The organism is Gilliamella sp. X-60, assembly GCF_057063585.1.
In genome coordinates, this window is the sequence record NZ_JBXSQJ010000020.1 from 1 (window position 1) to 56690 (window position 56690).

Genomic DNA, 56690 nt, shown 5'->3' on the forward strand with positions numbered 1-56690 from the left:
TAAGTCCGTAGACTTTTCATTCTTTGTCTCGCAAGTGCCCACACAGATTGTCTGTTTCTTTTTTTTAAAGAGCTGACAGCTTCAATATCTAATCAACTTTTGTTAATTTAGTTTGCTGTCTCAAGGGTTGCGTATATTACTTACTTCACTGGTATACGTCAACCCCTATTTTATAATTTTTTCTTTTTTTGAATTGAACGATTACTTTTCAGACAAGAAAGTTCATTATAGGGTTATTTTTAGTTGTTTTACTACATTAATGGCTTTAATAATCGCATCGTTAACCGTTAAAGCCTTCGCTAGCGCAACCCCCATTCTGCGCTTACCTTTCACTTCTGGTTTACCAAATAAACGTAAATCAGTTTGCGATTCGCTTAATGCTTTATCGATATTAGCAAAAGTGACTTGTTTTGAATCACCTTCAATTAATAAAACAGCTGATGCACATGGTCCATATTGTTCTATAATAGGAATGGGCAGGCCTAATATTGCCCTAGCATGTAGTGCAAACTCAGATAGATTTTGTGAAATTAATGTCACCATGCCAGTATCATGCGGACGAGGTGATACTTCACTAAACCATACCTGATCACCTTTAACAAACAATTCAACACCAAATAACCCTCGACCACCTAATGCATCTGTTATTTTAGCTGCAATATCTTTTGCCTGTTTTAATGCCTTATCAGACATCTGCTGAGGTTGCCAAGATTCTCGGTAATCACCTTGTTCTTGACGATGCCCTATTGGTTCACAATATGACACACCCTTAATATGCCTAACTGTAAGTAAAGTAATTTCGTAATCAAAATCAATAAAGCCTTCAATGATAACTTTTCCACTACCAGCTCTTCCACCTTCTTGTGCATATTTCCATGATGATTCAATATCAGCTTCGCCTCTTAATAATGATTGTCCTTTACCAGAAGAGCTCATAACAGGTTTAACTAAGCAAGGAAAACCAATTTCTTTGACTGCTTCTCTAAATTCAGTTGCATTTGCAGCAAATCGATAAGGTGACGTTGGTAATTTTAACTCCTCCGCTGCAAGTCGACGAATTCCCTCACGATTCATGGTAAGTTGTGTTGCTTTTGCTGTTGGAATAACTGTAAATCCTTTTTCTTCCAACTCAATTAGTGTAGATGTTGCAATAGCTTCAATTTCTGGAACAATATAATCTGGATTTTCTGCTTCAATGACTTTTCTTAAAGCATCCCCATCAAGCATATTAACGATATGAGACCGATGAGCAACTTGCATTGCAGGCGCATTTGCATAACGATCAACGGCAATAACTTCACACCCCAATCGTTGTAACTCAATGACAACTTCTTTAGCAAGTTCGCCCGCACCACAAAGTAATACTTTAGTTGAAGTTGGTGATAATGGCGTTCCTAGTTTAGTCATAAATTCCTCTTACACAGTGAATTGTCCAGAAAACAACATCCTAAAAACAAAAAATCGGGACAATTATCCCGATTTGATTGATGCTAAGTTAGTTTTGGTATGGATCACGTAAAATCATTGTTTCACTTCGATCGGGTCCTGTTGAAATAATATCAATTGGTGTTTCGGTTAACTCTTCAATCCGTTTAATATAAGCTTTAGCTGCTTGTGGAAGAGCATCATAACTTTTTATACCAAAGGTTGATTCACTCCAGCCAGGCATTGATTCATAAACAGGTTTAACTAAACTCCACTCTTCAGCTGCCGCAGGAGCGTTTTTGATAACTTCACCACTTGGTAATTGATAACCAATACAGATCTTAACTTCTTTAAGCCCATCTAACACATCAAGTTTAGTTAAACAAAATCCTGAAACAGAATTAAGTTGTACAGCCTTGCGAACAGCAACAGCATCAAGCCATCCAGTACGACGACGACGACCTGTTGTTGCACCAAATTCGTTACCCTGCTTACATAAGTACTCACCAGTCTCATCAAATAATTCAGTAGGAAACGGGCCTGCACCAACACGTGTAGAGTAAGCTTTGACAATACCTAGTACATAACCAACATAACGCGGACCAAAACCAGAACCTGTTGCGACACCGCCAGCGGTAGTATTAGAAGAAGTAACAAAAGGATAAGTCCCATGGTCAATATCAAGTAATGTACCTTGTGCCCCTTCAAACATAATTCTCTCACCTTTTTTGCGTGCTTCTTCTAAAAGAGCAGGAATATCGGCAATCATAGCAACTAAAATATCAGCTATCGCTAATGTATCATCGAGAACTTTTTGATAGTCTACGGCTTCTGCTTTGTAATAATTAACTAATTGGAAATTATGATATTCCATTACTTCTTTTAATTTTTCGGCAAAAGCTTGACGATCACATAAATCACCAACTCGAAGCCCACGCCGTGCCACTTTATCTTCATAAGCAGGACCAATACCGCGACCAGTTGTTCCAATAGCTTTACTGCCACGCGCTTTTTCCCGCGCTTGGTCTAATGCAATATGGTAGGGTAAAATTAAAGGGCATGATTCAGAAATAAGGAGTCTTTCCTTAACAGGAATACCACTTTTTTCTAACTCGTTCATTTCTTTCATTAAGGCATCAGGACATAGTACAACACCATTAGCAATAATACTTATCACATCATTGCGTAAGATTCCTGATGGAATTAAATGTAATACGGTTTTTTCACCATTAATCACTAATGTATGACCAGCATTATGTCCACCTTGATAACGAACAACATATTTTGCTTTTTCTGTGAGTAAATCAACAACTTTACCTTTGCCTTCATCACCCCATTGTGTACCTAGCACAACAACATTATTACTCATAGATTATTTATCTCATTCAATTAGTTATTAGATTTTAATTTCATATATTGAAAAAATTCACTATCAGGACTAATGACCATAATATCATTACCTGTAAAGCTTTGTTCATAAGCTTTTAGACTACGAATAAAGCTAAAAAACTCCATATCTTTACCAAAAGCATCTGCATAAAGCTTAGCGGCATTTGCATCGCCTTCACCACGAATAGTTCGAGATTGGCGTTCAGCTTCGGATAATATCTTTGTTACTTCTAGCGTAGTCTCTGCTCGTATTTCATCCGCTTTTTTAACACCTTGAAAACGTTGATTTTGTGCAACAACTTTTCGAGCCGCTTTCATTTGTTCATAAATTGAATTAGATATTTCTTGAGGAAAGTTTACTTTCTTTATACGAACATCAATGACTTCAATACCAAAAGATCTCATACTTGTTTTATTACTTTCAGAATCTTTTTCAGTCTCACTAATAAACTTTTCAATCGATTCGCTTTTTACCAACTCTTCCTGAGCAGTGCCATTTAATACTTCTTTTACCCGTGTCATTATAGAATTACGAGAATTATTATTTGTGTCATTAATAATATCGATGATATCTAATTTTCCAATTTCTGCCCTTAAACGACCATTTAAGCGTGCAAGTAACAGGTTTTCAACACTATTACCACCAGCAATAGTTTCATAGTATCGATTAAAATCAACAATTTTCCATTGTACAAAATAATCAACAACTAAATCTTTATTTTCACGTGTTATGAATTTTTGTTCTCGACCTGCACTATCAGAACTATTTGTCGTTTGGATTTTAGCATCAACAACTTTTACATTATCCATTCCTGGTATTTTAAAATGTAATCCAGGACCAGATAATTCTATAATTTTATTAAAACGTAAAACGATGCCACAGGTCCCTTCTTCAACAACATAAGCACTAGAAAAAAACACACCGATTAAAATCAATATTGTAGGAATCAATAATTTGCGCATATTTTTCTCCTTATCTTCCCATAAACCGCGGAGTCCGTGTAGTATTGCCCGCGTTAATAGTGTTATTGGTGCTGCTGTTAACCTCTTTTGGGGATACTTGCGTTGCCTGAGGTTGATCTTTTATCGTTTCAGAGGAGATCGGCGCATTAAAATTAGATTCACTATTTGAGTTTGATAAAGTCATTGTTTCAGATTTTTTGTCATTTTTATTTTTTAATAATTGTTCTAGAGGTAATACCATTAAATTTCCACTTTTATCATTAACTATAATTTTATTGGTTTTAGATAATACTCTTTCCATGGTTTCAATATATAGGCGTTCTTTAGTTATTTCTGGTGCTGCTTTATATTGTGGTAAGATTTTTTCAAAACGAGCCACATCTCCTGCAGCTTCGAGTTCCACTCTAACCTTATAAGCATTAGCATCAGCTAAAATTCTTGCAGAGCGCCCTTCTGCCTGTTGTACTTGTTGAACTTTTTCTGCAGCAGCTTTATTTATTTCACGTTTTTTGTCTTCTCGAGCATTCATTGCATCATTAAAGGCTTCTTGTACTGCTTCAGGAGGACGAGCTGATTGGAAATTAAGATCCACTATACTAATTCCCATATCATAATTATTGATAACATTGACTAACTCATCTTTTGTACGGGTTTCCAATGCTGAACGTCCATCAGTTAAAATATCATCCATACTTGAGCTACCCACTTCAGTACGTAAAGCACTATCAGCAGCTTGTTGTAGACTATCTTTAACATTAGTGACATTAAATAAATATTTTATAGGATTACTGATGCGATATTGAACATTCATCTCAACAAAGACTAGATCCTCACCAGTTGTTATCATAAAACCATTTACATTAAAATTATGCGTACCTTGCGTATCAACTTTATATACTTTATCAATCAATGGTGGATGCCAATTTAAACCAGGTTGAATAATTTCTGGTTGGACTTGCCCCAAGCGAGTAATCACACCGCGTTGACTTTGGTTAATGGTATAAAAACCGCTCACACACCAAACAAGAACAAGTAAAATGATTATAGATATAATAACTTTAGCAGTATTCATTGGTAATTTAATTCCCGAGCTCCCTCTATTATTGCCTAAATTACCTTTTTTTAAGAGGTCTTTAATTTTATCAAATAAACCACCAGATGAATTATTTGTTGGTTTTTTGTTATTATTTCCCCATGGGTCGTTATCTTGTCCGTTATTGCCGGGCTGATTCCACGCCATATTTTATATGCTCCATTTAACAATTAGTTGTTATTTTGCTTATTGATCAAGTATAACAGATCTGGCTCTTGTTTACAGAGGCGATTCCATTCAACTGAGGGAATTCTCACATCTAGATGAAAACTACCATCCTCATTAATAAATTCATTTTCTACCGCGTTTAACTGATATAAACGGCTTCTAAGTCTTGCTAAATAAGCAGGTAAACTTAAATGGCAAACTTGAATTTGCTTGGCTAACCTTTCTTTTAAAGCAATAAATAATTGATCCAATCCTAAACTATTTTGCGCTGAAATCCAAACTCGAATTGGTATGCCGTTTTCATCCCGATCAATACCTGGCTGTTTACCCTCAATTAAATCAATTTTATTCATAACGAGTAATGTTGGAATTTCATTGGCGTCAATTTCAAGCAACACGTCATCAACAGCATGCATATTATCCAATATATTTGGATCAGCAGCATCAATAACATGTAATAATAAAGTGGCTTCTTGCGTTTCAAGTAGTGTCGCTTTAAAAGCGGCAATTAAATCGTGGGGTAAATGACGAATAAAACCAACTGTATCAGCTAAAACAACTTCGCCAACATCATCAACAATAATCCGCCGTAGCGTTGGATCGAGCGTAGCAAATAACTGATCAGCAGCGTACACTTCAGCATTGGTTATTGCATTAAATAGTGTTGATTTACCTGCATTAGTATAACCAACCAAAGATACTGTTGATAGATCAGCTTTATTTCTTGATTGACGATTTTGATTTCGCTGCTTTTCGACTTTTGCAAGCCTTGATAAAATCAACTGAATACGATGACGAATCAATCGTCTATCTGTTTCTAGTTGCGTTTCACCAGGACCACGTAAACCAATTCCCCCTTTTTGTCGTTCTAAATGCGTCCAACCTCGAACTAATCGAGTTGAAAGGTGTTGTAACTGCGCTAGCTCGACTTGCAATTTACCTTCATGTGTTCTGGCTCGTTGTGCAAAAATATCAAGAATCAATCCTGTTCTATCAACAACACGACATTTACACAACTGTTCTAGATTGCGTTCTTGGGAGGGGGTTAAAGTATGATTGACTAAAATAACGGAAGCATCAAGTTGATCAACTTTTTCAGCGATTTCCTGCGCTTTACCTTCACCAACAAAATATTTGGTTTGAGGCGATTTTCTTGAAGTTGTTACGATATCGAGAATATCTATTTGAGCTGAAGAAACTAATACTTCAAACTCTTTAAGATCCTCGATATCACTTTCTTGAGGGAAGAATACATGGACTAATAAGGCAGTTTCACCGCCTTTATATCGTTCAAACAATCAGATTCTCCACTAAAATATCAGCTTTCAGCTCCCTCTTCAGGCTGAGATACCAATCCAGAAATAGGTCTAGATGGTACGACTGTCGAGATAGCATGTTTATATACCATTTGGCTTACAGTATTTTTTAACAAAATAACAAACTGATCGAATGATTCAATTTGTCCTTGTAACTTGATACCATTAACTAAATAGATTGATACAGGAATGTGCTCTCGACGAAGCAAGTTTAAATAAGGATCTTGTAATGACTGCCCTTTTGACATAAGTTTATCCTTTAAAAAATAATTATATGAAGATAAAATAAATACATTTATAATGTAATCAATGTATTTTTACATACTATTTAAAATATATCTTTAGTATCTACCAAAATAACATAAAAAGCGCTTCTCTTGAACCGATCAACTAAAATTTATGCACAAATAACTAAATTTTTAATAAATTTAAACTAAAAAAATAAAAAAATACTAAATTATTGACAATAATGTACATAATTTTACTAACAATACAATTCATAATTGTATACTATTATTCTCGCTATAAAAATTACTACTTATAATATTTTTTGAAAAATTGAGTCCATATTATCATTATTTAGCCATGTGATCGGTTGTTTCCAGCCACGAAGCCAAGTGATCTGCCGTTTGGCTAATTGACGAGTAGCACAAATACCTTTAAAAACCATTTCATCATAACTTATATCACCATTTAAATATTCCCACATTTGGCGATACCCCACACAACGAATAGAAGGCAAATTTAAATGCAAATCAGATCGCTGCATAAGCAGTTTTACTTCATCTTCAAAGCCTTGATCTAGCATCTGTAAAAAACGTTGTTCAATTCGTTTATGTAACTGTGCCCTATCTTGCGGCATAATAGCAAACTGCATAATATCATAAGGTAACGCTTCACCGCTTTCTTGTGTCAGTTCAGTTAGACTCTTACCCGAGATTAAATAAACTTCTAAAGCACGATTAAGGCGCTGTGGATCGTTAGGATGAATTCTTTTAGCCGAAATGGGATCGACTTTTTTTAGTTCATCGTGAATCGCTTGCCAACCTAATTTATTGGCTTTTTCTTCTATTTGTTCACGAATTTCACTATTGGCCGCTGGAAGTGGTGAAAGCCCTTCAATTAACGCTTTAAAATAAAGCATTGTCCCACCAACTAACAATGGAATTCGACCTTTTTTTAGTGATTTTTCAATTTCTACAATTGCATCATGCCTAAAATTAGCCGCTGAATAACTCTCTGCGGGATCACAAATATCAATCAATTTATGTGGATAATTTTGTTGCTCTTTTTTCGTTGGCTTTGCGGTACCGATATCCATACCGCGATAAATCAAAGCAGAATCGACACTAATAATATCAATAGGATAACGCTCGTAAAGCGCCATAGCAAATGCCGTTTTACCCGATGCTGTTGGTCCCATTAATGAAATAATTTTTGGTTTATTCATGATAAAATTGATTGAGTTAAAGATTGTATATCAATCGGATATAAAAATGATTCTTGTTGTAATAGATTAATATCTATCTCTTCTAATTGAGCAAGCAACGCAATGACTTTAGCCACACTCCAGATCATAGTGCGATTATCATCATACTGATTAGCTAACCAAGCCGCTATTTGTGTAGGATCTAACTCTCCATTTTTTGAATCGGATATAAAAGCAATTAATGCCGGTAATAATTGCTGCCAATTGATAGTGCGCAACATTTTAGGAACATTTTGTAAATATAATTTTGCTTTATCAATATAAAAATCAAAACCTAAAAAATCCAACTGTGCTTTATAACTAGAAAGAACTTGCTGCTCTTTATGATTAATTAAAATTGTTAATGGGATAAGCAATTTTTCAGAGTCTTGTGATAATAATTTAATAGCAGTCACTTTTTGCTTAGCAATAGGTAATTTCATCAGCATTAATTTTTGCTGATTATCTTCATACTTTTCAAGTAATGCAATATCGGGCTGAATAACCGTTAATACCCGACCAAATTGTACTAATGATGAGCTATCAAGTTGCTGTTGCAATGCTTGTAGTGGCGTACTTCGTTTAGGAAATAATGCTTCAATAACTGCTTTTTGTGGTTCAGTTATTTCATTTTCTTCTACCGATAAGAATGACTGTTTTTGCTCAAATTGCGCTGTCTCTTGGGAAGGTGCAACATTGACTAACTCGCCATACAATGCATTTTCTTTAGCATAATTATTTGGTTTTTTCGATAATTGACTACGGGTTTGATAAGAATCAGCAGCCGTTTTTTGATTAAAAATATTCTCACCGGCAGCTTGTCGATTAGGGGTTATGGTTACTTTTTCTTCTATTACAGATAAATTTGATTCAAGGGCCATCACTATCGCTTGATAAACAAAATCATGAACCAGTCTCGCTTCATGAAAACGGACTTCGTGTTTGGCTGGGTGAACATTAACATCAACTTGTTTTGGATCAATTTGTAAAAACACCACATAACTTTGTTGTTCATTAGTACGACTGATGTAAGCTTGACGCAATGCATGATTAAGTAATTTATCTTTGATGACTCGCCCATTAACATAAAAATACTGCAAATCACTACTTTCACTACTGGTAACCCAACCTTGAATGAGTAAATCATCATGCTGCCAATCTAGTTTTACAGCTTTTTGCATAAAAGATCGACCGCAAACTAATTCGACTCGTTTTTCAAGAGCTGATGAACGATACTGCTTAACAAGTTTACCATTATGTTGTAAATTAAAGGTAACATCAGGACGAGCAAGTGCAATACGCCGAACAAACTCTTCAATATGCATAAACTCAGTTTTTTCTGTTTTTAAAAAACGACGTCTTGCAGGTGTATTATAAAACAGATCTAGTACTTCGACAGTCGATCCTACTGGATGGGCTGCAGGTTTAATCATCGGCTTCATATCCCGCCCTTCAGCATAAACTTGCCATGCTTCGGATTGTTCAGCGGTACGTGAAGTTAATGTCAATCTAGCAACCGAACTTATACTCGCTAGCGCCTCACCACGAAAACCAAGACTAATAATTGCGTCTAAATCATCTAGCGTACTGATTTTACTTGTCGCATGACGAGCAAGTGCCAACGCTAATTCATCTTTAGCAATACCACAACCATTATCACGAATACGAATTAATTTGCAGCCACCTTGCTCAAGGTCAATATCTATTTGAGTACTACCCGCATCAAGGCTATTTTCAACTAACTCTTTGATGACAGACGCGGGACGTTCTACCACCTCACCAGCAGCAATTTGATTGGCTAATTGGGGAGAAAGGATATGAATTGCCATTAATGTTGTTCCCCAAATTTTGGATTTTGTTTAACGTAATTTTTTATACCTTGATAGATAGCTTTCGCTATCTTATCTTGATGAACATTGCTACTTAGCAAGCGTTCTTCACCTTCATTAGAAATGAAGCCAACTTCAACTAAAATTGACGGGATATCTGGCGAACGTAATACGCCTAAACTTGCATATTCTGGGGCAGATTTATGTAGTTTTACTGTCTTTTTCATTTCTTTTAATACTTGTGTTGCTAACTCATAACCCACTTGTTGAGAATAAGAAAACTGTAGATCTAATACCGCTTGGCTTAAGTGAGGATTATGATCGTCGCTTAACGCATCACCAGCCCCGCCTAATAATTCTGATTGTTTTTCGCCCTGCTCAAGCCATCTGCCCAATTCTGTATCAGCTCGTTTAGTTGACAAGACCCAGATCGAAGCACCTGTAGCCTCCCGATTTGGCGCAGCATCAGCATGTACTGAAACTAATAAATTAGCTCTATTTTTACGGGCGATTTCCGAGCGCTGCGAAACAGAGATAAAATTATCACGACTACGGGTTAATACTCCCTTAAAACTGTGATCTTTATTTAGCAAAGTAGTGAGCTTTTTGGCGATTGAAAGCGTCACTGTTTTTTCATATAAGTTATTTTTTCCTATTGCACCGGAATCTTTACCGCCATGACCCGCATCGACGGCAACCACAACATTGGCTGCATAAACAGAGCTACAAAGCAGCAATAATATAAAAATAGTGATTAATTTTTTCATTCGTCTTTTTATTGTTTACTTCTATTGTGATAACTTAATAATTGTTTGACCTTTTTCGCTTGTTGCTTGCACAAAAGCGGTACGCTCAAGCGCTAAATAAGCCAAATGAATTTCAATATCAGCACTAGGCAAAATACCTTTTGCTTGCTCTGGCCACTCAATTAAACAAATTGATCGCAAAGCAAAATATTCACGAATCCCCATAAACTCCAGCTCTTCAGGATCGCAAAGTCGATACAAATCAAAATGATAAACAGAAAAGTTTTCAAAATGATAGGGTTCTACTAATGTATAAGTTGGACTTTTTACATTACCTTTATGGCCTAATTGTTGTAAAAAACCACGACTAAAAGTCGTTTTACCTGCACCAAGATCGCCAATTAAATGGATAACAATAGTATCATCATGCTTGGAAAAATAGTTTAAACACAGTTTGGCAATTTTACTACCAAACAAAATTGTTTGTTGCTCGTCGGTTAAAATAATCGGATTCATGATGAATTCTTTGTTCAATAAATAGTTCTTATTATATACTAATAACCATTAAAGATGTACCAAACAAGATAACCTTAATTTTGTAAAAAAGTTTCAGGAAACCCTACGTTTTAGTATAAAAAGTGAAAAAAATGCTACATACAATCTCGACAGCAAATCATTCAATCATAAACCCACAATTAATATCAGATCAAGATGCCGTATTGTTCTGGCAAAATGGTGTTGTTCTGGCGATACAAAATAATCCATTATTAAATGATATTATCCATAAAACCGAACATTGCTATATCATCAACAGTGATATTGAAGCTCGCGGACTAGGTAATATTATCGATTCAAGGCTTAAAATTATTAATATGCAACAGGCCGTTGAACTTACAGCTAACCATTTTCCACAAATAAACTGGGAATGACTATAGACTATGACACTCACTATTGCCACCATTAAAAAGCTAAATCATGCTAATTTGCAAAACCTAAAACCTAGGTTTAATATAAATACCAATTGTACTCAGTTGATATTCAAATTTAATGGCTAATTTATTAACGCTATCGGAAATAAGTAATTATTTAAAAAATGGTGAAGTGATCGCTTACCCAACTGAAGCCGTTTTTGGTCTAGGTTGTGATCCGGATTATGAATCAGCCGTATTAAAGTTGCTACAACTAAAACAACGGTCAATAGATAAAGGCTTGATTTTAATTGCTAGCTGTTACCGCCAACTAATTCCTTACATAGATGTATCCGCCATTACCAATGAACAAAAACAGTTAGCACTTACTAGCTGGCCTGGACCTGTTACTTGGGTTTTTCCTAAAAATAAAAATACGCCTTATTTTTTGACAGGTAAATTTGATTCTATTGCGGTACGCGTCACTAATCATCCTTTAGTTTGCAAGCTTTGTGATCTTTATGGCAAACCAATAGTATCAACTAGCGCTAATCTTTCTACTCATAATCCTTGCAAAACTGCCATAGAAGTTGCCAAACAATTTGGACCATATTTCCCAATTTTAGCCGGTGACACAGGTCATCGATCACAACCATCGCAAATAAAAGACATCAAAACAGGAAAAATCATTCGACAAGGATAAAGTTATGCAAAATTTATATGTTGGTGTGATGTCAGGTACTAGCATGGATGGAATTGATATTGCTTTAGTTAATATTACTGCCAAAAACGTTACATCAATCGTGAGCAACTGCTATCCAATGCCCGCCGATTTAAAACAGCATTTACTAACATTATGTGAAACCCAGCAAACCACATTACAAAATTTAGGTGAGATAGATCATCAAATAGGCAAACTGTTTGCTGATAGCATAAATCAATTTTTAAAAGATAATAATATTGATAAACAAAAAATTAAAGCTATTGGTTGTCACGGACAAACAATTTACCATTCACCAAACGGCGAGTATCCATTTACTTTACAAATTGGTGATGCCAATATTATTGCTGCAAAAACAGGTATAACTACTATTGCTGATTTTCGTCGTAAAGATATGGCTTATGGTGGACAAGGCGCACCACTTGTTCCAGCTTTTCATAAAGCAGTACTACAAGATCCACAAATAAATCGCGTGATACTAAATATCGGCGGTATTAGTAACATTTCGGTATTAATACCCAATCAACCCATCCTAGGTTATGACACTGGTCCAGGTAATGTATTACTGGATGGTTGGATAAAAGAGCACTTAGATAAAAACTATGATAAGGGCGGATTATGGGCAAAAACAGGTAAAATAAACCAAAAATTATTAAACCTTTTATATCAAGAAGACTATTTTCAAATACCCGCCCCCAAAAGTACAGGACGAGAACTATTTAACTTATCTTGGCTTTATAAAAAATTAGTAGGAATACATTTAAAAGCACAAGATATTCAAGCAACACTAGTTGAATTTACCGCTTTATCCATTGCCAATGAAATTAGTAAATTACCTATAGTAAGCGCATTACCTTGTGAGCTTTTAGTTTGCGGTGGAGGTGCTAAAAATCCACTAATTATGCAAAGATTATCGGCTTTATTACCCTCATGGGCAGTATTAACAACCGATACAAAAGGTATAAATGGAGACGATATGGAGGCAATAGCCTTTGCTTGGCTTGCTTATTGTCGAATCAATAATATTCCATCAAACATTCCAGAGGTAACTGGCGCAAGTCAAGCTGTTTGTTTAGGGGTTATTTATCAATAAACTAAAAATATAGATAAATTTTGATTAAATCAATCCAAAATGTTGTAACCCTTTAATTATTCCATCATTATCATTAGTATCTGTAACAAACTTAGCTTGCGCTTTTAATTCATCAACAGCATTACCCATAGCAATTGGATGATCAACGGTTAGGAACATTTCAAAATCATTCATGCCATCACCAAAGGCATAAGTTGGCACATCAGTAAATCCTTTATTTTTTAACAATTGAGTAATACCATAACCTTTAGAACCACCGTTATTAAAAACATCAACACAGTAAGGTGTATTACGAATAAAGGTTAACTCAGGGAAGATATCTCGATAAAGCGCCTCACCAGATTCACAAAGTAATAAAAGCATCTGAATAGGTGATTTTAAATAAATCTGATCATCGACAGGCGGAACTTGTTCTTTTAGGAAATGATAAAATTTTTTAGTCGGTTCACTATCTTGCGACACTCGCATAATTTCGTGATTATAAAAAGACAACGGAATACCTGTTTGCTGTTTAGAGTATTGATACAAACGATCGATAACGCCCTTATCAATATCATTAGTAAAGACCTTTTCGCCTTTATATAAAACAACTTGCCCGTTCATGCCAATTATCGACTCAATTTGAGTCTTTTTCATTAAATCAACCACTTCACAAGGAGTTCGACCCGTTGCAATCATTGGCGTAATATTTTTTTGTTTTAATTTTTTTATAGCTTCAAAAGAGCTGGGTAATACATCAATTTGGCTATTAAATAATGTCCCATCTAGATCAAAAAAAACAATAGCTTCAGGTTTTTGACTCATATCACAAATCCAAAATATGTTTGATAAAAGGAATAGTTAATTTACGTTGTTGCGCAAGCGTTGCCACCTCAAACTTTTCTAATAAAGAAAACAGTGTACGCATATCACGGTTAACACGTTTTAATAAAAATAACCCAACTTCTGTTGATAATTCAAACCCACTTAATTGCGCTCTTAATTGTAAGGCTTTAAGCTTGTCATCATCGCTAAGCTCTTTTAATTGATAAACCTGACCCCAAGATAACCTAGAAACCAAATCAGGTAATATAAAAGAAATTTGTTTAGGTGGTCTACTTGCTGTTATCAATAATTTGCTCACGTTTTTTTCAGTTAAACGGTTAAATAAATCAAAAATAGCTTCTTCCCAATCCCTATGGCCTGCTATTGCATCAATATCATCTAAACAGACTAAATCATAATGATCTAATCCCTGCAGAATTTCAGGTACAAGGTGATAATACTGCTTTAGCGGAATATAACTAGCTAATTTATTTTGACTTGATGCATGTAAAAGGTGAGTCCGACCCGCAGCGCTAGCCGACCATATATAAAAGATATTAAACCCCTCTTTACCTAATAAGGTTTGCAATGAATCAAACAATAATCGATTATCACCGACATAAAAACTATCAAAAGTTTCATTATTGGGTAATGAAAAAGGTAAAGGTAGCTGCGAAAGAGTAATAAACGAACCTCACAATAAAAACATAATCATGTTAAGTATAAATTTGCTTTTATAAAAATCAATCACTTTTATAGAAAAGTGAAATATCCTACCCTTTAAATTATTTAATGTGTACTTTAGTTGTACAAATATAGCTTAATTCATCACATAATAAGACAAAACTGAATCTATCGACTAATGTGATCATGACTTATTGATTCTTTTTCTGACTTTTATAGCATTATTTTATACTCATATTTAGACAATAACTTACCATACTGTCGTTTTTTTATAAAAAAATAAATTATTTCCATCAGAAAAATATTTTTTATTCGGTTGAAGCTAATGACTATGCAGCTTTTTTCCTAAAGCCAAGCATAAATTAAAAAAACATTTCTATATAACAAAAAATAATATTCCCAATTAATGTTAGCTTCATTAAGGAGATATAGTTAGGTATAAAATAAAGTAATTGATAAAAATCATTCCAAGCAAAAATATAAAGTAAATTAAAAAACAACATTACAAAGATAGAAACATGATTAAATTATTTAATAACGGATCTTTTATCCAAGTATAAAATAAAACCAATAAAAGGTAAAAAATCAAGCAAACAGATTTATTTTTTGTGGATAACTCTGTGATCAATTAGGATCACAAGCTGTTATCATAGCATTAATAACCTTAACCAATAAATCAACTGTGGATAAAGAGAATAGTTATTAACAAGTTTAAACTTAAAAAGATCCGATCAATTAACAGAATTAGATGATCGATAAGATCCTATAAAATAATTATAAAAATGAGTTATCAACAAAAATGATCCATAGTAATAATAATAAAAATAAAAAGATCATCTAAAAGATCTTATTTAATTTAAATGGCGATCAAAATAGATCATTTGACGTAATCGAAAAGATGAGTAAAATTCCCTACGCTAAATAAACCAAATCTCCCGATCTAAATTAGCGATCATCTTTACAAAAAATAAATACGAGGCTTTTTTATGTTTTATCCAGATCTTTTTGATGTCATCATCGTTGGTGGCGGTCATGCAGGAACAGAAGCCGCAATGGCATCAGCAAGAATGGGACGAAAAACACTACTTTTAACCCATAATATCAACACATTAGGACAAATGTCCTGTAATCCAGCCATTGGTGGTATTGGCAAGGGACACTTAGTTAAAGAGATTGATGCAATGGGTGGATTAATGGCTCATGCTATCGATCTATCAGGGATCCAATTTAGGATCTTAAATAGTAGCAAAGGTCCAGCTGTTAGGGCTACACGTGCACAAGCGGATCGATCTCTCTACCGAAAAGTGATAAGGACAGCACTTGAAAACCAAGAAAATTTAATGTTGTTTCAACAATCCGTTGAAGATGTGATCATTGAAAACGATCAGATCATTGGTGTAAAAACTCAAATGGGTGTTTCTTTTAAAGCCCACGCTGTTGTATTAACAACCGGTACTTTTTTAGACGGTAAGATCCACATAGGACTTGATAATTATAGTGGCGGTCGCACTGGCGATCCAGCTTCGATCGGTTTATCAAAATCACTACATCAATACTCATTTAGAATGGGGCGATTAAAAACCGGTACCCCTCCGCGAATTGATGCTAGAACCATTGATTTTTCAAAATTGGGCACGCAATATGGCGATGATCCTGTTCCAGTATTTTCATTTTTGGGTAATGCAAATGAACATCCTAAACAGATCCCTTGCTATATCACCAGCACTAATGAAACAACACACGATATTATTAGATCTAATTTAGATCGCAGCCCTATGTACACCGGCATTATAGAAGGCGTAGGACCAAGATATTGTCCATCAATTGAAGATAAGATCATGCGTTTTGCTGATCGTAATTCTCATCAGATCTATTTAGAGCCAGAAGGATTAGACAGTAATGAGATCTATCCAAATGGGATCTCAACAAGCTTACCATTTGATACGCAACTTGCATTTGTACGCAGTATGAAAGGATTAGAAAAAGCAAATATTGTAAGACCTGGCTATGCGATCGAATATGATTATTTTGATCCAAGGGATCTTAAACCAACACTTGAAAGTAAAGTGATCAAAGGTCTCTTTCTAGCTGGACAGATCAATGGTACAACAGGCTATGAAGAAGCGGCAGCACAAGGTATGCTTGCAGGTTTAAATGCCGCGCGCTTTGCATATGATCAAGATCAATGGTATCCAAGTCGCGATCAGGCTTATTTAGGTGTGCTAGTTGACGATCTTTGTACACTTGGTACTAACGAACCTTATCGCATGTTTACCTCGCGTGCTGAATATCGTTTAATGTTACGCGAAGATAATGCTGATATTCGTTTAACTGAAATAGGTCGCAATCTAGGCATGGTCGACGATTACCGTTGGCGTTGTTTTAATGAAAAATTTGATGCTATAGAGCAAGAAAGATCGCGTCTACGTGATATCTGGGTACATCCTCATATTGAAAGTATCGATGAAGTCAATGCTGTTTTAAGTGCTCATTTGACTAAAGAAGCCAATGGTGAAGAGTTACTTAAACGGCCTGAAATGAGTTATAACACATTGAAATCACTTTCATTATTTGCACCTGGGTTATCTGACCCACAAGCTGCCGAGCAGGTTGAAATTCAAGTAAAATATGATGGTTACATTAAACTGCAAATAGAAGAAATTGAACGTCAAAAGCGCAATGAAGAAACGCTTATTCCTGAGCATATTGATTATGCCGAAATATCTGGATTATCGAATGAAGTTGTGGCGAAATTAAAGCAACATAAACCTGTTTCTATAGGACAAGCTTCGCGTATTTCTGGTATTACACCAGCCGCTATTTCAATGTTATTAGTTTATTTAAAAAAGAAAAATTATGTTAAAAAAGAAACTCACTAATCTAATTGATCAAACGGATCTTTCGATCTCTCAATCGCAAATAGATCAATTGATCCATTATGTTGAGATGCTAAGCAAATGGAACAAAACTTACAACTTAACAGCAGTGCGCGATCCGAACGAGATGTTAGTTAAGCATATTATGGATAGCTTAGTTGTATCGCCTTATTTAACTGGCAAAACCTTTATTGATGTAGGAACAGGCCCTGGTTTACCAGGCGTTCCATTAGCGATTATTAACCCCGATAAACAATTTGATTTGGTTGATAGTTTAGGTAAGCGTATTCGCTTTTTAAAGCAAGTACAGTTTGAATTAAAGCTAACAAATATTAACCCAATACAAAGCCGGATCGAAGAGTATAACGATAAAAAATTTGATGGGGTTATTAGCCGAGCTTTTGCCTCTTTGCAAGATATGCTTAATTGGTGTAAGCATCTTCCCGATCAACAAGGATCTTTTTACGCTTTAAAAGGGAGTGATATTGATCCTATTCCTGAAGGTTTTACGCTTAAACAAAATATCAAATTAACTATACCAGAATTAGATGCTGAAAGATGTTTGATTATTATTCAATAATTTTATACTAAAACACAGGTTTTTCTGAAACTTTTGTACAATATTAATGTTTACGTTTTTTCAAATAATCTTTAATACCATCAACAATTGATTTAGATACCTGATTTTGGAATGAAGCAGTCTTTAATTTTTTTTCTTCAGTAACATTACTAATAAAGGCTGTTTCGACTAAAACAGATGGAATATCCGGCGCTTTTAATACTGCAAAGCCTGCTTTTTCAAGTGATGGTTTATGTAACTTATTAACTTTTTTCATTCGATTTAAAATAGCATTACCAAGTAACACACCATTACTTAACGTTGTTTTTTGAACCAAATCTAAAATAGTATCATCTAAATATTTATCGCCACTGCGACTTACGCCACCTATCTGATCTGCTTCGTTTTGAGTTTGAGCTAAATAACTTGCGGCGGAACTACTTGCCCCACGTGTTGATAATGCAAAAACAGAGGAACCACCGACAGAACGATTAGCAAACGCATCAGCATGAATAGAAATAAATAGATCAGCATGTAAAGATCGTGCCTTAGCTACTCGTACTTTTAAAGGAATAAACACATCTTCATTACGTGTCATGTAGACTTTTATATTTGGCTCTTTCTTAAGTAAATTATAAGTACGACGTGCAATTTGTAAAACAATATCTTTTTCACGTGTTTTATTGTAGCCAATAGCGCCAGGATCTTCACCACCATGTCCAGGATCGAGTACCACGATAATCGGGGCATTTTTATTTTTATTCGTTTGTGTTTTGATCTCAGATTGTTTTTTATTGAGCTCACCTTTTTTATACTCTTCTAAAAGTGCAAGTAAAGGATCATCATCTGTGGTGGAAGCAGGTTTAGATGGATAAAGATCCATCACTAAACGATGCTTAAATTTCGCTATCGGTGCTAAGGTAAAAGTATTAGGTTTAACGCCCTGTTTTAATTCGATCAATATTCTCACTGTTTTAGGATCGCGTTGAACAACGCGTATCGATTTAATATAAGGATCGTGCTTTAATACTTTTGAAGAAATTTTTTTTAAGGTTGGATTTAAATTAATATTGTTAATATCAATTGCGATCCGGTTTGGATTACTCAAGAGAAAGTGTTTGTATTTTAATCTGATATTTGATTCTAAAGTGATTCTTGTATAGGTTGATGATGGCCAAACGCGCACAGCAATAACTTGCGCCATTGTTGCAGCAAAGCCTATACGAGTGACAGATAACAAACAAGTCGCAATAATACCTTTAACTAATAGGCGCTTTGTAGGACTAAATGTTTTTGACATATTTAATCTAAACACTTTATTTTCTATATGAGTTAATCGCAAATAATAACATAAATTATAAAGATATTAAAAAGAATGATTCTTATCTTCACCCACTTTTTAATCAATAACGCATCCATATTTAATGTTATAGCTCAATTAGCATTTAATAAACAATTATATGATATTACAAAATTGATTTTATTGGTTTTTATCCATCTTAACATCAGATGGTATATGTGATAATAGCAAAAATCACAAAACATCTGAAAAAGACACTGAAAAAGTGTTTTATACTAAAACACATATCTACCTGAAACTTCTTAACAGTATTTTTAGGGATTCTAAAAGGCCTATCTAACGTTTTGCGTTGCCATTTTTTATTTTATTATAGACCCTATAACTACAAAGGATTACAATATGGCTCGCTAAAATCGCGGATTTAAACCCGTTTTCATTTTAACAATTAAATATAGCTGAGTTATTGATGAGCAAAAAATTACATATCAAAACTTGGGGCTGCCAAATGAATGAGTATGACTCAACAAAAATGGCAGATCTCCTTGAATCCACCCATGGTTTAACATTAACAGACAATGCCGAAGAAGCTGATATTTTATTACTAAATACCTGCTCTATTCGAGAAAAGGCTCAAGAAAAGGTCTTTCATCAATTGGGACGTTGGAAAAACTTTAAACAACATAATCCAAATATCATCATTGGTGTTGGTGGTTGTGTTGCTTCGCAAGAAGGTGCTCAAATTCGTAAACGTGCACCATTTGTAGATATTATTTTTGGACCGCAAACTTTTCATCGCTTACCTGAAATGATTGAACAGATTCGCAGTGGTAACGATAATCATATTGTCGATGTTAGTTTTCCTGAAATTGAAAAATTTGATCGCCTGCCAGAGCCTCGTAGCGAAGGACCAACCGCATTTGTTTCTATAATGGAAGGATGCAATAAATATTGTACTTATTGCGTGGTTCCTTATACTCGTGGCGAAGAAGTTAGCAGACCTTGCGATGATGTCATCTATGAAATTGCGCAACTGGCTGAACAAGGTGTGCGTGAAGTCAATTTATTAGGTCAAAATGTTAATGCTTATCGTGGACCAACGTTTGATGGTGATATTTGTTCCTTTGCTGAGTTATTACGCTTAGTGGCAGCCATTGATGGTATTGATCGCATTCGCTTTACTACCAGTCATCCAATTGAATTTACTGATGATATTATCGACGTTTATCGTGATACACCAGAGCTAGTTAATTTTTTACATTTGCCGGTACAAAGTGGTTCAGATCGTGTATTAAACTTAATGAAACGTACGCATACCGCGCTTGAATATAAATCCATTATCCGAAAATTACGTAAAGTGCGCCCTGATATTCAAATTAGTTCGGATTTTATCGTCGGTTTCCCGGGCGAAACACAAGAAGATTTTGAACAAACCATGCAACTAATTGCTGATGTCAATTTTGATTTAAGTTATAGCTTTGTTTATTCATCGCGCCCAGGTACACCGGCTGCTGAAATGGAAGATAATGTATCAGAAGAAGAGAAAAAGCAACGTCTTTACATTCTTCAAGAACGAATCAATCAGCAAGCCATGCAATTTAGCCGTCGTATGTTAAATACTGTTCAGCGTATTTTAGTTGAAGGTCCGTCCAAAAAAGACCTTATGGAATTAACGGGTAGAACAGAAAATAATCGAATTGTTAACTTTGAAGGTCGTCCTGATATGATTGGCAAGTTTGTTGACGTTGAAATTACTGATGTTTATCCAAATTCATTACGAGGAAAAGTGATTAGGACTGAAGATGAAATGGATCTACGTGTAAGCGAATCACCAATGTCAGTTATATCACGAACCCGAAAGGAAAATGATTTAGGCGTTGGGATCTATCAACCGTAAAAGTGAAACGTAAAATATTTAGCTAGTTTTTATAATAGAACTTAGAAAATAATTAAATAAAGGATAGAAAGGAAAATATGTTTATTATTTTTGGAACTCGCGGAAGAGAAGTTAACGAACATAGTGGACAATTTAATTGCCCAAATTGTTGTTCACAACAAAATATTACTAACGACGAAAAACAACAAAAATATACGCAGGTAAAAGTAGCTAAGTATTTTACACTGTTTTTTATTCCTATTTTCAGTTACGAAACATTAGGGCGTTATATAAAGTGTAATGAGTGCAATAGTGATTATAATGAAAAAGTGCTCGAATATGTGCCGCCAACATTTGAAGAACAAGTTGCATCATATGTTGAACAAGAGTTAAAAAGCGGAACACCTATTTCAATGCTGGTCAATAAATTAAAGGCACAAGGATTTGATGAAAAACAATCAATAAATGCAGTAGATAATGTTGTTAACGGAAACATTGTTTCTTGTCATCAATGTAAAATGGATTTTTTTAAAGGCGTTGAAAAATGTTCTTTATGTGAACAGCGTCTTAGTAATTAAAACTAATTGATTAGAGGTTTTATCTTTGAATATTACGACACATGAAACCATGCTTGAACCAGCTGATAATCAGCGGCTCAATAGTCTTTGTGGTCCTTATAATGACAATATTAAACAACTTGAGCGTCGATTAGGTATTGAAATTAATCACCGTGGGAATTTATTTGCAATAACTGGTGATAGAATTTGTGTGCAAGCGACTGTCGATATTTTGCAGTCTCTTTATAAACAAACCAAAATAAAAGATAAAACGGTTGACATTGAACCCGAACAAATTCATTTAGCAATAAAAGAAACAGGTGCGCTTGAAAAGGTCAGTGAACACTTACCTGCTTATATCGATCATCAAGGCGGAAAATTAGTAACGATTAAAACTAAACGAGGTTTGATAAAACCCCGAACCGCGAACCAAGCACAATATATTGCGCATGTTTTAGATTATGATATTTCATTTGGCATTGGACCTGCTGGAACAGGTAAAACCTATTTAGCAGTAGCTGCCGCAGTTGATGCGCTTGAAAAGCAACAAATTCGCCGTGTTGTATTAACTCGACCTGCTGTTGAAGCAGGTGAAAAATTGGGCTTTTTACCTGGTGATTTAAGCCAAAAAGTGGATCCTTACTTACGTCCACTTTATGATGCCTTATTTGAAATGCTCGGCTTTGAAAAAGTCGAAAAATTAATTGAAAAAAGTGTGATTGAAGTGGCACCACTCGCCTATATGCGTGGGCGAACGCTAAATGATGCGTTTATTATTCTTGATGAAAGCCAAAATACGACTATTGAACAGATGAAAATGTTTTTAACCCGTATTGGCTTTAATTCAAAAGCGGTCATCACTGGCGATATCACCCAAATTGATTTACCTCGTCATCAAAAATCGGGTTTACGTCATGCTATTGAAGTACTCAGCCAAGTTGAAGAAATTAGCTTTAATTTTTTCAATAGTGAAGATGTGGTGCGTCATCCAGTGGTTGCTAGAATTGTTAACGCTTATGAAAAATGGGAAGAACAGCAACATAAGCCACAAACAGAAAAAAGTATTTAGAGGAGCTCTATTATCTCTATATCAAGTAAAAAAAAGAGAACGAACATTCGAGATCATTCAGCAGAAGCAACGTTGTTTTTTCGCAGAGCGTTATTTTCATTTGTAGTTATTATTATTTTAATTATTATTTTGCTGGTTAACCTTTCGGGGTTACAGATTTTGAATTACAGTTATTACAGCACAAAATCCAATGATAATCGCATTGAAATTATTCCTATTCCACCTAATCGCGGCATGATTTATGATCGTAATGGTACCCCATTAGCCATTAATAATATTACATATCAATTAAATATCATTCCCGATAAGATAAAAAATCTAAATGAACAATTTGAACAGTTAAAAAGTATCGTCGATTTAACTGATGAAGATATTGAAAATTTCCAAAAAGAACGTCGTAATTATAAAGCGCACAGGCCTGTTCCATTAAAAGATAATTTGACCGAACAACAAATTGCTCGTTTTGTTGTTGATCAGCATCGGTTTCCATATGTTTCAATCGCCGATATACAGCATCGCTACTACCCTTATGGTGCATCTCTTACTCATATTCTTGGCTATATTTCTAAAATTAACAGCCAAGATAAACAGCGTTTAGATGATGAAAATAAAACCAGTGATTACGTGGCAACGTTTAATATCGGCAAAATGGGAATAGAAAGGTATTACGAAGACGTATTACACGGAACGCCGGGTTATGAAAAGGTTGAAGTCAACAGCCGAGGGCGTATTGTCCGACAACTTAACCAGCATCCACCGAAAGCAGGCGAGGATATCTATTTATCTATTAACCTTAAATTGCAGCTTTATATTGAGCAATTACTCGCTGGACGTAAAGCAGCCGTAGTTGCTATTGATCCGAATAATGGTGAGATTTTAGCCTTGGTTTCTAGCCCAAGCTATGATTCCAATCCATTTGTAGGCGGAATATCAAGTAGTAAATATAGCGAATTGCTTAAAGATCCAAATAAGCCTCTTTTTAATCGGGCTTTACTGGGCGCTTATCCGCCTGCTTCGACAGTGAAACCTTTTATTTCTATTGCGGCTTTAAGTGAAGGTGTTATTTCACCAAAAAGTGTGGTTAACGATCCCGGTTGGTGGCAATTACCTGGTACTGAACGACGTTATCGAGACTGGCTTAAATGGGGGCATGGTCGCGTTGATGTATTAAGAGCGATTGAAGAATCAGTTGATACCTACTTTTATCAAGTTGCCTATGATATGGGGATTGATCGCTTAAATTTATGGATGACTAAATTTGGTTATGGTGAGCGAACAGGTATTGATATATCACCAAACGAAGAAACTCGTGCGGTTATGCCGAGCCGTGAATGGAAAATGAAGCGCCATAAAAAGTCTTGGTTACAAGGCGATACCATTCCAGTTGGTATCGGTCAAGGTTATTGGACGGCAACCCCAATCCAAATGGCAAAAGCATTAACGACCTTGATCAATAATGGTAAAACTTACACACCACATTTTTTATTATATAAAAAGAGTGATATTTTAAATTCAAATGAACATCAACCAATAGTTAATCCTGAAAATTATATCGAAACAAATAGCTTAGTTGATGTCAACCCAACTTATTGGTCACTTGCTAAAGAAGGTATGAACCGTGTCATGTTTGGATCACGAGGAACGGCACGTAAGATTTATGCTGATGCAAAATATCAGGCAGCAGGTAAATCAGGTACCGCACAAGTTTACGGTTTGAAACAAGATGAAATCTATAATGCGCATAAGATCCCTGAGCATTTACGCGATCACGCATTATTTATTGCCTATGCCCCTTACGATAAGCCAAAAATTGCATTAGCCATTGTTTTAGAAAATGGTGGGGGCGGAAGCTCAAACGGTGGTGCGGTAGCGCGTAAAATCTTAGATTTTTACCTTATTGGTAATAATTCAACAGAGCTAGATGAACTATCATCCAATACAGGAATAGAGGACTAATGATGAATAATATCAAAAAGAGTTTTTGGCAAAAAATACATATTGATCCCCTGTTCTTTTTATTTATTACATTATTGCTTGCTTATAGCCTTTATATTCTTTGGAGTGCAACTGGGCAAAGTATTGATATGATACAAAAGCGAGTAATACAAATATTGCTTGGATTTATTGTAATGATTGTACTAGCTCAGTTTTCACCCAGAACCTATGAAAAGTGGGCACCATATCTATATGTCGTTTGTATTTTGATTCTATTATTAGTGGATATTTTTGGTTATACCAGTAAAGGCGCACAACGTTGGTTAGATTTAGGTATTTTGCGGTTTCAACCTTCCGAAATAGCCAAAATAGCGGTGCCATTAATGGTTGCCAAATTTATTCATCGTGACGGATGTCCGCCACCATTAAACACCACCTTACAAACACTTGCTATTATTGGCGTACCGACGTTACTTGTTGCGATGCAGCCCGATTTAGGTACCGCAATTTTGATTGTCATGTCAGGCATTTTTATTATCTTTTTAGCGGGCATGAACTGGCGCTATATTCTTGTTGCGCTCATTTTAATAGCAATATTTTTACCGATTATGTGGTTCTTTTTAATGCATGATTATCAACAAAAACGCGTATTAATGCTGATCAACCCTGAGCTTGATCCAAGTGGGGCTGGCTATCATATTATTCAATCGAAAATAGCAATTGGATCGGGCGGTATATGGGGTAAAGGTTGGCTTGAAGGTACACAATCGCAACTTGAATTTTTACCTGAGAGGCATACCGATTTTATCTTTTCAGTTATTGCTGAAGAGTTTGGTTTTGTTGGATCTATCGTTTTACTGATCCTATTTTTATGCTTAATTGTGCGCGGGCTGATTATTGCTACGCAAGCCCAAACCACATTTGGGCGAATCTTATCGGGTGGGCTAATTTTAGTGTTTTTTGTTTATGTGTTTATTAATATAGGTATGGTCAGTGGAATCTTACCTGTAGTTGGTGTACCATTACCACTCATAAGCTATGGGGGCTCATCTTTAGTCGTATTAATGGCAAGTTTTGGCATTATGATGTCTATTCACACACATCGATATATGTTATCTAAAAATATTTAACGGAATTTAAATAAATGACAAAGAAATTTAAATTATCTTTTGCTTTTTTCGTGCTTACAGTTTGTTCATCAGCATCGGCCGAAATGGCATTTCCTATTCCAGCTATTCCACAGTTAGATGCTGAATCTTATATTTTAATCGATGCAAAATCAGGTGAAATTTTAGCGCAATATAATGCTGAACAGCAGCGCGATCCGGCAAGTCTAACAAAAATGATGACCAGCTATGTGGTGGGTCAAGCGCTACAGACAGGGCGCATTAAAAATGATGATATGGTTGTGGTTAGCAAAGACGCATGGGCGACAGGTAACCCTGTGTTAAAAGGGTCATCATTAATGTTTTTAGAAGTCGGTAAAACGGTATCGGTTTCTGATCTTAACAAAGGCATCATTATCCAATCTGGTAACGATGCGTGTATTGCAATGGCAGAGCATGTTGCTGGCAGCCAAGGTGCTTTTGTTAATTTAATGAATGATTACGCCAAAAAAATTGGACTAAATCATACCCATTTTGAAACTGTACACGGACTTGATGCCCCAGGCCAATATACAACAGCCAAAGATATGGCCTTTTTAGGACAAGCATTAATTCGTGATTTACCTGAAGAATATTCCATTTATAAACAAAAAGAATTTACCTATACCCTATCAAAACCCCAACTTAATCGAAATGGCTTACTTTGGGATACTACATTAAATGTAGATGGCATTAAAACAGGCCACACCAATGCAGCAGGTTACAATTTAGTTGCTTCAGCGGTTGATGGCAATACTCGTTTAATTTCAGCGGTACTGGGTGGTCGAACCTTTAAAGGTCGTGAAGAAGAAAGTAAAAAGTTATTAGTCTGGGGATTTCGCTTTTTTGAAACCGCAAACCCTATAAAAGCAGGTACGCCATTAGCGACCGAAACGGTTTGGTATGGTGACGAAAATAAAGTTCAATTAGGTGCGATTAATGGATCTTATATTACTGTACCAAAAGGCCGCTCTGCAGATGTGCAAGTTGAATATAAAATTGATGATTATATTTATGCCCCAATAACTAAAGGTACTACAGTGGGTAAAATGCAGTTTCTATTAGATGGTAAAGTGATTAGCGAACAACCTCTGGTTACTTTACAAAACATCGAAGAAACAGGATTTTTCGGTGGTATATGGGATTGGATCTGCCTACAATGTCATAAGTTATTCAGCTAGTTTTTATTATCATTGTTCTGTAAGCGTCTGCTTACAGAACAACCTACCCCCCTCAAAAATAATCTAATATAAAAAATCACTACTCAAAAACCGCCATAAAAAATATTGATTTTATTTATTTTTGTTAAACAAGCAATGAAAGCTTAATAAAGCTTACCTACATATAAATAACGATAATTAGCTTTGCTAACAGCTAATAAATACAAATAAAGCTGGCAATCTTATACTATTTATGGTATAAAACGCGCGCTATATTTCATATTATTTTTTTGTAAAAGTAATGATGAATAAAAGCATTAAATTTAATGATTAATTAACGTTATAACACACACATATCATTACACTTTTCCGGGGTGCCTTTTACCTTGTGTAATTAGGTCGGTTAAAGCGGATATGTGGAGGCATAACCCCAACGTCAAAATGAGGAAATCATGACTACAGTATCAATGCGCGATATGTTGCAAGCGGGTGTACACTTTGGACACCAAACTCGTTATTGGAACCCAAAAATGAAACCATTTATTTTTGGTGCACGCAACAAAGTTCATATTATCAATCTTGAAAAAACAGTACCATTGTTCAACGAAGCATTAGCTGAATTAAACAAGGTTGCCGCTCGTAAAGGTAAAATTTTATTTGTTGGTACAAAGCGTGCAGCTAGCGAAGCAATCAAACAAGCAGCTGAAAGTTGTGGACAATACTACGTTAATCACCGTTGGTTAGGTGGTATGTTGACTAACTGGAAAACAGTACGTCAATCAATTAAACGTCTAAAAGATTTAGAAACACAAGCTAGTGATGGCACATTTGATAAATTAACCAAAAAAGAAGCACTTATGCGTGCTCGTGAAATGGCTAAATTAGAAAATAGCTTGGGCGGAATTAAAAATATGGGTGGCTTACCTGATGTGATCTTTGTGATTGGTGCAGACCACGAACATATCGCTATCAAAGAAGCTAACAATTTAGGTATTCCAGTCATTGCTATTGTTGATACTAACTCAGATCCTGATGGAATTGATTACATCGTACCAGGTAATGATGATGCAATCCGTGCAATTCAATTATATGCTAATGCAGTTGCTGAAGCAGTACGTTCTGGTCGTGAGCAAAACCAATCTCCAGTATCTGAAGAAAGCTTCGTAGAAGAAGCTCCAGCAGCAGAGTAATAAACTCAAATATTTTCAGGGTTGATATTTAGTAATATCGACCCATTCTAATGAAAATCATCACAATGGTTAAATAGAGGATTAAAAAATGGCTGAAGTTACCGCTTCTATGGTAAAAGAACTGCGCGAAAGAACTGGCGCAGGTATGATGGAATGTAAAAAGGCATTAGTTGAAGCTAATGGCGATATCGAACTTGCAATTGACAACATGCGTAAATCAGGTCAAGCAAAAGCCGCTAAAAAAGCGGGTCGTGTTGCGGCTGAAGGTGTTATTATTTCTAAAATCTCTGCGGATAAAAAATTTGGTATTATCTTAGAAGTAAACTGCGAAACAGACTTTGTTGCGAAAGATGCAGGCTTCTTAGCATTTAGTGATAAAGTTGCTGAAGCAGCATTAACTGAACGCACTAGTGATATTGCTGCACTGCAAGCTAAATTTGAAGAAGAGCGCACAGCTTTAGTTGCTAAAATTGGTGAAAACATCGGTATTCGTCGCGTTGCACAAATTGCTGGTGATGTTGTCGGTAGTTACCAACACGGTGCGCGTATTGGTGTATTAGTTGCAGCTAATGGCGCTGATGATGAATTAGTTAAACATATTGCAATGCACATTGCTGCAAGCAAACCAGAATATGTTGATCCAAGCAATGTTCCAGCTGATGTTGTTGAACATGAACGTAACATTCAAATCGATATCGCAATGAAATCAGGTAAACCACGTGAAATCGCTGAAAAAATGGTTGCAGGCCGTATGCGTAAATTCACAGGTGAAGTATCACTAACAGGTCAACCATTTGTTATGGATCCTTCTAAAACAGTTGGCGAATTATTAAAAGAAAAGAGCGCAGCAGTTGCTTCATTCATCCGTTTTGAAGTGGGTGAAGGTATTGAAAAAGTCGAAGTTGACTTTGCAGCTGAAGTTGCTGCAATATCGAAACAATCTTAATTGTTTCATAAAAACCGCCGTTAAGGCGGTTTTGTTTATCTACAAAATATTTTAAAATTACTGCAGGTTAATTTTTTAGCTTCTTGAGTAATTAAACAACGAAATAGTGAGACTTCAATATGGTGACCCCTTTCTATAAACGTATTCTTCTTAAACTCAGTGGCGAAGCACTACAAGGTGACGAAGGTTTTGGTATTGATGCAACCGTTCTAGATCGCATGGCGCAAGAAATCAAAGAACTGATTGAAATGAATGTTCAAGTCGCTGTTGTTATTGGGGGTGGTAATCTATTTCGGGGTGCAGGGCTTGCTAAAGCGGGAATGAACCGCGTTGTTGGCGATCATATGGGAATGCTAGCAACTGTAATGAATGGTCTTGCGATGCGAGATGCGTTACACCGAATTGAAGTTAATGCCCGTTTAATGTCAGCCATTCCATTAAATGGTGTATGTGATGATTATCGCTGGACCGAAGCGATTAGCTTGCTCCGTCATGGTAGAGTGGTTATCTTGTCTGCTGGTACAGGCAATCCCTTTTTCACCACCGATTCAGCAGCTTGTTTACGCGGTATTGAAATTGAAGCTGATGTTGTTTTAAAAGCCACCAAAGTTGATGGTGTTTATTCAGCCGATCCTGTTAAAGATCCAACAGCAACACTTTATAAAACATTAAGTTATGATAAAGTACTTGATGATGAACTTAAAGTGATGGATTTAGCTGCATTCACATTAGCAAGAGATCATAATCTACCCATTTGTGTCTTTAATATGAATAAACCTGGTGCATTGCGTCGCGTTATTTTAGGTGAACAAGAAGGGACATTAATTAATAACAAAGCAACAGTAACCATTTAATTATCTTTATTTTAAATAAGGCTTTTATTATGTTAAACGAGATTCAAAAAGAAGCGCAAACGCGCATGGAAAAAAGCATTGATGCGTTTCAAAATCATATTTCTAAAGTTCGAACAGGTCGTGCATCACCAAGCTTATTAGATGGTATTATGGTTGAATATTACGGCAGCCCAACGCCACTTCGTCAACTAGCTAACATTGTTGCTGAAGATGCAAGAACGCTAGCTATCACAGTATTTGATAAATCATTAACTCCTGCTATTGAAAAAGCAATTTTAACGTCTGATTTAGGGTTAAACCCAGCATCAGCAGGTACCGTTATTCGTGTACCATTGCCACCATTAACAGAAGAACGCCGTCGTGATTTAACTAAAATTGTTCGTAACGAAGCGGAACAAGGTCGAGTATCTATCCGTAATATTCGCCGTGATGCCAACGATCAAATAAAAGCGTTACTAAAAGATAAAGAAATTTCAGAAGATGATGAGCGTAAAGCACAAGATTTAATCCAAAAAGCGACAGATGCCGCAATTAAAAAATTAGATGCAGTGCTTGCCGATAAAGAAAAAGAGTTAATGGAATTCTAATTCTTCTACTTTTTCCCTTTCCTTCCAAACGCTCTGTTTTATAAAGCAGAGCGTTTTTTTCCATTGAAAACTAATTTTTATACTGAAACCTATTTTAGGTTGGAAAATACCAAATAAGTAATCTAAATTTTTATTGGTTAGATAGGAAAAATCTTTTTCTTGTTAATCATAAGCAATAATTTATAATGATTAATTACTGGACGTCCGATATTACTATCGCTTAGTGATTTTATGTATTATTCAATTCTGTATAAGGATTATCAACGATGGCAAAATCTAATGTACCTGCAACAAAAGGCACAATGATATTAGATAAGCTAATACAGATTCTTTTTTCTGAACGAATTTTCGAAGGTTGTGAAGAATTTGAGTTTCGTAAAGATTTGAAGCCTTTTCCTCAAGGAGACTTAATTGGGGATCAATTGTGGGCATTTTTTTATGCTTGTAAGGGAGATGTTTCAGCTGCATTATCGCTATTTGAAAAATCTTTTTCTTATAATGAACCCTATTTTATGATGAATTATATAACCTATTTATTTAATATAGGTTTCATTAAAAAACATATTGCAGAAATTATTAGAGCAAATAATCAAATTTCAAATAACTCTAATTTTTTAATATATTTGTTTGATGCATATTTATGGAATGGTAATTTTGAGGGAATTAATAAAGTATATCAAGAACTTGATAAATTAAATAAAAAAGATGTTATTTCTGAGTTATCTCAACGCCTTGATTCATTGCGTCAATTTCAAAGTAATTTAAAATTGAGTGATGAAAATATGCAATTTTTACTTAAAACTTTTCTTGATATAGCAGATACCTATCGGTTATCACATTCTCAAATCTGTTGTGAGTATTATCCTGACGATGATATTAATATTATGATACTAACAACCAACGAAACTGATTTTGTACGTTTGGCTAAAATAGATGGTGAGTTGGCTGATAAAATTGCTGAAAATGAACTCCTTCATGATAAGGCTTTCGGCGTCTCTATTCGTTATCTAAAATCAGAATATCAAGTTATTACTTAGGGGGTTGAAAGGAAGTGCCAGTAAACTGTAAAGACTTTCTCTCTTTTGCTGAAGATTCATTAAAACGGAATGATGAAATTGGTTATCGTAATGCAATTGCTAGAGCGTATTATAGTTGTTACCACGCTATCTTATCTTCAATCAATTTTAGATTACCTAAAGATGAACCTTCTCATAAAAGTGTGACCGATTATTTAGCTGCTCCGGGTAAAGATGAAGCCATTCCAAGAATGAAATTAATTTCTTTAAGGGCAAGATTGTTAGAACAAAAAGCACTTAGAATTAAATGTGATTACCATTTACAAGAAACATTAGACAAAAAAGAAGCCGAACTTAGTATAGCTAAAGCTAGAAAATTTATACAAGATATAGAAGAAGTTATACCTTTATCAAACGATTCAGCGCCAAACTCTTAACTATTAATACCTTTAAAAATAGTCCATTTAAAACAATAGAAAGTCCCCCAATGATAACGGTAAAAAAGCATTTAAAAATGTAAGATAGACAGATGTAATTAACTATTATTCAACAAAAAACAAACTAAATATCCTCAACAAAACGGGCTTATACCCCATGCCTTTAAGGCATATATAACTATAAAATATAAGTATTTTACATAGATTGATGAAGTGCCTATACTTTTTTGAAGTTAGCTATTTAAACTATTTCTGCTTGTGTTATCCACTCTGATCTTATCTATATAGATAAGTTGGTTTTTGGTTTAGAGGCATTTTACTGGCCAAGGTTTCAACGTTAATGCCGCTATGGAGCTAGTTGAATAAAAGGTACTTTATGTAATGAAAACACTATTATCGTGTCAGGGAGAACCAGAAAAAACATCCCATTGGTCTGCTGTTTTTTCATTATTTATGGGGGTAACCAGTCTTATTGTGGCTGAGTTTATTCCTATTAGTTTGTTAACGCCTATTGCACAAACATTAAATATTACTGAAGGAATGGCAGGGCAAACGGTCACTGCTGTGGGTATTTTTGCTGTTATTGCAAGTTTGACATTGGCGCCATTAACAAAAAAAATAAATAGACGGTTAGTATTATTAACGCTCTCTATTTTATTGGTGATTGCTAATATATTGGTCGCATTTACCCCTAATTATATCATTCTATTGATAGGGCGCTGCATATTGGGGATATGTGTTGGTGGCTTTTGGTCTATGGCTTCAGCGGTAACGCTACAACTTGTACCGGCAAAAGATATATCTCGTGCATTAAGCATTATCTATGCTGGTGTTTCAGTGGCAACGATTATTTCGCTACCATTAGCAAGCTATTTAGGCAATCTGATTGGTTGGCGAAATATCTTTTTGTTATCGGCATTACTGGGGGTTATTGCCTTTATTTGGCAATTTATAGCATTGCCTACTTTACCTGCACAGCAAGGTAATAGTTTTAACAATATGTTTTTTCTCTTAAAACAAAGCTGGATAACGATAGGAATAGTAGCCACGATATTTAGTTATGGGGGATATCATATATTTTTCACATACTTAAGACCATTTTTAGAACATAATCTTGCCTTACAAACAAATACTCTCTCTACACTTTTACTTCTATTTGGCATTGCTAATTGTATTGGTACCGTTATTGCCGGTTTTGTGATGGGTAAACAATTTAAAATAACGATGATAGTTGTTCATTTTATTTTATTGATGCTTGCTATTATTTTAATGTTTATCAATAAAAATATAACATTCAATATGTTAATCGTTATTGTTTGGGGGTTGATGTTTGGTTTTATTCCGGTAGGTTGGTCTACTTGGATTGTACGTACACTTGCCGATAAAGCCGAAATGATGGGCGGATTATCTGTTGCGGCGATTCAATTTTCTATCGGATTGGCAGCGGCAATGGGAGGCATCATCTTTGATCATAAGGGGATGCAAGGTATATTTTTTAGTTCTGCGCTAATTTTTTTATGTGCCTTGATATTAATTAAACTCAGCTTTTGGTTATTTACTCGTGTAACAGGACATCCTATTGCATAGTAATATTTTTTGCAATTGATTGAAAATATTAAATTAAAATTCACTTATTAAAAGGATCACATTAATGAAAAAGGTTTTATTTTATTTCAAAGATAGTACTGCTTTAATCGTCTTTTTAAGTCTTTTTGGGTTATTTTTATCACCATCAGTAATGGGAGCCGATATGTCTAACAATGCGAATAATTTTTATCAAAGCGATAATGTCACTATGCAAAAAGTTAGTTTTCTAAATCAATATAAAATGAGCGTGGTTGGAAATTTATTTATGCCTAAAACGCTTGATCCAAAAAATAAATATCCAGCCATTATTGTTGGACATCCAATGGGTGCGGTTAAAGAACAAAGTGCCAATTTATATGCGACTAAAATGGCTGAACAAGGCTTTATTACATTAGCCATTGACTTATCTTTTTGGGGCGAGAGTGAGGGGCAGCCGCGTAATGTTGTATTGCCCGATATATATGCAGAAGATTTCAGTGCTGCAGTTGATTATTTAGGTACTCAAACTTTTGTGGATCGTCACAATATTGGCGTAATTGGTGTTTGTGGTAGTGGTAGTTTTGTTATTAGTGCCGCTAAAATTGATCCACGTTTAAAAGCTATTGCAACGGTAAGTATGTACGATATGGGTTCGGCCAATCGCCATGCTCTTCACCATTCGTTAACACTTGAACAGCGAAAACAGATCACTAAACAGGCGGCAGAACAACGTTATGTTGAATTTACCGGTGGTCAGACATTATATACAAGTGGTACGGTCAATAAAGGGCAACTCAAACCAGAAGATGGTCCAATTGCCCATGAATTTTACGATTTTTATCGTACGCCTCGTGGTGAATATACGCCAGCCAGTTCAACGCCAGAACTAACGACTCACCCAACATTAACCAGTAATGTAAAATTTATGAACTTCTATCCATTTAACGATATTGAAACCATTTCACCACGACCAATGTTATTTATCACAGGTGATCAGGCTCATTCTAAAGAGTTCAGTGAAGATGCTTATAATCGCGCAATAGAGCCGAAAGAACTCTATTATGTAAAAGGAGCTGGGCATGTTGATCTTTATGATCGAATCGATTTAATCCCTTTTGATAAATTAACAACCTTTTTTAAAACGCATTTAAAATAGCCATTAATTTTTAATGAAATGTTGTCCCATAGCAAAGGGAGTAAGAATTTACGAAGCTCCCTTGCTTTTGCTCATCATTATAACATAGCAGATGAATATCAAAAATGTTCTTTTAGCTGTTTTAAAAACAGTTCAGCAACTTTAGAAAATACATGATATTTTTTCCAGACAATATTCACATCTACTTTCAATTTTGGATATAAAGGTCTAAAACAAAGCGGGTTATTGCCTGTTGTATTAATCAGTTTATCTAAACACAAGGCATATCCGATATGTTGTTCAACCATTAATGCGGCATTAAATATTAAGTTATATGTTGCAATAATATTTAATTTGTCATAGTTTCGTTTAAACCATTGTTCAATGCTATCACTAACATATTTTTGTTGGGAAACAATCAGTGGTAATGACCATAAATCAGATGGAGAAATGACCTCAAGGTTTGCCAACGCACAATCTTTTCTCATTAATACTCCCCATGTATCTTGTTGAGGAAGGCACAATGATTCATATTTTGTTAGATGAGTCGGTTCAATTAACACACCAAAATCAAGTAATCCCTTATCAATACGTTCGGTGACATCATTTGCATTACCACTATAAATATGGATGCGGATGTGTGGGTAAACCTCTTGCATTGATTTAATCACATTCACTACCAACTTCATTGCATCGGTTTCACCACAACCAATATAAATATCACCACTAATACTTTCGGTGGGTGCTTGAAACTCTTCTTCTGTTTTATGCACAAGTTCCAGTATTTCCTCGGCACGTTTACGTAATCGTATTCCTTCATCGGTCAAGGTAATTCGCCTACTGCCGCGAATAAATAGGGGGGTGCCAAGCGTTTGTTCTAATTCCATGAGCTGACGAGATAAGGTAGGTTGAGTTAAATGCAAATGGTTAGCGGCAGCGGTAATACTTTCTTCCTTAGCAAGCGCAAGAAAATAACGTAAAATTTTTATATCTATCATTTTCTTTTCCCATCATTCTTGTTTAACAATTATTTGATTTTTATGTTTAAAATATGTATGTCAGAAAATGACGTGTGTTTACTTTTCATTATTAACATAATCTTTTAAAAATCATCAGATGTTTTATCACAAATCACCTAAGTTGGATAGGTTACTCTTTGTTACCACTCGGTATTGCCGAGCGAGTTAATTGGCATAGAACATTTGGCAAAAGTCAAATAAGCTTTGGACTTACACAGATAAGTGTTTCAGGTGGTTTTTTAAATGCCAATTAGTAAATGAAACGGAGGCAATAAATAAAAAAACATATAAAATCAATATGTTGATTAAATTGTTGATGGTTTTTTGTTAAAAATCGGTCAGAAAACGTGCTGATTTTATTAAAGTTTTTATTCGGTGTTTTTTATTCAAAAAACATTCTCCACAACACGCCACCAAAAGCTTAACTTTACTCACTTAACAAATCTTTACAAAATTTTAACAAAAAAACTAGCGCATTCTTAATCATCCAGTTACAATCTAAAATCCTTCAAAGCAAGGGAAAGCTCATTAGTTGAGTGGTTAATTATAAAGAAACAAAAAACAAGTAATTACTTGACGGGATAATCGAAATGCGTTACCATGTATGGCATCTTGCCTGCCAAATCTACGATATAAATTTTTTTCAATTTCATCATAGTCAGAAACAGACACAATTCTTATTTTTATCACCTAAGTCATTTTGCGTAGCGAAGCTGTGTTTATCGGCAGGACTGTCGTTGAGGTCTAGGTTTAAGTTTAAGCCTTTATCGTTATTATCAAGGTATTCATTGGTCTTTGCACCGTTGTTGTTATTGCCGTGTTCGTTTGATACACAAGCGTTATCGGCGCAAACCACAAAGGCAATTGCGGGCAGTGCGCCTTATTTAACGTTTGATGGAGGTCGAACTAAGGTAACTTCAAATGATGATTTATTGAATATTATTTTGCCGGATGGTACAAAGGTCACCCCTTCATCCAATACTTCAAGTGCAACAAATCCGATACTGATAAGGAATGGAAGTACTTTTGATGATATACACATGGTGCTGCCGCTAGGGGCAAACACAGTGAGTTTAAGCGACTTAATTACTCAAGGCAATTGGGGGGATGATGATGGTGATGGTCAGGGTACTAATGGTGTTACGGCAACAGGGAGTATATCGGTGAGTTTTACTGATAAGAATGGCAGTACAGTAAGTCGTAGCGATACATTAGATATATGTAGTGCACCTTATAAGGTAATATTACGTAGTACAAATGGTAATTTAACTACTCAGTATGGTATACCGAATAGTAGGCTTTTCAGAGGTAGTGGGGTAACGTATTATATCAATCCAAATTCACCGCCTAAAGTTTGTTACGCAAGGCCGAATCTTGATGAACGCAATGGTACAGCTAACATGTGGAAGGGTTCTAAGGGTTTTTTAGTTCAGTCAACACGTTTGTCATCTTATGGACTTAATTTCCCTACTACGGGTGCCGATGGATTGTTTTTTGATTTAGATATAGTTGGGGGTGATGCAAGTCAGTTGACTTGGTCTTCGGTTCCTCATGGTGATATAACTGCTACTGTCACATGGGTAAAACCAAACGATAATGATACATGGATTTCTGATAGATCCCAATATGTAACACGGGTAACGTTAAGAGGCCCTAGGGCGGATAGCGCTCAGATACAGTCAGATAGTCCTAGTCCACTTCGTAAACCTATTTTACCGCAGCTCATTGAATTAGAGGGTAGGGATAAAAGTGGTAATGTGGTGAAGTATGGTTTTGTATTGCAGAAGTGGTTTGTCAATCGAGGGAATTATAAGGATACTCCTTCAGGTCAAACTACATGGTGTAGTAGTTTGGGCTATCGTCTGTCTAGGATAAGGGATTTAACCAATGCAAAATGTGGTGTACGGGCGGATGATGGGTTTCCATGTGTAGATGGGATAGATAGCGCCACGCCGTCGTCAGGTACTACGAATTACCAGCGTCATATAGGTGCAGGGTTTTTCACGGAGTGGGGCAGCATGGGCAATTACGCCGATGCGGGCTTCCGCATTTTTACTGGCTACTGGACGAGTGATGCAATATACGACACTAATTTTGATGTCAACTCGAGTAATGGTTACGTCTACAGATACCGCGGCGGCAAACATCCTGCTGTTTGTACTACTCCTTAGTTAGGGGGTGGAGGGCGCTTATGGAGCAAATAGAGGGTAATATAACAAAGAAACAAGCCTTCGCGCAGTTTAGGCTTCCCATTAGCTTGCGCTTGTTGCCACTGAAAGAAATATAATTTCCTATATTAATAACAACGTGCACAAAAATAAGCATAGGGCTCTTTTAAAAATCCCTCAAGCGAGGGATTGATTTCGATTAATGGATTAAGCTATCAAGTGGGATATTAAACAGATGATTAAATCTTTTAATCACTGGTCGCGTTAATTTACGTTTGTCGTTTAATCTTTCATAAACTTGATTCGGTCATCCAATTGCTTGGGAAAGGTCTTTTACCGTTAGGTCTTGTTGTTCCATTCTAAATTTAATTGCTACCACGGCTGTGGGTGGCTCAATGTGGTAATTTTCATTTTCGTATTCTAACATTGTATCACAGACAAGCGATATGGCGCTTATATCATAAAGAACAGATAACCGTTATTCAATTTGGTTAAATGTTTATGGTCAGTCGTCCGACCATTTATAAAGTGCTAAAGAAAGTCAGGTTGAAGCTATTTATTCCTTTAGCTAGTAAGAATGAACGTTCCAAGGTTATTTTGTTTGTCTTATTCCTGCATCAGAGTGCGCCGATAACTAAGTGAGGTCAGCATGCCAAACAGGAATGTTTGACGAGGCGTTGACATGAATGTTATTTCTTTCACAAAAAGTCTAAAACATCTAAAATCCAACTGTTTTCCAATGACCTCTACCACAAGTCTTAAAATCACACGCGACTTTTTAAACACTATTTTTATCTGTACTATTTCAAATAATTACGCCATAATGTTATAAAAATAACAGTACTTGGCTATATTTGTTATTTTTATAACATCTCTATTTATTTGCAGACTAACAATATTTAATTAAACATTATTACAAAGACATTTTAAGGATCTCGTTATGAGTTATGCAAAGTATATTGATCATACTTTACTCGCAATGAATGCGACGGAAGATCAAATTCGTAAGCTTTGTGATGAAGCTAAGGAATATCATTTTTATTCGGTTTGTGTAAATTCAGGCTATGTGCCTTTAGCGGCAAGTTTACTTAACGGTAGTGATGTAAAAGTGTGTGCGGTGGTTGGCTTTCCACTTGGTGCTATGCTGACTAGCGCTAAAGCGTTTGAAACCGAAATGGCGGTTAAAGCTGGCGCACAAGAAATCGATATGGTTATTAATGTAGGTTGGTTAAAAAGCAATGATTTTGATGCCGTTAAACAGGATATCGAAGCGGTGTTTAAAGCTTGTGGCGTTGTGCCATTAAAAGTCATTTTAGAAACCTGTTTATTAACCAAAGAAGAAATTGTTAAAGTTTGTACAATTTGTAAAGAAATTGGCGTTGCATTTGTGAAAACTTCAACCGGCTTTAGCGTGTCGGGTGCAACTGTTGAGGATGTTAAATTAATGCGTGATACTGTAGGTAAAGAGATGGGCGTTAAAGCATCGGGCGGTATTCGCGATCGTGCAACTGCTGAAAAAATGATTCAAGCAGGTGCAACGCGTTTAGGTGCAAGCGCAGGCATTGCTATTGTATCGGGTGATACCACATCATCAAGCAGTTATTAATCAATAAACTTATCAATAAGCGACTTTATGTCGCTTATTGATATTGATGGAATCTGAATGGAAACGCAATCGCAAAAAAGAATTAATGACCTCATTCAAATTTTAAAAAAAACAGATAAGATTCATTTAAAACAGGCAGCTAAGTTGTTAGCGGTTTCCGAAATGACCATCCGACGAGATTTAAATAACATTCCTACTGCATTAATTGTTTTAGGCGGTTATATTGTCAGTGAAGTTCGTCATCAAGCAACGCAATATTTTGTTTCCGATCAGCAAGATAAACAAGTTAACGAAAAGCTACATATTGCTAAACTAGCTAGCAAACTTGTTTTTGCAAACGATACCGTCTTTTTTGATTGCGGTACCACAATCCCTTTTATCATTGATGCTATTGATGATGAAATAACTTTTACCGCTATCTGCTATTCATTAAACGCATTTTTAGCATTACAAAATAAACCTAATTGTAAGACAATTTTATGTGGTGGTTATTATCAGGTTAATAATGCTATTTTTACCGCTATTGGACAGCATTGCCAATTAAATTCGATTTGCCCAAATAAAGCGTTTATTTCTGCTGCTGGGGTTGATATATCACGAGGCGTCACTTGTTACCATTTTGATGAACTTGATATGAAGTTGCAAGCTATGAAACAATCTGAACAGCGTATTTTGATTGCCGATCATACTAAATTTAGTCAAGTCAAGCCGGCTTTTATTAGTGAATTAACGCTGTTTAATCAAATTATTACCGATAAAGCCCCGACTAAAGAATTTATCTCTTTTTTCAATAACCATAATTTAAAACTAATGTATTAATATGAAAAATATCACAATTTTAGGTTCGACTGGTTCAATTGGTTGCAGTACGCTAGCGGTTATTGCTCAAAATCCTCATTTGTTTAAGGCATATGCCTTAGTGGGTGGCAATAATGTTGCCAAAATGACTGAGCAATGTTTGGCATTTAAGCCTAAATACGTTGCTATGGCAACAGCGCAAGCGGCTAAGGAGCTAAGAGCAAATCTTGTTAATCTAAAATTGGATATTGAAGTGTTAAGCGGTGAACAAGCCATTTGTGATTTAGCGCAGTTGCCCGAAGTCGAGCAAGTGATGGCCGCTATCGTTGGTGCTGCTGGGCTAAAACCAACCCTTGCGGCAATTAAAAAAGGTAAACGTATTTTGCTTGCTAATAAAGAATCACTTGTGACTTGTGGGCATCTGTTTATGCAAGCGGTTAAAGAGTATGGCGCTGAACTGTTGCCTGTGGATAGTGAACATAACGCGATTTTTCAAAGTTTGCCAATGACGGTACAGCATAATTTAGGTTTTGCTAATTTGGCTGAACAGGGTATTACTAAAATAGTTTTAACGGGTTCTGGTGGGCCATTTCGCGATTGGGAAATAGATAAGCTTGCATCGGTTACGCCAGCGCAAGCGGTTGCACATCCTAACTGGTCGATGGGTAAAAAGATTTCTGTGGATTCGGCAACCATGATGAATAAAGGACTTGAGTATATCGAAGCTCGTTGGTTATTTAATGCAAGTGCCGACGAAATGGAAATTATTATTCATCCGCAATCGATTATTCACTCCATGGTACGTTACCAAGATGGTAGTGTGGTGGCAGAACTAGGTGTGCCTGATATGTGTACGCCGATTGCTTATGCTATGTCTTACCCCAAACGGGTTGCTTCAAGTGTACCGCCTTTGGATTTTTGTCAAATTTCGGCTTTAACGTTTACACAGCCTGACTTTAATCGTTATCCTTGTTTAAAATTGGCAATAGAAGCGTCCAATCAAGGGCAAGCTGCCACAACGGCACTTAACGCAGCCAATGAAATTGCGGTAGAAGCATTTTTGCAACATGAAATTGGTTTTATGGATATTGCCAAAAATGTAGCAAAAGTATTAGATCAATTAGCTTTCCCTGAGCCAAGGACAATTGATGAGGTTTTTATGATTGATCAGTGGGCAAGATCGCAATGTGGCGAGCACTAAAGACGATTTGATTTTTATAAACAGTGAATTAAATAGGCAATAAGGGCAGCTGGGCACAATTTTATTTTGAAAATGTGGTTGGCTGCCCTTATTCATGCTTTTCTTGACTAAGCGATTTGTTTAGCCGTTAATGTTGGATTATCGCTAATAAATGATTGTAAAAATGTGCTATCGGGTAGTGCTGTTAACGCGCCTTTTTGGGTTGTCGCTAAGGCACCGCAAGCACTAGCTATCGTCATCATGCTTTCTAACATGAGTTTATCTTCAGGCATTCCTGATGAGGCAATACTACTAAGTAGTCCTGCTACAAAGGCATCACCCGCACCGGTGGTATCAATACTATTTACTTGGTACGAATCAAAAGAAAATGTTTTACCTTGCCATAATACAATACTGCCATCTTTACCTTTAGTGATTAACTTTAATGGTGCTTTATAGTGCTGTTGTAGTTTACTTAATGCTTCATGCCAGTCATTGCATTGCGTGAGCCAAAATAGTTCTTCATCTGATAGTTTAAGGATATCGGCATCATGACAAAATTGAGTAATAGTTGTGCGCATTTCATCTTTATTTGCCCACATCTGCTCACGCAAGTTAACATCGAAGCTAATTAAGCCATTTTTAGCGGTAAGGTTTTCAATGGCAGTTTTAAGCGTTTGCCGACAAGTGTGGCCGACTAGCGCCAAAGAGCAAAAATGTAAAATATCTTGGTTAAAATCAGGTATCGCTTGCTGAGACAAAAATTGATCAGCAGAAGGTGAAACCAAAAAAGTAAAACTTCGCTCTCCATTTTGACCTAAATCAACAACAACGGTACTTGTTTTATGGTGATCATCCTTTTCAAGGCTTTGGCAATCAACATGATATTCAAGAAACGTTTTTTCCATAAAATGACCAAAAGGATCATTTCCCACTCGGCCAATAAAAGCGGAAGGTAACCCTAATTTTGCAATACCAATTGCGACATTAGCAGGTGCGCCGCCAGCACAAGCTTTATAATTCATATCACCAAATGGCAATAAATCAATAACAGCATCTCCAAGAGACCAAACTTTAGTATTATTCATTTTTTACTCGATTATAATTAGTGACTAAGGTAATCTAACATAAAAAAAGATTACCGCTAAGCTTTGTAAAATACGTCATCTTTTTGCTTTTTAATAAAGTCATTGATGTTTAATTTATTGTTGAATTAATGATGGTTATTTTTTAATTAGTTTGTTATAGACTAAATCATTTGGCAAAAAATTCATTGTTAACGTTAAAAATGTGTGACTATCATCACATATTTTAATGCTAACTTTATTAATGGTTAACGTTAACAATTAAATTAATATACTATCTGATAAAGGTATCTACTATTGGATAAAAAAGGGGTTTTTATGTCTACTGCTATAGATAAAGCTAATCAAGCTGTTAAAAATTTAGAAAAAGTGATGAATAAACAATACTATCCTCATTTTCATTTAGCACCCTTAGCTGGTTGGATGAATGATCCTAATGGTTTGATTTACTTTAACGGTCAATATCATGCTTTTTATCAGCATCATCCTTACGATGAAAATTGGGGGCCAATGCATTGGGGGCATGCTGTTAGTGATGATTTGGTTACATGGCGTAGATTGCCAATCGCAATTGCCCCTGATCAAGAATTTGATAAAAGCGGTTGTTTTTCGGGATCTGCTGTTAATAATCATGGCGAATTGTGTTTAGTTTATACAGGTCATCTTTGGTTAGCAGGTCAAGGTAATGATGAGCAGATTCGGCAAGTCCAATGTCTGGCAAGTAGCAAAGATGGTATTCATTTTGAAAAGCAAGGTACAGTACTTACGCCAAAAAATGGTATTATGCACTTTCGCGATCCTAAAGTGTGGCAACAACATGGCAAGTGGTGGATGGTGGTCGGTCAACGAACACCAAATGATGTGGGGCAAGTTTTACTTTATAGTTCAGATGACTTAAAAAATTGGATATTTGATCATGTCGTGGTAAGTGATATCGATCCTGATGTTTATATGCTTGAATGTCCAGACTTTTTTCCGCTAGGTGATAAATGGGTTTTGATGTTCTCGCCACAGGGTATGAAAGCAACAGGCTATCAGTACCGTAATCGATTTCAATCAGGTTATATTGTGGGTGATTGGCAACCAGGGCAACAATTTTCAACGGTTAAACCTTTTCAAGAGATGGATTTTGGGCATGATTTTTATGCACCGCAATCATTTCTTGCTGCTGATGGGCGTCGTATTGTGTTTGCTTGGATGGATATGTGGGAGTCAGCGATGCCGAGCAAAAAAGATAAATGGGCTGGTGCATTTACGCTGCCGCGTGAACTCATTTTAGATCAAGATAATAAAGTCCGAAACCGCCCGATTAAAGAACTTGAAGCATTGCGAGAAAATCCGGAATTATTTGGTGAAATAATGCTGAGTAGTGAAATTAAACACACCAATATTCAATCCATTAGTTGCGAACTTACTATTGAATTTGATTTAACACAAAGTACCGCTGAACGCTTTGGTTTACAACTAGCAGCAACTAATGATGGTAAGCAGGCGACACTTTTGTATATTGATCTACAATCAGAACGCCTTATACTTGATCGCAGTTTATCCGGTCCTGAATTAACCGGTTATCGTAGCGTACCGCTACCAAAAACAGATAAGCTAACTTTGCATATTTTTGTTGATGCCTCCTCTGTCGAGGTTTTTGTTAATGATGATTTGTATAGTCTCACTAGTCGTATTTATCCACAATTACCGGCCGAGCGAGTCATCAACCTCTTTGCTGAAAACGGAAAAGCGAAAGTTAAAAAATTGGAAAGTTGGCAATTGAAATCTATTTATGCGTAATATCAATTCACTGCCTTTTGGCAGTGAATTTTCGTTTTAAAAACTGCATTTTTATCGCCCTATTCCATATAATCACAAACAATAAATCATGATTTAAAACTATCAATGCAGCGCATTATTTTTTCACTACTCTATTGGTTTAGTGATTATTTAGCTTTTGTTTTGCATCTCGTTTATCATAAACCCCAAAATGGTCTACAATTGTACTACTGGCTTTATTTAGCCCTAACACTTCCACTTGTGCACCTTCTTTGCGGAATTTAATCACCACTTTATCTAAAGCCGCTACAGCGGTTATATCCCAAAAATGTGCATGGGTAAGATCGATTGTTACCTTTTGTATAACCTCTTTTAAATCAAATGAACTAATAAATTTTGTAGAGGAAGCAAAAAATACTTGTCCATACACGGTATAAATACGTTGTTCCTTGCTGGGTTGCTCTGTTTTTATTTGTAGGTAATGAGCGACTTTATTGGCATAAAACAGCGATGCCAGTAATACCCCAACAAATACGCCATAAGCAAGGTTATGGGTAAATACAACGACAACTACAGTTGCCAGCATCACAATATTGGTTGAAAGTGGGTATGATTTCAGGTTTTTAATCGAGTCCCAGCTAAAGGTACCAATGGAAACCATGATCATCACTGCTACTAACGCAGCCATTGGAATTTGGCTTACCCAGTCTTGTAAAAAAACAACTAATAATAAAAGTACAGTTCCAGCGATAAATGAGGATAGACGCGTTCGTCCGCCTGACTTCATATTTATAATTGATTGCCCAATCATTGCGCACCCCGCCATACCGCCAAAGAAGCCTGTCACGATATTAGCAATACCTTGTCCCTTGCATTCTCGGTTTTTATCACTCGGCGTATCGGTAATATCATCTACAATGGTTGCGGTCATCATTGATTCTAATAAGCCGACAATGGCTAATGAAAGAGAGTAAGGCAGAATAATCAATAAGGTATCAAGCTTAAAAGGGACATTCGGGAGTAAAAACGTAGGCAAGCTGGTGGGTAATGTACCCATATCACCCACCGTGCGTATATCCATGCCAAAATACATATAGATACCGGTAAGAATAAGAATGCAAAGTAGCGGTGAAGGAATCATTTTTCCTATTTTGGGGATATAAGGGAACAGGTAAATAATGCCAAGCCCAGCAATGGTCATTGCATAGACATGCCATGTGACATTGGTTAGCTCAGGAAGTTGTGCTAAAAAAATTAAGATGGCTAATGCATTAACAAAACCCGTTACCACAGAGCGAGAAACAAAGCGCATTAAGTTCCCTAATTGAAGAAAACCAGCAATAATCTGAAAAATACCGCATAAGATTGTCGCGACCAGTAAATATTCAACCCCATGTGCTTTAACCAGTCCGGCAATGACGAGCGCCATTGCACCAGTAGCGGCAGAAATCATTCCTGGGCGACCACCGGCAAAAGCAGTAATAACCGCTATACAAAAAGCCGCATACAGCCCCATTTTAGGGTCAACACCGGCAATAATAGAAAAAGCAATTGCTTCAGGAATAAGGGCAAGTGCTACAACGATGCCCGATAGAACATCATTTCTGATATTGGAAAACCATTGTTTATGTAAAGATTGCATTGAATTTAATCACCACTGAAAAAAAGAAAATTGCCGCGTGAAGCAATGCACTTATAAGGTTATCAAAAGTTGATAGGAAAGATATGACTTGTGTGCATCACGCGAGTAACTATAATTATTCTTGATAGAAAGAACGCGCAAAAAGCTACACAGGTATACTCCATAATGAAATTATATTTTTTATAATAATAGAACTTAACCCATTGTACAATGAATAATTTTCTCATTATCTTTGAAAATTATAATATTTTTATTGCTTAAAAATTTTAATCTAACCATGCAAATTTAAATGATGCCGTTGCAATAGATCTATTTATTATAGGATTTAATGACGGCATTAACCGTCATCATTAAAAGCAAAATAGACAAAATTGAAAATGGGATTGGGCATTGGCAATTAAACAATGTTTTAGATCTGTTTTTTTTATGCCTTTATTTGGTTTGAGCTAATATATTTTATTTCAATTACAAAGAGGCTCTTTCTAAATAAGGTGATGCTACCTGTATTATCTCTTTTTGGCTTTTGCCATGAATAATATGTAACGCAGCTTTTTGGCCAATTTCATAATGAGGCAACTGGACTGTTGTTAATGGAGGATAAAATAGTTCACCCGTTCCCACCATATTATCGTAACCTAATACAGCAATGTCATTTGGAATACTTAATCCTTGACCGAGTAAAAATTGATAAGCAACAAAAGCGATTCGATCATTACCACAAATCAGTACATCAAAATCAGGTGTTTTATGACAATGTTGTTTCAATATATCAACCGTCATCATATATTCTTGTGCAAGGTCATCTGATAATATTGAGGTGTGATAACTGTTAATAGCATTTAAATGATAACCCGCATCGAGCCACGCTTGCTCAACGGCTTTACGTCTGGTTTTGCCTGCTAATGTGTTTTCTGATAAATAGATACATAGCGGCTTTTTATAGCCTTTATTTATGACCTGTTGCATGGCTTGATATTGACCTAAATAGTCATCAGGAATGTAGCAAGCAAGTTGCTTTGAATCGCTTATACAGTTAGCTAATACAACGTTTTTATCTAATAACTTTTCAGGTAGTTCAACTTTTCTTAATCCCATTGTGGTATAGATGATACCGTTAGGGCGATATGACAGTAGGGTATTAATAGCATGATCGGCATCTTTATCATCAAATAAATTAACAATAAAAGTATTCCATCCATGATTTTGGGCTGTTTTTTCTATGGCTTGGAGCAATTCTACTGAAAACGGTGTCATGGCGGTTTCTAATGCTAAAACACCAATAGCAGAAGGTCCTGAGTTATCACCACGAATCTTTCTTGCCGATAAATCAGGCACATAATTAAGTTGCTCAATAGCTTGTTTAACGCGTTTATAAGTTTCTTTATTTAATTTGTCAGGATTATTTATTGCACGTGAAACCGTCATCAGTGAAACAGATGCTAATTTTGCAACATCCTTAAGTGAAGCCATTGTTAATCCTTTTGCTTAACAAGATAAAATTATTATCGGTCATTACTTATGGGAGATGATACCACAAATATAAATGATAAAAAGTGTGAGGAGGTTAACATTTATGATAATCGATTCTATCTATTTCGTATTAAATATGGTCATAATGTTAACATTAACATGTTAACGTTAAACTTCATCAAACTTCAACAATATAAGAGTAATAAACATGAATATGATACAAAATAGAAACTATTGGTTCTCGTCTGGTTACCTTATTACGTTTTACGCTGCGTGGTCGCTTTGGTGGTCTTTTTATGCCATTTGGTTAAAAGGTAAAATTGGCTTATCGGGCGAACAGTTAGGTATTGTTTATGCAGCTAATTCTGCCGCAGCCATGTTTTTTATGATCTTCTATGGCATTATCCAAGATAAATTACAAATAGGAAAAGCGGTAGTAACCTTTCAAAGTATTATTATGGTGCTTATTGGTCCATTCTTAATTTATGTGTATGAACCTTTATTGAAAAATGATTTTATTTTTGGTGTGTGTATCGGAGCCCCTGTTTTAAGTGCTAGCTTTATTTCAGGTAGTGCTTTGATTGATTCGTTTATTGAGCGTATTAGTCGATTATTTGGTTTTGAATTCGGTCCTGCGCGTTTTTGGGGATCGTTTGGTTATGCGGCTGCCACCTTTGTTGCGGGTATTTTATTTAGTATTGATCCGCATATTAACTTTTGGATGGCATCGGTGGTTGCTGCTATCTTTTTAATTATTAATATTGTATTTAAGCCAACACACTATCAAGGATCGCAGACCGAAAATAACAATACTGCTTTAACAGAAAAAACATCGACCATACCCACAATGGGTGAAATTTTCTCACTATTTGGCTTACAAAAATTTTGGTTGTTTGTCTTGTTTGTTATTGGTACTTACAGCTTTTATACCATCTATGATCAGCAATTATTTCCGAATTTTTATACCAGTTTTTTTGAAAAGAAAGAAGATGGTTATCAAGTTTATGGCTATTTAAATTCTTTCCAAGTCTTTTTAGAAGCAACTTGTATGATTATTGCGCCTTATTTTATTAATAAAATGGGGGCTAAAAAATCATTATTAGTTGCCGCATTGGTTATGATTTGCCGAATTGCGTTATCGGCAACATTGGATAATATTTATTTGATTTCTTTCGTTAAACTCTTTCATGCGATTGAAATTCCACTATTTATTTTAGCAATGTTCAAATATATTGTGGGTAATTTTGATGCAAGATTATCAGCGACCCTTTATTTAGTTGGGTTTAATATTTCATCCAATCTTGGCGTTATTGTGTTGTCATGGTTAGTTGGTAAATTATTTGATAATACCGGATATGCGACAACATTTTATGTCCTTGCCGGTGTTGTTTTACTGACTTCGGTGATAGCAATATTTACTTTAAGCGATGAGCAAAAATCAAAACAATAATAATTTTAAATTCGCATTAACAATAATAACAAAATGGAAACATGGAATTTCCATTTTGTTTTTTAACGTGATGATAAATGAATACAAAACTTGCTTCTAGGTTAAGTTTGCGAAACAATGTTAACAATTTTAGTTATTGTGTACAGGAACATGTCGTGAACGATGCAAAAATAGTTGTTAAACCCGAGATGTTATGGCAAGCCATTCGACAAGAAGCATCGACATTAGTCGAAAGTGAACCAATGCTGGCGAGTTATTTCCATGCAACTTTACTCAATCATGAAGATCTGGGTAGTGCTTTAAGCTATATTTTAGCTAATAAGCTTGTTTCTCAGGTTATGCCGGCTATTGAAATTCGTGAAATTGCTCGGCAAGCATATAAAGCTGATGAAAATATTATTCAGTCCGCAATAAACGATATTCTAGCTGTTTATATTCGCGATCCAGCAACTCATTATTATTCAACGCCACTGCTTTATTACAAAGGTTTTTTATCACTACAAGCTTATCGAATTGCACATTGGCTTTGGCAGCAAAACCGTAAATCATTGGCTATTTTTTTACAAAGCCAGATTGCGATAGTGTTTGGGGTAGATATTCACCCAGCAGCAAAAATTGGCTATGGGGTGATGTTTGATCATGCGACAGGCATTGTGATTGGTGAAACCGTGGTAATTGAAAACGATGTTTCTATTTTACAATCTGTCACCTTAGGTGGCACGGGTAAACAAAATGGTGATCGCCACCCAAAAATTTGTGAGGGTGTGATGATTGGTGCACACTCCACGATTTTAGGCAATATTGAAATAGGCAAAGGGGCTAAAATTGGTGCAGGTTCAGTTGTGTTAGATCCTGTGCCACCGCATACCACCGTTGCCGGCGTGCCAGCAAAAGTGGTGGGTTGCCCTGATTGCGACAAGCCAGCTTTAAATATGGATCAAGATATTTAATTGTTATTAAAGAATAAAAAACGCCGCAAATAGATATCGACGGCGTTTTGTATAACTGTTACTTAGTATTAAGGTTTACATCCATGGTTGGATATGGAATATTGATATTATTTTCAGTTAGCCCATTTTTGATATTTTCAAGCAATTCACCTTTTACGGTGCCGTAATTTTCATTTAATGTCCAAACTAAAACATTAAAATTCATTGAGGAAGCATCTAATACATCTAATCGAATGGTTGGCTCTTTGGTGGTTAATATATTATTGGTTTTATCAACGGCTTGTTTTAATACTTGATAAACTTTTTGAATATCTGAATTATAACCCACATTAATCACCAAATCTAAACGTCTTTCAGGCAAACGTGTATAGTTAATAATATTGGCACTCACTACCTGACTATTCGGGATCACAACAAGTTCATTCGTTGGGGTAACAATAGAGGTTGAGAAGATTTGTATAGAATCAATAACGCCTTGCTGGCTATTGATGATGACAGTTTCACCGACTTTAAATGGGCGAAAAATAATTAAAATAACCCCAGCGGCAAAGTTAGATAGCGAACCTTGTAATGCTAAACCAATCGCTAAACCAGCGGCACCAATAACAGCAACAATCGAGGCCGTTTGTACGCCTAATTGACCTAAAACGGCAACCAAGGTCATGACAATGATGACATAGTACGACAAAGCACTGACAAATTTAACAACGGTCGGATCAACGTGTCGGTTGAATAATATCCGTTTTAATTGGTTGCTAATAAATCTAGCAATTGTTCTACCAATAACAAAAATAAGAATAGCAAAGCAGAAATGAGCGATATAGCTAAATACAACCCCATCATATCGTTTGATAAAGGTAAGGGTATGATTTAAGAAATCTTCAAAATTCATCTTATTATCCTCGGTAATAGGGAATAGAAATTTCTGTTAATGTGTTTTTGTGCAAAATTGGCTAAACCAGTTGTTTAACTAATAAAGTCCAACGTGTATCAAAATTAGTGGTTGGTAGATATTTAAAACCTGAACGAGAATAACGCGCCATCATACCTTCACAATAAGCTAATAACTGGCTAGATAAAATCCGTTCGTCTGTTATAAAAGCCACTCCCTCACGAATTTTTCGTTCACGTAAAACTTGTTTAATTTGAGTTTCAATGCGTTCAAATAGCTGGCTAATTCGCTCTTGTAACTGTTCTTGCTCAAACATTAATGCATGACCGGTCATAATTCTGGTTAATCCCGGGTTTTTTTCAGAAAAACCTAATATCAAGGCAAGAATAAGTTGTAAACGCGTAAAGGTATTAGGCTCATCTTGAATAATCACATTAATGCGCGACAATAAAATATCTTCAATATAGATAATTAAGCTTTCAAACATTTTTGTTTTGCTTGGAAAATGTCGATATAACGCTGCTTCAGACACACCAACTGTTGCGGCTAATTTGGCTGTCGTAATTCGTTGAGTACCTTCATTAGATTCAAGCATTTTTGCCAATGCTTGTAAAATATCTTCTTTACGATTTTTATTTTTGCTACTCACAGTCATTTTTTACCCGAATGCCCAAATCCACCTTCTCCACGCGCTGACTCAACAAATTCATCAACAATGTTAAATTCGGCTTGTACAACCGGAACAATAATTAATTGGGCAATTCGATCGCCTGCCTCAATAACAAAAGGCATTTGACTACGATTCCAAACTGGAACAAATAATTGGCCTTGATAATCAGAATCGATTAAACCGACCAAATTACCAAGCACAATACCATTTTTTGAACCAAGCCCTGAACGAGGTAATACTAAAGCAGCCAAACTAGGATCGGCAATATGCATTGATAAGCCCGTCGGCGTTAAGATTGTTTCACCTGGTTTGATTTCGGTGGTTTTATCAAACATCGCGCGTAAATCAATGCCAGCAGATCCTTCGGTTGCATAGGTTGGGAGTGGAAATTCATTACCCAAACGTTGGTCTAATACTTTTATATCAATTTTTCTTTTCATCATGACTCGCTTTATATCGTGTTATAACAGCTTGAAGTAACTGTGTTGCTAATTGTTGTTTACTGCTTAATGGTAACGTTTGCTCACCATTTTGCCAATATAGCGTTAATGTATTTTGATCAGAATTAAAGCCGATGGTTTTATCTGAAACATCATTAGCGCAAATTAAATCTAGATTTTTTGTGATTAATTTTTTTAGTGCATAAGTTTTGACATCATGAGTTTCTGCTGCAAATCCTACCACAAAAGGGCGATTCGTTTTTAGTGCTGCGACACTTGCTACAATATCGGGATTTTTTACTAATTCAATAATAAGTTCTTCGTTATCGCTGGTTTTTTTGATTTTTTGTGTCGCAATTGTTTTGGCATGATAATCGGCAACCGCTGCGCACGAAATAAAAATAGTTGATTTTTGCGCGCAATTTAATGCTTCATCATACATCTGTTTAGCGCTTTTAACGTCAATTCGCTTGACACCATTTGGTGTATCTAAATGGACTGGTCCACTAATTAATGTAACGGTAGCCCCCATTTGCGCCGCCGCGTTTGCAATTGCAAAGCCCATTTTTCCTGAACTATAATTACTAATGTAACGAACTGGATCGATTTCTTCGATCGTTGGGCCTGCTGTAATGGTAATGGATATGTCTGAAAGTACTGAAGTTGCTTTAAAATAGAGTGCAAGTTCTTCAACAATTGCGTGTGGCTCAAGCATACGCCCTGGTCCAATATCACCACAGGCTTGGAACCCGTTATCTGGTCCTAAAATTAAGGTATTTCTTGAGGCTAATACTGATAAATTATGTTGAGTTGCCACAGCTTTATACATTTGTTGATTCATTGCTGGAGCAATGGCTATTGGTGCTGGCGTGGCTAAGCAAATGGTTGATAACAGGTCATCAGCAATACCATTGGCCATTTTGGCAATAATATTGGCAGTTGCTGGCGCAATTAAGACTAAATCAGCCCATTTGGCCAGTGCAATATGACTCATAGAAAGCTCGGCCGACGGATCAAAGAGATCACAAGATACTTGATTGCCAGAAACAGCTTGCAGGGTCATTTTAGTCACAAAATGGCTAGCTGAATCCGTCAGCACGACATGCACTTGCGCACCGGCTTTTTTTAAATGGCGAACAAGATCAGGGCATTTATATGCAGCAATGCCACCTGTAATGCCTAACAAAATATGTTTACCCGATAGACTCATGATCAAGCTTCCTTCACATCAAGATGAAAGCGCTATATTACCACAATTCAGTTAGATAATAAGTAGCTCTTTTGCATTGGCTAATGTTGCCTCTGTAATTTTATCGCCACCTAATAATCTGGCTAACTCATTTAACCGTCCATTTTCATCCAATTTTTGCATATCGGTTGAGGTTTGTTTGCTATCTGTTTGTTTACTAACAAAATAGTGCTGATTTGCTTGCCCTGCCACTTGTGGTAAGTGTGTGACGGTAATCACTTGGGTCGATTGCCCAAGTTGCCTTAATAGTTGCCCCACTTTCGCTGCGGTTGGACCACTAATACCAACATCAATTTCATCAAAAATTAAAGCAGGAGTATCCATTTTTTGCGCCGTTAAAACTTGAATGGCTAAGGCAATACGTGATAATTCACCACCAGATGCCACTTTAGCAAGCGGTTGTGGATTTTGACCAGCGTTGGTGCTGACTAAAAAGATGACTTGATCGGCGCCATCTTCATTTAATCGATTTTCGTCAAAAGCGATATCGATACTAAATTGCCCATTAGGCATGGATAATTCATGCATAATGGTGGTTACTTTTTTGGCTAAAGTTTTACTTATTGTGATCCTTTTTTGATGCAATTTAGCGGCAATGTCAACCGCAAGTTGATGGTATTTACTAATATCAGTTTTAAGTTGTTCGCTCTGTTCATCCTGTTGATTAATTTGTTTAAATTCAGCTAACAAGGTCTGATGCAAATCGGGTAATGCTTCGGGGGCAACATGGTGCTTTCGCGCTAAAGCAATTTGTTTAGATAATCGCTGTTCAAGCTGCATAACGCGAGCTGGATCAATTTCTAAACGTTCACTATAGTGACGAAGTTCGTAGCTAGCTTCTTTAATCTGAATGGAAGCCTCGTCAAGCATGTTACAAACATTATGTAAAGTTGGGTCGAGCTCAACCAATTCTTGAACACTATTTTTAACACTACTGAGCAAATTACTGACGTTATATTCATCGGCTTCATCTAACAACATTACAGATTGTTGACTTAGATTGATTAATTGTTCACTGTTGGACAATCGTTTGTATTCTTCATCAATTTGTTGATATTCACCAGAAATTGGTGAAAATTCGTTTAACTCTTTTAACTGATATTGTAAAAGCTGCATATGCGCATCACGCTCTTGCCGTGTAGTTTGGTATTGCTGGTAAGCTCGTGTTGCTTCTTTCCACTGTTTATAGGCTTGCTGCATTTGGGCGAGCAAGGTGGGTTCATTCATATAATGATTTAGTAACAACTGTTGATAATCACTGCGTAACAGGCGCTGATGTTCATGTTGCCCATGAATTTGAATCAACATTTGCCCCAAATCTTTTAATTGCGAAATAGGTACCGCACGACCATTAATAAATGCTTTAGAACGCCCATCTTGATTAATCACTCTGCGTAAAATGCATTCATTGCCCTCATCAAGCTGATTTTCTCTCAACCACGCAAATGCAGCCGGCGTATCATCAAGCACAAAGCTTGCAGAAATATCAACACGATCAGCACCATGCCGAATAGATGAGGCATCAGAACGATTACCCAAACATAATCCTAATGCATCAATAGCAATAGATTTCCCCGCGCCCGTTTCACCCGTAATAGCGGTCATCCCCGTAGTAAAGTCAACAAGAAGCTGATCCACAATAGCAAAATTATTAATAGTTAGTTGAGTTATCATAATAAATTAATACATAAGGCTAGTTATAATATTGGCAGTATAGCAGTAAAAACACTGTAAATAAATACAGGTGATTATTTTTATTTTTTGAGGGGGTTTTGGGGATATTTACAAGTTCTATTTATATGAAATCGAAACTATTTCATCTAGGCGGTATGCAACTTTTTGATGTTATTTACTATTTGGTTTATCAAAATTACTATCATTTATTGAATTTTGATTTAAATAGTCAATAAATTATTAAAGTTAAATGGGCTTTAAGGACAAAGAAATGTATCTCGATTTTTGTACACGGTTTATGTACATTCCTCTTTTTAAACGATCATATTGTAACTATCCCCTAAAATAGTACAGTAAAAGAGTAGAAAATTCTCTTTATTAACCCACAGAGGATTTAAATATGAAAAAAATGACTGAACATCAGATTGTATCTATTACTAAATATTTTTTCTTAACAATAGGATTCAATGTATAACTTAGAACTCTTACACTTAGTCCTAAACGTTTATGAGCATCAAAAATCAAACTACTACTTAAATTATCTAGCTTCTTATCCATTTTTCTATCTCCCTAAAATGATTAATTAATATAACTGCCTCTCGTTCTACGGTCTTAACAAAACTATTATAAATACGAAGTCTATCTTGAGTCGTCAGACTTTCTATCTGCTGAAAAATACTATTTATGTCATGTTGTATATCTGGTATAAAAGAATGTAATAGTTCATCCATATATTTCTGAGAAGAAAAATGGGGGCCGTAATAAACCATAGCACCATAAAGAAGTGGTTCAAATAAACTATGTCCTTTTAAAGAGGAGTCAAAAGAACCAAATACAATCGATGCGTGTGACATAGAATAAATGCGATTCAAAACCCCATAACTTTTTACAAAAACAATATCTGACAATATATTTTCAATATCGTTACATTCCGATATAACCTCTACTTGATTATTATATTGCTTTTTAATCACCTGAATAAAATCATCAAAAAAATTAATATGTCTGGGCACAAGTATTATTTTATAATCAAGATGAATTAATTTAGATAAAAGAACATTAACAGTATTAAGTTCATTGGGATGAAAATTAGAAATTGCTATTACTTTCCTTTCGGAAGTGATATTTTCAACACCATTAACGCGAATATTTAAGGGAAGTTTGTAGCTAGGCACAACCGACACATTAATATCTGGCATTATATGTAGCAGTTTTGTTCTAAGGTCATCTGTTTGTACATAAGCATTTTTAATTGGCGAAAACATTAACTCTCTATAATACCTGTTACTAAGACGTTGTATTGTTTTATCTGAAATATGACCATTTAAAAGTATCACCTCTCGCTTTAGCATATTCATTACTGCAAGAAAGTTTGGCCAAAAATCATGCTCAATAATTATTGCTTTTTTGATATGAAAGTGACTAAGAAACAAAGTTTGATGAATTAATGAATCAAAAGGAAAATATAATATTTTCAAATTCAGTTTATTCTTATGTAGTTTTTTATAAGCCTGAATAGATGTTACTGTTAATATAATATTTTCATTTGATTCTGGTTCAAATGAATTAATTAAATTAATTGCTGCATCAACTTCTCCTAAAGATATTGCATGAATCATTATATAATTCTTTTTATTCCATCGATGAAACAAAGAAGTAAGAAAATAATGTTGACCAATATGTTGTAAATTTGTAAATACCCCAAACCTAGTACACAACTCACGTAGAAAATCATGCTGCTTGTTTTAGTGTTTTATACTCAATCGGTGTCATGTTATTTAACGCCTCATGCGGTCTTTCGGTATTATAAATCGTTAA

Annotated in this window: 49 protein-coding genes and 1 pseudogene; 26 read left to right on the forward strand and 24 right to left on the reverse strand. The window is 35.6% G+C overall.

Features of this window, described 5'->3' with window-relative positions; all coding sequences use genetic code 11:
• Positions 1 to 225: 225 nt before the first annotated feature.
• The 10 genes and pseudogenes from purT to tsaE all read right to left on the reverse strand — a co-directional run bounded on the left by purT (position 226) and on the right by tsaE (position 10916).
• The gene (purT, locus tag ACYIAM_RS10095; protein ID WP_483748157.1) at positions 226 to 1407 is read right to left on the reverse strand and encodes a formate-dependent phosphoribosylglycinamide formyltransferase; all 1182 of its coding nucleotides are present in this window, start codon (positions 1405 to 1407) and stop codon (positions 226 to 228) included.
• 88 nt (positions 1408 to 1495) lie between these two features.
• The gene (locus tag ACYIAM_RS10100) at positions 1496 to 2794 is read right to left on the reverse strand and encodes an adenylosuccinate synthase (RefSeq protein WP_483748158.1); all 1299 of its coding nucleotides are present in this window, start codon (positions 2792 to 2794) and stop codon (positions 1496 to 1498) included.
• Between the two features lie 20 nt (positions 2795 to 2814).
• The gene (hflC, locus tag ACYIAM_RS10105; protein ID WP_483748159.1) at positions 2815 to 3777 is read right to left on the reverse strand and encodes a protease modulator HflC; all 963 of its coding nucleotides are present in this window, start codon (positions 3775 to 3777) and stop codon (positions 2815 to 2817) included.
• Positions 3778 to 3787: 10 nt separating this feature from the next.
• A complete protein-coding gene (gene hflK / locus ACYIAM_RS10110; RefSeq protein WP_483748160.1) occupies positions 3788 to 5017 on the reverse strand; it encodes an FtsH protease activity modulator HflK in 1230 nt (409 codons plus the stop codon).
• Positions 5018 to 5040: 23 nt separating this feature from the next.
• Positions 5041 to 6336, reverse strand: coding sequence for a ribosome rescue GTPase HflX (gene hflX / locus ACYIAM_RS10115; protein WP_483748161.1), 1296 nt, complete (start codon positions 6334 to 6336; stop codon positions 5041 to 5043).
• Positions 6337 to 6356: 20 nt separating this feature from the next.
• The gene (gene hfq / locus ACYIAM_RS10120; protein ID WP_065638023.1) at positions 6357 to 6602 is read right to left on the reverse strand and encodes an RNA chaperone Hfq; all 246 of its coding nucleotides are present in this window, start codon (positions 6600 to 6602) and stop codon (positions 6357 to 6359) included.
• 290 nt (positions 6603 to 6892) lie between these two features.
• A complete protein-coding gene (gene miaA, locus ACYIAM_RS10125) occupies positions 6893 to 7804 on the reverse strand; it encodes a tRNA (adenosine(37)-N6)-dimethylallyltransferase MiaA (protein WP_483748162.1) in 912 nt (303 codons plus the stop codon).
• Complete coding sequence (gene mutL / locus ACYIAM_RS10130) at positions 7801 to 9651, reverse strand: DNA mismatch repair endonuclease MutL (RefSeq protein WP_483748163.1); 1851 nt, start codon at positions 9649 to 9651, stop codon at positions 7801 to 7803. The genes miaA and mutL overlap by 4 nt, the downstream gene beginning before the upstream one ends.
• A gap of 20 nt (positions 9652 to 9671) precedes the next feature.
• Positions 9672 to 10376 (reverse strand): annotated as a pseudogene (locus ACYIAM_RS10135) (N-acetylmuramoyl-L-alanine amidase); the annotation flags it as partial.
• A gap of 63 nt (positions 10377 to 10439) precedes the next feature.
• Positions 10440 to 10916, reverse strand: a complete 477-nt coding sequence (tsaE, locus tag ACYIAM_RS10140; RefSeq protein ID WP_483748188.1) for a tRNA (adenosine(37)-N6)-threonylcarbamoyltransferase complex ATPase subunit type 1 TsaE — start codon at positions 10914 to 10916, stop codon at positions 10440 to 10442.
• A 128-nt stretch (positions 10917 to 11044) separates the two neighbouring features.
• On the opposite strand from tsaE, the gene tusB reads away from it, so the two are divergent.
• From tusB to ACYIAM_RS10155, 3 genes are all read left to right on the forward strand, one after another.
• Entirely contained in the window at positions 11045 to 11326 is a 282-nt protein-coding gene (gene tusB, locus ACYIAM_RS10145) for a sulfurtransferase complex subunit TusB (RefSeq protein WP_160431437.1), read from the forward strand.
• A gap of 118 nt (positions 11327 to 11444) precedes the next feature.
• Positions 11445 to 12008 (forward strand): L-threonylcarbamoyladenylate synthase type 1 TsaC, encoded by a 564-nt coding sequence (tsaC, locus tag ACYIAM_RS10150; RefSeq protein WP_483748164.1) that lies wholly within the window; start codon positions 11445 to 11447, stop codon positions 12006 to 12008.
• Positions 12009 to 12012: 4 nt separating this feature from the next.
• On the forward strand, positions 12013 to 13119 hold the full coding sequence (locus ACYIAM_RS10155; protein WP_483748165.1) for an anhydro-N-acetylmuramic acid kinase: 1107 nt from the start codon (positions 12013 to 12015) through the stop codon (positions 13117 to 13119).
• A gap of 24 nt (positions 13120 to 13143) precedes the next feature.
• Here ACYIAM_RS10155 and ACYIAM_RS10160 read toward each other — a convergent pair whose 3' ends face one another.
• Positions 13144 to 13923, reverse strand: a complete 780-nt coding sequence (locus tag ACYIAM_RS10160) for a Cof-type HAD-IIB family hydrolase (protein WP_483748166.1) — start codon at positions 13921 to 13923, stop codon at positions 13144 to 13146.
• A gap of 1 nt (position 13924) precedes the next feature.
• On the reverse strand, positions 13925 to 14608 hold the full coding sequence (gene hda, locus ACYIAM_RS10165) for a DnaA inactivator Hda (RefSeq protein WP_085247622.1): 684 nt from the start codon (positions 14606 to 14608) through the stop codon (positions 13925 to 13927).
• 985 nt (positions 14609 to 15593) lie between these two features.
• On the opposite strand from hda, the gene mnmG reads away from it, so the two are divergent.
• Positions 15594 to 17486 (forward strand): tRNA uridine-5-carboxymethylaminomethyl(34) synthesis enzyme MnmG, encoded by a 1893-nt coding sequence (mnmG, locus tag ACYIAM_RS10170; protein WP_174796407.1) that lies wholly within the window; start codon positions 15594 to 15596, stop codon positions 17484 to 17486.
• Positions 17464 to 18063 carry a 16S rRNA (guanine(527)-N(7))-methyltransferase RsmG gene (gene rsmG / locus ACYIAM_RS10175; RefSeq protein WP_483748167.1) on the forward strand — a complete coding sequence of 200 codons (600 nt, stop codon included), beginning with the start codon at positions 17464 to 17466 and terminating at the stop codon, positions 18061 to 18063. Before mnmG ends, rsmG begins: the two co-directional genes overlap by 23 nt.
• Before the next feature lie 43 nt (positions 18064 to 18106).
• Here the strand turns inward: rsmG and ACYIAM_RS10180 are convergent, their stop codons facing one another.
• On the reverse strand, positions 18107 to 19342 hold the full coding sequence (locus tag ACYIAM_RS10180; protein ID WP_483748168.1) for an N-acetylmuramoyl-L-alanine amidase: 1236 nt from the start codon (positions 19340 to 19342) through the stop codon (positions 18107 to 18109).
• A gap of 466 nt (positions 19343 to 19808) precedes the next feature.
• On the opposite strand from ACYIAM_RS10180, the gene miaB reads away from it, so the two are divergent.
• From miaB to ACYIAM_RS10250, 14 genes are all read left to right on the forward strand, one after another.
• Positions 19809 to 21236, forward strand: coding sequence for a tRNA (N6-isopentenyl adenosine(37)-C2)-methylthiotransferase MiaB (miaB, locus tag ACYIAM_RS10185; protein WP_174796410.1), 1428 nt, complete (start codon positions 19809 to 19811; stop codon positions 21234 to 21236).
• Between the two features lie 77 nt (positions 21237 to 21313).
• A complete protein-coding gene (locus ACYIAM_RS10190; RefSeq protein WP_483748169.1) occupies positions 21314 to 21793 on the forward strand; it encodes a zinc ribbon domain-containing protein in 480 nt (159 codons plus the stop codon).
• A gap of 25 nt (positions 21794 to 21818) precedes the next feature.
• Entirely contained in the window at positions 21819 to 22841 is a 1023-nt protein-coding gene (locus ACYIAM_RS10195) for a PhoH family protein (protein ID WP_483748170.1), read from the forward strand.
• Between the two features lie 18 nt (positions 22842 to 22859).
• The gene (gene mrdA, locus ACYIAM_RS10200; protein WP_483748189.1) at positions 22860 to 24797 is read left to right on the forward strand and encodes a penicillin-binding protein 2; all 1938 of its coding nucleotides are present in this window, start codon (positions 22860 to 22862) and stop codon (positions 24795 to 24797) included.
• On the forward strand, positions 24797 to 25906 hold the full coding sequence (mrdB, locus tag ACYIAM_RS10205; RefSeq protein ID WP_174796413.1) for a peptidoglycan glycosyltransferase MrdB: 1110 nt from the start codon (positions 24797 to 24799) through the stop codon (positions 25904 to 25906). Before mrdA ends, mrdB begins: the two co-directional genes overlap by 1 nt.
• A gap of 14 nt (positions 25907 to 25920) precedes the next feature.
• Complete coding sequence (locus ACYIAM_RS10210; RefSeq protein ID WP_483748171.1) at positions 25921 to 27102, forward strand: serine hydrolase; 1182 nt, start codon at positions 25921 to 25923, stop codon at positions 27100 to 27102.
• 431 nt (positions 27103 to 27533) lie between these two features.
• On the forward strand, positions 27534 to 28271 hold the full coding sequence (rpsB, locus tag ACYIAM_RS10215) for a 30S ribosomal protein S2 (protein WP_065638006.1): 738 nt from the start codon (positions 27534 to 27536) through the stop codon (positions 28269 to 28271).
• 88 nt (positions 28272 to 28359) lie between these two features.
• Entirely contained in the window at positions 28360 to 29217 is an 858-nt protein-coding gene (gene tsf / locus ACYIAM_RS10220) for a translation elongation factor Ts (RefSeq protein WP_483748172.1), read from the forward strand.
• A gap of 119 nt (positions 29218 to 29336) precedes the next feature.
• Entirely contained in the window at positions 29337 to 30071 is a 735-nt protein-coding gene (gene pyrH, locus ACYIAM_RS10225; protein WP_483748173.1) for a UMP kinase, read from the forward strand.
• 29 nt (positions 30072 to 30100) lie between these two features.
• Positions 30101 to 30658 (forward strand): ribosome recycling factor, encoded by a 558-nt coding sequence (gene frr, locus ACYIAM_RS10230; protein WP_065587087.1) that lies wholly within the window; start codon positions 30101 to 30103, stop codon positions 30656 to 30658.
• A gap of 266 nt (positions 30659 to 30924) precedes the next feature.
• Positions 30925 to 31695 carry a hypothetical protein gene (locus tag ACYIAM_RS10235; RefSeq protein WP_483748174.1) on the forward strand — a complete coding sequence of 257 codons (771 nt, stop codon included), beginning with the start codon at positions 30925 to 30927 and terminating at the stop codon, positions 31693 to 31695.
• Between the two features lie 14 nt (positions 31696 to 31709).
• Positions 31710 to 32111, forward strand: a complete 402-nt coding sequence (locus ACYIAM_RS10240) for a HEPN domain-containing protein (protein ID WP_483748175.1) — start codon at positions 31710 to 31712, stop codon at positions 32109 to 32111.
• Between the two features lie 381 nt (positions 32112 to 32492).
• Entirely contained in the window at positions 32493 to 33698 is a 1206-nt protein-coding gene (locus ACYIAM_RS10245) for an MFS transporter (RefSeq protein ID WP_483748176.1), read from the forward strand.
• Positions 33699 to 33762: 64 nt separating this feature from the next.
• Entirely contained in the window at positions 33763 to 34833 is a 1071-nt protein-coding gene (locus ACYIAM_RS10250) for an alpha/beta hydrolase (RefSeq protein WP_174796419.1), read from the forward strand.
• Positions 34834 to 34931: 98 nt separating this feature from the next.
• Here ACYIAM_RS10250 and ACYIAM_RS10255 read toward each other — a convergent pair whose 3' ends face one another.
• Positions 34932 to 35807: a LysR family transcriptional regulator gene (locus ACYIAM_RS10255; RefSeq protein ID WP_483748190.1), complete on the reverse strand. Its 876-nt coding sequence runs from the start codon at positions 35805 to 35807 to the stop codon at positions 34932 to 34934.
• Between the two features lie 812 nt (positions 35808 to 36619).
• Here ACYIAM_RS10255 and ACYIAM_RS10260 point away from each other — a divergent pair.
• From ACYIAM_RS10260 to ispC, 4 genes are all read left to right on the forward strand, one after another.
• Entirely contained in the window at positions 36620 to 38002 is a 1383-nt protein-coding gene (locus tag ACYIAM_RS10260; protein WP_483748177.1) for a hypothetical protein, read from the forward strand.
• A 937-nt stretch (positions 38003 to 38939) separates the two neighbouring features.
• The gene (gene deoC, locus ACYIAM_RS10265) at positions 38940 to 39605 is read left to right on the forward strand and encodes a deoxyribose-phosphate aldolase (RefSeq protein WP_483748178.1); all 666 of its coding nucleotides are present in this window, start codon (positions 38940 to 38942) and stop codon (positions 39603 to 39605) included.
• 57 nt (positions 39606 to 39662) lie between these two features.
• Positions 39663 to 40424, forward strand: coding sequence for a DNA-binding transcriptional repressor DeoR (gene deoR, locus ACYIAM_RS10270; RefSeq protein WP_483748179.1), 762 nt, complete (start codon positions 39663 to 39665; stop codon positions 40422 to 40424).
• 1 nt (position 40425) lies between these two features.
• On the forward strand, positions 40426 to 41604 hold the full coding sequence (gene ispC / locus ACYIAM_RS10275; protein ID WP_483748180.1) for a 1-deoxy-D-xylulose-5-phosphate reductoisomerase: 1179 nt from the start codon (positions 40426 to 40428) through the stop codon (positions 41602 to 41604).
• A 107-nt stretch (positions 41605 to 41711) separates the two neighbouring features.
• Here the strand turns inward: ispC and ACYIAM_RS10280 are convergent, their stop codons facing one another.
• A complete protein-coding gene (locus tag ACYIAM_RS10280; RefSeq protein ID WP_483748181.1) occupies positions 41712 to 42671 on the reverse strand; it encodes an aminoimidazole riboside kinase in 960 nt (319 codons plus the stop codon).
• A gap of 315 nt (positions 42672 to 42986) precedes the next feature.
• On the opposite strand from ACYIAM_RS10280, the gene ACYIAM_RS10285 reads away from it, so the two are divergent.
• On the forward strand, positions 42987 to 44456 hold the full coding sequence (locus tag ACYIAM_RS10285) for a glycoside hydrolase family 32 protein (RefSeq protein ID WP_483748182.1): 1470 nt from the start codon (positions 42987 to 42989) through the stop codon (positions 44454 to 44456).
• Between the two features lie 139 nt (positions 44457 to 44595).
• Here the strand turns inward: ACYIAM_RS10285 and ACYIAM_RS10290 are convergent, their stop codons facing one another.
• Together ACYIAM_RS10290 and ACYIAM_RS10295 are read right to left on the reverse strand one after the other, a co-directional pair.
• The gene (locus ACYIAM_RS10290) at positions 44596 to 46077 is read right to left on the reverse strand and encodes a SulP family inorganic anion transporter (RefSeq protein WP_483748183.1); all 1482 of its coding nucleotides are present in this window, start codon (positions 46075 to 46077) and stop codon (positions 44596 to 44598) included.
• Between the two features lie 465 nt (positions 46078 to 46542).
• Positions 46543 to 47547: a LacI family DNA-binding transcriptional regulator gene (locus ACYIAM_RS10295; RefSeq protein ID WP_483748184.1), complete on the reverse strand. Its 1005-nt coding sequence runs from the start codon at positions 47545 to 47547 to the stop codon at positions 46543 to 46545.
• Positions 47548 to 47755: 208 nt separating this feature from the next.
• On the opposite strand from ACYIAM_RS10295, the gene ACYIAM_RS10300 reads away from it, so the two are divergent.
• Both ACYIAM_RS10300 and cysE read left to right on the forward strand, forming a co-directional pair.
• A complete protein-coding gene (locus tag ACYIAM_RS10300; protein ID WP_202984936.1) occupies positions 47756 to 48997 on the forward strand; it encodes an oligosaccharide MFS transporter in 1242 nt (413 codons plus the stop codon).
• A gap of 188 nt (positions 48998 to 49185) precedes the next feature.
• The gene (gene cysE / locus ACYIAM_RS10305; protein WP_483748191.1) at positions 49186 to 49947 is read left to right on the forward strand and encodes a serine O-acetyltransferase; all 762 of its coding nucleotides are present in this window, start codon (positions 49186 to 49188) and stop codon (positions 49945 to 49947) included.
• A gap of 58 nt (positions 49948 to 50005) precedes the next feature.
• On the opposite strand, the gene ACYIAM_RS10310 is transcribed toward cysE, so the two are convergent.
• From ACYIAM_RS10310 to ACYIAM_RS10340, 7 genes are all read right to left on the reverse strand, one after another.
• Complete coding sequence (locus ACYIAM_RS10310) at positions 50006 to 50839, reverse strand: mechanosensitive ion channel domain-containing protein (protein WP_174796429.1); 834 nt, start codon at positions 50837 to 50839, stop codon at positions 50006 to 50008.
• 61 nt (positions 50840 to 50900) lie between these two features.
• Positions 50901 to 51494, reverse strand: a complete 594-nt coding sequence (gene slmA / locus ACYIAM_RS10315; protein WP_174796430.1) for a nucleoid occlusion factor SlmA — start codon at positions 51492 to 51494, stop codon at positions 50901 to 50903.
• Entirely contained in the window at positions 51491 to 51949 is a 459-nt protein-coding gene (gene dut / locus ACYIAM_RS10320; RefSeq protein ID WP_174796431.1) for a dUTP diphosphatase, read from the reverse strand. Before dut ends, slmA begins: the two co-directional genes overlap by 4 nt.
• Positions 51933 to 53159 (reverse strand): bifunctional phosphopantothenoylcysteine decarboxylase/phosphopantothenate--cysteine ligase CoaBC, encoded by a 1227-nt coding sequence (coaBC, locus tag ACYIAM_RS10325; protein ID WP_483748185.1) that lies wholly within the window; start codon positions 53157 to 53159, stop codon positions 51933 to 51935. The genes dut and coaBC overlap by 17 nt, the downstream gene beginning before the upstream one ends.
• Positions 53160 to 53210: 51 nt before the next feature.
• A complete protein-coding gene (recN, locus tag ACYIAM_RS10330; protein WP_483748186.1) occupies positions 53211 to 54872 on the reverse strand; it encodes a DNA repair protein RecN in 1662 nt (553 codons plus the stop codon).
• Between the two features lie 542 nt (positions 54873 to 55414).
• Positions 55415 to 56590 (reverse strand): 3-deoxy-D-manno-octulosonic acid transferase, encoded by a 1176-nt coding sequence (locus tag ACYIAM_RS10335; RefSeq protein WP_483748187.1) that lies wholly within the window; start codon positions 56588 to 56590, stop codon positions 55415 to 55417.
• A gap of 13 nt (positions 56591 to 56603) precedes the next feature.
• On the reverse strand, positions 56604 to 56684 hold the full coding sequence (locus ACYIAM_RS10340) for an integrase core domain-containing protein (protein WP_141670356.1): 81 nt from the start codon (positions 56682 to 56684) through the stop codon (positions 56604 to 56606).
• Between the last annotated feature and the right edge of the window lie 6 nt (positions 56685 to 56690).

What these genes read in the sequence shown, in the direction of transcription:
- ACYIAM_RS10300 (WP_202984936.1), top strand. Translation starts at nt 47,756, where the DNA reads ATGAATATGATACAAAATAGAAACTATTGGTTCTCGTCTGGTTACCTT.
- deoR (WP_483748179.1), top strand. Translation starts at nt 39,663, where the DNA reads ATGGAAACGCAATCGCAAAAAAGAATTAATGACCTCATTCAAATTTTA.
- frr (WP_065587087.1), top strand. Translation starts at nt 30,101, where the DNA reads ATGTTAAACGAGATTCAAAAAGAAGCGCAAACGCGCATGGAAAAAAGC.
- ACYIAM_RS10155 (WP_483748165.1), top strand. Translation starts at nt 12,013, where the DNA reads ATGCAAAATTTATATGTTGGTGTGATGTCAGGTACTAGCATGGATGGA.
- ispC (WP_483748180.1), top strand. Translation starts at nt 40,426, where the DNA reads ATGAAAAATATCACAATTTTAGGTTCGACTGGTTCAATTGGTTGCAGT.
- mnmG (WP_174796407.1), top strand. Translation starts at nt 15,594, where the DNA reads ATGTTTTATCCAGATCTTTTTGATGTCATCATCGTTGGTGGCGGTCAT.
- cysE (WP_483748191.1), top strand. Translation starts at nt 49,186, where the DNA reads ATGTTATGGCAAGCCATTCGACAAGAAGCATCGACATTAGTCGAAAGT.
- ACYIAM_RS10190 (WP_483748169.1), top strand. Translation starts at nt 21,314, where the DNA reads ATGTTTATTATTTTTGGAACTCGCGGAAGAGAAGTTAACGAACATAGT.
- ACYIAM_RS10100 (WP_483748158.1), bottom strand. Translation starts at nt 2,794, where the DNA reads ATGAGTAATAATGTTGTTGTGCTAGGTACACAATGGGGTGATGAAGGC.
- tsf (WP_483748172.1), top strand. Translation starts at nt 28,360, where the DNA reads ATGGCTGAAGTTACCGCTTCTATGGTAAAAGAACTGCGCGAAAGAACT.
- coaBC (WP_483748185.1), bottom strand. Translation starts at nt 53,159, where the DNA reads ATGAGTCTATCGGGTAAACATATTTTGTTAGGCATTACAGGTGGCATT.
- hflC (WP_483748159.1), bottom strand. Translation starts at nt 3,777, where the DNA reads ATGCGCAAATTATTGATTCCTACAATATTGATTTTAATCGGTGTGTTT.
- ACYIAM_RS10280 (WP_483748181.1), bottom strand. Translation starts at nt 42,671, where the DNA reads ATGAATAATACTAAAGTTTGGTCTCTTGGAGATGCTGTTATTGATTTA.
- rpsB (WP_065638006.1), top strand. Translation starts at nt 27,534, where the DNA reads ATGACTACAGTATCAATGCGCGATATGTTGCAAGCGGGTGTACACTTT.
- recN (WP_483748186.1), bottom strand. Translation starts at nt 54,872, where the DNA reads ATGATAACTCAACTAACTATTAATAATTTTGCTATTGTGGATCAGCTT.
- tsaC (WP_483748164.1), top strand. Translation starts at nt 11,445, where the DNA reads ATGGCTAATTTATTAACGCTATCGGAAATAAGTAATTATTTAAAAAAT.
- ACYIAM_RS10160 (WP_483748166.1), bottom strand. Translation starts at nt 13,923, where the DNA reads ATGAGTCAAAAACCTGAAGCTATTGTTTTTTTTGATCTAGATGGGACA.
- hflK (WP_483748160.1), bottom strand. Translation starts at nt 5,017, where the DNA reads ATGGCGTGGAATCAGCCCGGCAATAACGGACAAGATAACGACCCATGG.
- ACYIAM_RS10285 (WP_483748182.1), top strand. Translation starts at nt 42,987, where the DNA reads ATGTCTACTGCTATAGATAAAGCTAATCAAGCTGTTAAAAATTTAGAA.
- ACYIAM_RS10250 (WP_174796419.1), top strand. Translation starts at nt 33,763, where the DNA reads ATGAAAAAGGTTTTATTTTATTTCAAAGATAGTACTGCTTTAATCGTC.
- miaB (WP_174796410.1), top strand. Translation starts at nt 19,809, where the DNA reads ATGAGCAAAAAATTACATATCAAAACTTGGGGCTGCCAAATGAATGAG.
- ACYIAM_RS10210 (WP_483748171.1), top strand. Translation starts at nt 25,921, where the DNA reads ATGACAAAGAAATTTAAATTATCTTTTGCTTTTTTCGTGCTTACAGTT.
- purT (WP_483748157.1), bottom strand. Translation starts at nt 1,407, where the DNA reads ATGACTAAACTAGGAACGCCATTATCACCAACTTCAACTAAAGTATTA.
- deoC (WP_483748178.1), top strand. Translation starts at nt 38,940, where the DNA reads ATGAGTTATGCAAAGTATATTGATCATACTTTACTCGCAATGAATGCG.
- ACYIAM_RS10310 (WP_174796429.1), bottom strand. Translation starts at nt 50,839, where the DNA reads ATGAATTTTGAAGATTTCTTAAATCATACCCTTACCTTTATCAAACGA.
- miaA (WP_483748162.1), bottom strand. Translation starts at nt 7,804, where the DNA reads ATGAATAAACCAAAAATTATTTCATTAATGGGACCAACAGCATCGGGT.
- ACYIAM_RS10290 (WP_483748183.1), bottom strand. Translation starts at nt 46,077, where the DNA reads ATGCAATCTTTACATAAACAATGGTTTTCCAATATCAGAAATGATGTT.
- ACYIAM_RS10235 (WP_483748174.1), top strand. Translation starts at nt 30,925, where the DNA reads ATGGCAAAATCTAATGTACCTGCAACAAAAGGCACAATGATATTAGAT.
- tusB (WP_160431437.1), top strand. Translation starts at nt 11,045, where the DNA reads ATGCTACATACAATCTCGACAGCAAATCATTCAATCATAAACCCACAA.
- rsmG (WP_483748167.1), top strand. Translation starts at nt 17,464, where the DNA reads ATGTTAAAAAAGAAACTCACTAATCTAATTGATCAAACGGATCTTTCG.
- ACYIAM_RS10180 (WP_483748168.1), bottom strand. Translation starts at nt 19,342, where the DNA reads ATGTCAAAAACATTTAGTCCTACAAAGCGCCTATTAGTTAAAGGTATT.
- hfq (WP_065638023.1), bottom strand. Translation starts at nt 6,602, where the DNA reads ATGTCAAAAGGGCAGTCATTACAAGATCCTTATTTAAACTTGCTTCGT.
- mrdB (WP_174796413.1), top strand. Translation starts at nt 24,797, where the DNA reads ATGATGAATAATATCAAAAAGAGTTTTTGGCAAAAAATACATATTGAT.
- slmA (WP_174796430.1), bottom strand. Translation starts at nt 51,494, where the DNA reads ATGACTGTGAGTAGCAAAAATAAAAATCGTAAAGAAGATATTTTACAA.
- ACYIAM_RS10295 (WP_483748184.1), bottom strand. Translation starts at nt 47,547, where the DNA reads ATGGCTTCACTTAAGGATGTTGCAAAATTAGCATCTGTTTCACTGATG.
- dut (WP_174796431.1), bottom strand. Translation starts at nt 51,949, where the DNA reads ATGAAAAGAAAAATTGATATAAAAGTATTAGACCAACGTTTGGGTAAT.
- mutL (WP_483748163.1), bottom strand. Translation starts at nt 9,651, where the DNA reads ATGGCAATTCATATCCTTTCTCCCCAATTAGCCAATCAAATTGCTGCT.
- ACYIAM_RS10245 (WP_483748176.1), top strand. Translation starts at nt 32,493, where the DNA reads ATGAAAACACTATTATCGTGTCAGGGAGAACCAGAAAAAACATCCCAT.
- pyrH (WP_483748173.1), top strand. Translation starts at nt 29,337, where the DNA reads ATGGTGACCCCTTTCTATAAACGTATTCTTCTTAAACTCAGTGGCGAA.